The sequence below is a fragment of the Neisseria sp. genome, assembly GCF_030523955.1.
Taxonomy (GTDB): Bacteria; Pseudomonadota; Gammaproteobacteria; order Burkholderiales; family Neisseriaceae; genus Neisseria.
The window spans coordinates 1-57,068 of record NZ_JAUNHL010000012.1; the positions used below are offsets into that span (position 1 = coordinate 1).

The window sequence follows — 57,068 nt, forward strand, 5'->3', positions numbered from 1 at the left end:
CGACCGCGGTGGTCGCGGATGTAACGGGTCTTTTGCCGGTTGAGCAGTTGTTCGATGGGCTGCCAATCGAGTAGCCGGTTAATTTTGAGCAACGGGTAGCTGTCGATATGTTTGCTCATCATTATTTGGGCTTGTTGGTGGAAGAAGCTGCTCATAAAAAAACTCCTCTGAATTCTTTAGGAGAATTTAGAGGAGTTTTGGTTTTTTTGCAAAGGTCTCAGCCTGAATGTCTAATAAATTGATAGCTGAACGTACCGTTACTTGGGGTGCAAAAAAATCAAGCACTTTTTGAGTCTAATCCCATTGCTAATCTACGTCAGTCTCTAATATTAAAGAAGCATCTTCGGATAAAATGTATAAATAGTTATTTTTTACAAAAAATAACTTATTGATGAATCAAGAGGTAACTTAAGTTTTTTGTAAATGTCTAAAAATTATATCGCATTTCCAACGCTGTTGTGTAAGCTTTGTAACGTGTTCTGATGTTGTCTGGTGGTAATAATGGTAAACCATTATTTTTGTATTCTGCAGAAGAGGTTTTTACATAGCGATAATTTAATGATGCGCTATATTTTCTTTTATAGTTCATAGTAATGCCAGTACCTAATTGCCATGCATTAACGTTATCCTTGAATGTTTCTCCGAAAGGAACACCCCCAGCTTTTAAATTTTCAATTGTTAAACGTCCATGGCCGACTCCGGCGCCAATATATGGCTTAATATTAACTTTTTCACTAACTTGTAAATTAATGGGAATATCGTACCAAAGATTGGCAAAAAAACCTGAAAATGATTCGCTTCCTAGACCTTCAATGGCGGTGTTACCTTCATAGTGCCTTTCATCAAAGCTACTCAAAGAATTTTTCCGATGACTCAACTCAATTTCTGGACGAAAGCCTGAAGCTAAGTTCCAGCCCGAGACTATCCCTAAAGTATATCCGCTTTTGGTAGGCTCTTTAAAATTCATCCTTACAAAATTAATATTTTGTTGCTTAAGATATTGAGATGACACCCAATTTCCCCCTCCTTGGAGTCCAATATAAGGTCCACTTTCGGTTGATTGAGCAATACTGAAGCTAGGAAATAAAATGATTGGCGATAATAAAAGTTTCATATTCATAATACATGTCTCCGACAATTACCACTACAAGTTGATTGGTATGTTGATATTTAAAAAGTGCTCAATTTAGAAAAATTTTTAAGTACCTGCTTTTGAACATTCAAGATGATTAATAAAAGAGTGATCTTGTATTATGAATAAGGTTGCCACTTTTTATTAGCAAGATTTTTCATGTTTTCTAGTGAATCAGTAAGCGATTTTTTTAGCATAGTTTGAAGAATTCTTCTGAGAGGCCAAAAATTTACTGAGCTTACATCGCATTGATGTGTTACTTGACATGACCGTGAAGATGTAATATCTAACCAGTGATGAAATTTTAAAGTTAGGCCAAATATTTCTGCGGTATTACTCCAACTTTTTTCAAAAATTACTTGGTCAAGAGTTATTTTCATTTTAAGGCCATTTTTTAATTCGCAAACTCCTGTTGTTCCTTCGGTAAATTCACCATTAATCTGACAAATCTTAACATCCTTATCCCAATTTGGGGAGTTCTTCAAATCAGACCAAATTAACCAGATTATAGATGCAGGTACATCCATATCTAAACTAACAGTTACTGTTTTCATTTGTTAAATCCTAATAGTTGCCATGTTAATTGTGTGTAAAATTAACAAATATGATGTATGGCCTCGCAAGTTACTTTATTCATAGTGAACCCATTAAAGGCTACCACAGTATTATCGGCGGTAAATTATCAGTTATTTTAGATTCCTCTATAAATAATAGGTTATATGGGTGTCGGATGCTTTTTATTTTTTTAAAACTTGAGCAATTATTTTTACTGATCCTATTCTTTTGTTGCTAGAGAAAAGTGATAATTTAATAATATTGTTTAAACTGCTAGTTTTAGGTAAGTTTTCTTTGGTTGCGGTTACGCGTAGAGTGCCCTCTCGTGATATTGGAGCTTCCAATGAAAAATCTAATATAACTAGATTCATTGGTATTCCTAAAGGAACTTTTAGTATTTCATGGGCAATTTGCATATAACATTGGCGTGCAATTTCTAAAAAGTAGACTATAGAGAGATATTCGGTAGATCCTGAATGTTGAAAAAAATGATTATCAGGTATTGGTGTGGTAAAAACAGAATAGATATCTTCCTGAACAAACAGGTCACTAACCAAAACATTGTCCTCGTTATGTTTATGTAGCAATTCCATACGAGTACAAGGCTTAAATCTATTAGTGTTTTTGGGATAATCAGCTAAACTTATATGGCTGTATGTAAATTTAAGGCTACATACAACCTTTTGGTGCTGCTCAATAATAACAGTCCAATCTTGCTTTTTACTTTTGTATAGTTTTAAATTAATTTTTGAATTTAGGTTAACATAATTCATAAATCGGATATTTATACTGCTGATAAATTCAGATTTTTTAATAATTTTCGCATAATCAATTAGTTGTAAAGCTCCTGCGATTAGTAAAATTCCAGGAACGTGGTCTAGTGGATGATCAAAAAAGTAAGGATGCTCTTGATTGACATTTAGTATGGCGCCCCAGCCATATTCTGTTAGCTGAATATTAGTTATTAAATTAGATAAATTTTTTTCTAAATCATTTTGTTCAATATCTCCCGTCGATAAATTTTGCATAATTAAATTTCTAGTACTTAATCCCGCCAACACAGTTTCTGATACCTGTTGGCTAATTAATTGTAAACATGTATTTGATTTGTCAATATTACTCTCTATAGTTTGAATATGTTGTATACCATTTACTGTAGTTTGCGTGGAACCCGAAAATTTTAAAACGTAAGGAAGTTTATTGTTATGATTAGCTGAATCTGAATGATTTTTTAATCGTTCACTAAAAAGCCACATTACAGGATTCCCTTGGTTATGAACCTCAATGACTCCTTTTCCTTTTAAAGACACAACTTGTCGTAATAGATATTCAATTCCACAAGCTTCAGATAACCAACCAGTTGATTGGTATAAATTTTGGGTATTTTCTTGATGAAAAGCATCTAATTCACAAATGCTTATTTCAGTTATTTCACTTTGGTCTATTCCTGAAATATCACATGCATCACTAAGTTGACTCGCATGTGTTGCGAACACTGCGCAGTGTAATAATACTAATGATTGATCATCGTTTTTATCCCAAGGTTTTATTAATAGTACGCCAGCACCCTCACCATGAAGTATTTTCGTGGCATCATCGCAGTGGCGTAATTCGCTATAGCTACTTATATAACGACCAGCTCCTAAAATAATTTGATCAAATCCACGATTAAACCAAGTAGGTAAAGTTAATAATGCTTGCCATAATAGCCCTGGTTTTCCAGCTAACGTTTGATGAAATCCTTGTAAATTAAAAATTTTTGCAACATATCCAGAAAGCATAGATGGTAGCATAGACGCTACATCTGCAACTGTTACATTGGGAGGGTTCCCTTGTCCTGACTTAAAGTATTCGCATCTAGAGTATGCATTTGAAAAGCTTTCCCCTCCTGTATTACAACATATCATGACAGCTGTTTTTGTGTTATTCGCAACTGATGGATGGCGATTAATTATCCGACCAGCTAATGAGGAGAGCAACAATTTATATGGGTCTATATGATTTAAAGCTTTCGGCCCCATCGAATAACCATTCACATCTATTTCATAGTCTTTGTTAAGATAATGACCATGTTTTAGATTGTTACAATTATTATTTTCAAATCTCTCTATCGGAAATGCTCCAATGGGATTAGGACATTTCAAAGCGTCCCTCCATTCTGCCAAATGAAAGGCACCCCCTAAAGCTGCTTCTGCATCTATTATTGATAAATTTAATCGTAAGAGACCATTATTTTTAATTGGCTCTTCAATCTCTTCTTTTGAATAGGTGAGAGGTTTATCAATAATCATGTGTGCATTGGAACCACCGAAACCAAAACTTGAGATACCTATACGACGTACTTTCTTCCCATCTACTTTATTAGATGTTGCTAATTCAATTCCTATTTTAGAGAGGGAAGGGGTAACTTGGTAATCAGGTTGTGGTGGGATATACTGATTCTTCAGAATCATCAATGCTTTTGCTAATGATGGCCCACCTGCAGCAGCTAAGGTGTGTCCTAACATTGCTTTAATTGATCCCAATAGCAAGGGGCTTTGATTTGTTCTGTTTTTAACAAAAAACTGATGTATTGATTGCAATTCAGTTTTATCACCCAATGGTGTGCCTGTGCCGTGAGTTTCCAAATAATCAATACTTTTAGGATCCAAATTCTTCCAAGCTCTTTGATATGCAGCTATTTGTGCATTTTCACTAGGAGAAAAGGTTGAACCTTCATTGCCATCTGATGATAAACCAATGGCTTTTAATAAGCCTAAAGGGGTGCGTCTAGATATTAATGCACTATTTAAAGGTTCGAGTAAAAAAGCGCAAGCGCACTCGGCGGGAACAATCCCATTTGCTTGAGAGCCGAAAGCACGTAGGCATGCATCTTCAGAGAATGCAGTTAATTGTGAAAAACCTAAGTAAAGAGGTAGGGCTAAGACAGTATTAATCGTCATAATTACAACTTGGTCAGCCTGTCCGCTGATTACCAAACTACGTCCCATTTCTAGTGCATAGTGAAGGGAGCTGCATGCAGTATCCACTGACAATGCAGGCCCCCCTAATTGCATTCTATCAGCTAAAGTTTGAACTTGTTCACCAGCAGACAAACCATTATCTGAAGCAAAATAACTTTCATCACTCCAAGAAGTGGCTAGAATTAAGCCTATTCTACTCCTCTGCAAAGAATTAGAGTTTAATTGAGGTTCTTTAAATAGTTGCTGTAATACTCTTGTACCTATAGTAAGTTGACGAGATAAATCACCTATAGGTTCATCTAAGGTGAATGCTTTATCTAGATAAACTTTGTTAAGAGTGCCTGGGTGAGCATTAAAAATAGATTTAGATTCTACATCCCAACGTGGTAATAAAGAATTAGTTGCTGCTGGCTTTCTTTTATTTAAAAAATCCCATAATTCTTCTATTGATTTAGCTCCAGGAAATTCACCAGCCATCGCGCTAAAACAAAAAAGTAATTCATCCATATTATTTTGTGAATCCATAAAATTGTGCGTCATATTTTTTAGCTTTCCAAGTCTGTTAATAATGCTAAAGCCTCTTTTGCATTTCTACGGGACATCAAAGCTTCTCCAGCAAATTTACAATGACTAAATTGATTACCCATTTCCTCCCAAATCTGTGCGCGAATAAATCCATCTGCTAAGTATTCAGAAAAAGGTGTTTCCTCATTAAAATTATCAATAGCACTGTGTTTTTCTAACAGTAAAAACAATGACTCTTTGAGCTTTGAGGTAGGACTAGGCTTATTTTCGTTAAAAAATTTTTTTAAAGTATTTGAAATTTCTTTAGGAGACAGTTCTAGTAAATCCATTATATTACCGTCGTATTTTTTTACTGAAGGACATTTTAATTGTAAAGCCTCTAAAAAATCTAAACGCCCCAAAGAGTCTAAACCCAATTCATCAAAACTAACCGTCATATCGATATTGTCCTCAGAAAAGCCAGTTAAATCTGAAATGATATTAGAAATGACTTCTTCTATGTCTACTGTATAAAGTTCATTTTTTTTTGGGTTTTCCGAGAAAGAATAGATTATGTTTAGTAGTTTTTGAGGGGTGTCGACTTCATCGTATTGATAAAATTTATTTATCAACGGGTACTGTTGGTTTAGAGCTTCATGTAAATCTAAAATACTAAGTGAATCAAGACCAAGGCTAAAAAAGTCCAAGGATAAATTGATGTGATCAGTTTCATAACCAGTCATTTCGGCTAATGTATTTCTTAACCATTCTTGCGGATCAAGTTGATTATCATGAATTTTTTGATGTATATTTTTAGGTTCATGATTTTGTTGATTTTCACTTATACTTGCTTTGACTAAATTCTCGTCAAATTCCTCAAGAATAATTGATTGATTAGAGCTAAACGATAATAACTGTTGATTTGTTTCTAGGAATTTATTTGTTATTTCCTCTGTTTGAGAAAGAAGTCGTTCAAGAATTTCTCGTTTTTGAGGGGTTTCATGCAATAAGTCAAGAATTCGATCTACAAATGTAAAATAATTTTGTGTTATTTTGCTATTTGCACAAATATATTCTTGTATCACTAAGTTGTTCATTTGATTCTCCTTGGAATATGGTTTAATGCTTATTAAATTTATACTCGCTCAAGAAATGATAATTTATCTTTCATAAAAGATATTAATTTATCTGGGTCTGTACCTTGAAAAGCAATGTATCCATCAGGTCTTATTAGGACTAGATTGCCTCTTTTTGCATGATATCGAGAATGGAGCCTCCAATCTGGATCTGCGATCACGTTAAGATTTTCAATATCTATAGTATCTACAACACAGCGAGCTTCTATACCTTGATAGTTCATTGTTATTGCTTGAGCCATTGCTAAATATGAGTCTACATATAACGATCCTATATCTGTGGCCGTAAAGATTAGTAGCAAATAGTTGTGATAATAGAAAGAACTTAACAGCAGCTCTTGAGAGGTTACATTTGGTAACATCCACAGTTTAATGTCAGGTGCTAATTCGCCAGCTTTAGGTATGGGGTGTCGAGGGTAATCTTTTTTAAATTTTTGCCTCCACGACAGGTGTTCATTACTTTTCAGCATATTAAGAACCCAACTACTTTGCTTGTAGTTGTAGGAGTGCCCTGAAATCATTGAGGGTAATTTATTTTGAATTTTTCTTCGATTACTAATAAGGGAGAGCAAATTATTTCGAAAATAAACTATTATGGGGTTTTTTGTAGTAATTAGTTTAGTCAAACGATGTGCTGTCTTTTCTGCTTCTTGTGCTACTAGGGATCGTTCATCATGATAACTGTCTAGAAGTTTGCTATTTGCATAACCTTTATAGACGAAAGCTAGTTTCCATCCTAAATTGTATGCTTCAGACAAACCTAAATTCATCCATTGCCCCCCAATTGGGCTGCCTATATGTGCCGCATCACCAACTAAGAAAATAGAACCATGCTTTAATTGATTAATTTGCCTATGTTGAAAAGAAGCTATCGTCATAGAGGATAAGTTAGATAATGTCATTTTTTTTCCACGTTCATTACACAGCTTTTGAAAAGTGGGCAAATCTAATGCAGGTTGTTCATTTTCAGGTGGCAATACATGTGGAATCTCAAAGAACAATCTATATCGTCCTTTACCATCAATTGGAGCTACTGCAACATAGCCTTCTTTAGAGCCAAGAAAAAAAGCCCCCTCATCTAAGGGTTCATCCCACTTAATATCTGCATCGGTAAGCATGAAGTAAGAATCATAAGACGAGCCTGAAAAATCTAATTTTAGTTTTTTACGCACTAAGCTTCGAGCTCCATCACACGCACATAACCAACGGTATGATGACCATTCCGCATTTTCTTGGTCATCAAGTTTTTGTATTAAAGCGTGGATGTCATGATCAGGTGTTTGTTCAATATCAAGTAAGGTTGTATTCCATTCGACCGTCCCTCCCAAACTTTCAAGCCGTTGTAACATTAGCTTCTCGACATCTGGCTGAGGTAAGCTAAGCAGAATTGGCCAATTGGTTTCTAATCGTGAAAAATCATAATTAAGTATACGTTTCTTCTCCGATTGTATAGAGAAAGTTTTAATATGAAATCCTTGATTTGTTGCCTCATCGACAATACCTAACTCGCGAAAAATTTCTAAGGTTCTAGCGTGTATAGCCATGGCTTTAGTAGTATTAGATGGCCCATTATTTTTTTCTATAATCCTAAATGGAACATCATATTGTTTAAGTAAAATTGCTAATGTTAAACCTACGGGGCCAGCTCCAACGATCAATATTTCAGAGTTTTTGTTTGAGATTTTTTTATCAGTCATCATATTTAATACCAATTTCTATAAAAAGGGATTGTTGCAATATCTAAGATTTGAGTATCACCTGATGAGTCCCCATATACATAAATTTGATACTCATCTAAATTAGGTACAGCTTCTCGTAAACGTCGAACTTTTTCATCGCCAACACAATCATTTCCCATAATGAATCCATTGAATTTTTTTCCATCGGAGGCTAATCTAGTTCCGCATACAATATCCAAGTTGTTTTTTTCTCCCCATATTTTCAAATAGTTTTCTGGCGAGTTACTCACTAGAGCAACAAGATGTCCTTGAGATTGGTGCCAATGTAAACGCCGGATTGCTTCGGGTCGTAAACAATGAGGTAGATATTCCTCAACATAATGTTTAGCTATGGTATTTTCCATGCGAACATCAAGATTTGAAAAAAAATAATAGATAAACTTTCTCCTAGCCTTCATTACTGGTGTTATTTTTAATAGAACAGCAATAATCTGAGGAAGTGATAATAAGACTTTTCTCCAGAAGAAACAGGAGCCGTGAATAAATCTTATATAACGCCAAAATGTATGCCTATCAGTTAATGTCCCATCAAAGTCAAAAACTACCAATACAGGCCTAATAATATTATTTTGCACTTGTAAACTCTCCAAATTATGTTTATTTAGAAACATTTAATAATTGTATTTGGCGGGGTAATTTAAAGTTAGATAGATAATTGCCCATGAAAGATAAGAGCTTTGGTTCTGTTAAGGACTCATCTGTTACTTTGACACTTAAGAAAATTGTATTAGCTTGCTTTGGGTCTGGAACTACCCATGCACGTGCATCCTGAACAGAGTTATGTCTTAATGCAGCAATTTCTATATCACGAAAATCAATCATTTGTGCACGTACTTTAGAAATACGTAGACGTTGGCAAACAAAGTATAGATGATCATTGTCATCACTCCATACCAAATCTCCCGTATGGAACCATTCGTCTTTAAAAAACAATAGGGTCCCTTCTTCATCTTCATAGTAACCTTTTGAAATCATAGGAGCTTTAACTATTAACTCTCCAATATGACCTTTCTCTACTTCTTTTCCATCAGCATTTATTACTCGTGCTTCTACACCGGAAATTATCTGTCCCATTGCTCCCCTATGTTGTTCTCCTAATGTATTTTGAACAATAATTGGTAAGGTTTCGGTTAATCCATACCCCTGTAGCACAGGCGCGCAACCTAATAGTGAGCTAAGTCGTTCGCCATCATTTGCTGGTAAATGCCCTCCACCCGAATAAATCATCAATTGAGGGTGCAATTCCGTTGGGGCTTGTTTTCTTTTTGCTAATCGAGTATTAAAGTAACGAATTACATCGGGAACTAGGCATGCAAAAGTAACTTGATAGGTTGACAGGACGTCAGCTAAGTCTCGTTTAAGAATGGTGTTGGTAATTAGTAAAGTAGCTCCTACGCTAAGAGGGAAGACTAACATGACAGATAGGCCGAAGATTGCATATAGCGGTAAAGTAACAAGGTGAACACTACCAATACCTTGTGTATGGAAATTTTTATGTAAGCCATCAGTAGAATAAGTCATATCCAAATAGTGATGAGCAACAGCTAAAGGTCGCCCCAAACCACGCCAAGTAAATTGTAAAGATATAATTGGATTACCTTCAGGGGCTTTTAATGTTTCTTGGTGATTGTTTGCTGTTTTTTTAACTAAATCATCTAGGTTGTAATGGTTTTCTTCATTGTTGTTGAGAGTGTTATTTCCACACAGGAGCACACGGTGGAAAGGTTCGGTAATAGCGCCAAGCTTATCTTTATAGAATTCTTCATCTGTAATAATATAATCCAGCTTGATTGTGTTAAGAATTTGATTGATTTCGCAAGAAGTTAGGCTATTATTGATAATGACGGGTAGCGCTTTTTTGCTAATTAAAGCCAAGTAGTATGAGATGAAATCAATTCCATTGGGCAATATTAAGGCTACCTTATTTCCCTTCTTGATTCCGGCGGCTGTCAGTGCATTTTGCCGCTTTTCTGCTAATTGTTTTAATTCTTTGTAACTTAAAATTTTATCGTTATCTATGTCATTAATAGCTATACTGTCTGGGTGGCTTTCCGTAATTTTCAAAAATCTATGCATAAATCCGTAATTATTGGTTACTGTAGGCATGTTTTACACCTTCCTTTTGAAAGTCGTTTTAAGATACTAAAATACTTGAAAAATTAAAATTTTTGCTATTTTTAGGTGATTTTAATGTTTAAAGGGGTTTGAATTGATAATTTAATATGAATAAAAATGATTTTAGGTTAAGATGGGGTTGGGTAAATTAAAAAATGATGCTGTTTTATTTGCGCTACTATATGTTTTTGTCAGAGGTTGTTGCGAAATAAAAGCTACAGCATGAAGCAAGCTGTCACGCTCAGTCAACTTAGCACGATAGCTCTTCGGATGGCATAAATCGCCCTCGTCCCAGTTTAATGACACATCCAGAAATTACTGTACAATTTTTTTCTGTGCTGTGTGCCAGAGCCGTTACCTCAATATTATTTGTAAATAAAGCGCGTACCAGATTATTGCCCAGCAAGCTGGTGGTACCGATAACAAAAGTGTATTTCATCTATTTTGTTCTCCAAAAAATTAAATATTAAATTTGAATATTTATAATAGCCTGTATATTTGTTTCAAGTAAGCCCCTACTTATTGAATAGTTTGTTGCACAGGAGACATCAATCATGCGTAGTACCGAATTGGGAGAGCTGGTAGCCTTTGTTAGCATTGTTCAACAAGGTAATTTCCGTCGTGCCGCAACCAGCCTGAACATCAAGCCATCAACGCTATCACACAGCATGCGGGCACTAGAGGAACGGCTCGGGATTCGCCTGCTCAACCGAACCACCCGCAAGCTTTCGCTCACAGAAGCCGGGCAAGTCCTATTTGATCAGGTTGCTCCAGCATTGGGCAATATTGAAAATGCTGTTGAAACACTGAATCGCTTCCGCACCACCCCTGCTGGTACCGTACGCCTCAATATGCCGCGCGTTATTGCCGCGCATTTATTGTTGCCCAAGCTGAAAGCTTTTCAACAACGCTATCCCGATATCAAACTGGAAATTGCTGCGGAAAACCGCTTTACCGATATTGTTGGTGAAGCATTTGATGCCGGCATCCGTCTTGGCAAACATCTTGAGCAGGATATGGTAGCCGTACGGATTACGCCTGATATCAAGATCGCCGTAGTCGGCTCCCCCGATTATTTTGCCCGCCATCCAGTCCCACAAACACCACAAGATTTGCATCAGCATCAATGTATCAATCGCCGCACCATCACCACTGGCGGATTGGAAGGCTGGATTTTTGAACAAAGCGGCCAAACCTCCAACATCACCGCCTCCGGGAACCTGATTCTGGACGATTCCGACTTAATCGTAGATGCTGCCACTCATGGCTTGGGATTGGCCTATTCTGCTGAAGAGCTAGTCATGCCGCAGATAAAAGCAGGAAAACTGATACAAGTGCTCTCAGAATACAGCCCAATCGTCCCCGGTTTTTTTCTCTACTACCCCGATCGTAGAATTTCATCAGCATTGCGCGTATTGGTAGGTGCTCTACGAATTGGTGAGTCTAATTAATCAATGGTTGGCACATCAATCAATCATTTCATTGCCATCACGATATTACAGAAGGAGCTGCCCTAGACAACTAGGCCTGCACCACCAACAATATCGGTAAAGCGGTTTTCCGCAGCAATCTCCAGTTTGATATCGGGATAGCGTTGTTGAAAAGCTTTCAGCTTGGGCAACAATAAATGCGCGGCATATTGAGCGTACGGTACCAGCAGGGGTGGTGCGGAAGCGATTCAGTGTTTCAACAGCATTTTCAATATTGCCCAATGCTGGAGCAACCTGATCAAATAGGACTTGCCCGGCTTCTGTGAGCGAAAGCTTGCGGGTGGTTCGGTTGAGCAGGCGAATCCCGAGCCGTTCCTCTAGTGCCCGCATGCTGTGTGATAGCGTTGATGGCTTGATGTTCAGGCTGGTTGCGGCACGACGGAAATTGCCTTGTTGAACAATACTAATAAATGCCGCCAATTCTCCTAATTCGGTACTTCGCATGATTGGTGATTCCTGTGCAACAAAGTATTCAATAAATGGTGTCTTATTTGAAACAATTGTACAGGCTATCATAAAGCATGACCGAAATTTTGGAGAAAATAGATGAAACACGCTTTTGTTACCGGCGCTACCGGTTTGCTGGGCAATAATCTGGTACGCGCTTTGTTGGCAAAGAATATTGAGGTAACAGCTTTGGTGCGCAGCGCAGAAAAAGCTGCACGGCAATTTCCGGATGTGTCGTTAAACTGGGTAGAGGGCGATTTATGCCGACCGGAGAGCTATCGTACGAAGTTGGCCGAGTGCGACTGCTTGTTTCATACCGCGGCCTATTTTCGTGATAGCCTCAAAGGCGGTAAGCACTGGCAGGCTTTGTATGATACCAATGTCAAGGGCACTGAAGATTTGCTTCAGGCAGCTTATGAAGCAGGTATCCGGCGGATGGTTCATACTTCTTCCATTGCCGTATTGCATGGTGAACAAAATCAATTAATTGACGAAACTATGTCCCGCCCCAGAGAGGATGCCGATGATTATTACCGTAGCAAAATCATGAGCGAAGAAGTGGTAAATCATTTTCTGGATAAGCATTCCGATATGTTCGCCTGTTTTGTTTTACCTGGTTGGATGTTTGGGCCGGGCGATATTGGCCCGACTTCGTCCGGCCAATTCGTAATGGATTATATGCAGAAAAAACTGCCGGGCGTTTTACCGGCGAGCTTTAGTGCGGTGGATGCGCGTGATGTGGCCGAACATCTGATTTTAGCTATGGAAAAAGGCCGTCGGAGCGAGCGCTATCTTGCAGCAGGGCAACATGTGACCATGGGCGATTTAATGAGCGAACTGGCACAAGTCAGCCATGTACCTGCGCCAACCAAACCGATTCCGCTTTTTATGCTGCGCTTGATTGCACAAATTCAGGAAATTTATCACTGGCTGACTAAAAAGCCGATATTGCTGAGTCGATCCAGTGTTAATCTGATTGCCCGCGAATACCTGCGTACCCATTTTAGTCACGAAAAAAGCAAACGAGAACTGGGGGCTACGTTTCGGCCATTGAAGGAAACATTAAACGATGTATTGCAATGGTATCGGCAGCATGGTTTTTTGAAATAGGGGTGATTGGATTTAAGTTGTAAGAAAAGCTCAATAAAATGCCTGTCTGAAAGAATTTTCAGACAGGCATTTTATTGAGCAAATTTCGCTTATTCTACGGTAACCGATTTGGCCAAGTTACGCGGTTTGTCTACATCGGTGCCGCGTGCCAGAGCTGCGTGGTAAGACAGCAGCTGCACGGGAATGGTGTGGACGATCGGTGACAGGATGCCGACATGGCGCGGAGTGCGGATCACGTGTACGCCTTCGCCTTCGTTGAAATTGCTGTCCAGATCGGTGAACACAAACAATTCGCCGCCGCGGGCGCCGACTTCCTGCATATTGGCTTTCACTTTGTCGAGCAGGTTGTCGTTCGGTGCAATCACGACTACCGGCATGTTTTCGTCTACCAGTGCCAATGGGCCGTGTTTCAGTTCACCGGCCGGATAGGCTTCGGCGTGGATGTAGGTGATTTCTTTCAGTTTCAATGCACCTTCGAGGGCGATTGGGTAGTGGATACCGCGGCCGAGGAACAGCGAGCTGTTTTTCTTGGCAAATTTTTGCGCCCAAGCGGCGATTTGCGGTTCCAGATTCAATACGTGCTGGATGCTGCCCGGCAATTGGCGCAATTCTTCGATGTAGGCGTGTGCCTGCTCATCGCTGACATGGCCGCGCATTTTGCCGATGGTTACCGCCAAGCCGAACAATACGACAAGCTGAGTGGTGAAGGCTTTGGTAGAAGCTACGCCGATTTCGGCACCGGCGCGGGTGTAGAGCACCAGCTCGCTTTCGCGCGGCAGGGCGGATTCCATGACGTTACAAATGGAAAGGCTGTGTTTGTGGCCCAATGATTGGGCGTATTTCAGCGCTTCCATGGTGTCCAGCGTTTCACCGGATTGGGAAATGGTGATAATCAGCTGTTTGGGGTTGGCGATAACGTCGCGGTAGCGGTATTCGCTGGCGATTTCCACGTCGGTCGGCACTTTGGCAATGCTTTCCAGCCAATATTTACTGGTGAGTGCGGAATAATAGGAGGTGCCGCAAGCGAGGATTTTGATGCTGTCGATATTATTGAATACTTCGCGGGCATTTTCACCGAAGTTTTCCGGCTCGAAACCGCCTTCAAGGAATACTTCTGCGGTATCCGCGATGGCCTTGGGCTGTTCGTGGATTTCTTTTTGCATGAAGTGGCTGTACGGGCCCAACTCCAGTGAAGCAAGCGACAATTCGGAAACTTTCACTTGGCGTTCGGGGCTGTTGCCGGTTTTATCAATCAGTTTTTCAATACCGTTGGCTTTCAAAATGGCAATGTCGCCATCTTCCAGATAAACAATGCGACGGGTAAAGGCGATGACGGCGGATACGTCGGATGCGATAAAGGTTTCTTGGTCACCCAGGGCAACCAGCAGCGGGCAGCCCATGCGTGCGACAACCATTTCTTCTGGGTTGTCTTGTGCAATCACGGCAATGGCGTAAGCACCGTGGAAGTTTTTGGTGGCCGATTTGACAGCTTCAAACAGGTTGCCGCCGTTTTGGCTGTATTCGTGTTTGACGCTGTGCGCGATCACTTCGGTGTCGGTTTGGGATTCGAATTCGTAACCCAGACCTTGCAGGCGGGTGCGTTCTTCTTCGAAGTTTTCGATGATGCCGTTGTGTACCACGGCAATCAGGCCGCCCGAAATATGCGGGTGGGCATTGGGCTCGGTAACACCGCCGTGTGTGGCCCAGCGGGTGTGGCCGATGCCGATGTGGCCGAACAGGCCTTTTTCTTTTGCTGCGTCTTCCATCAATTGTACGCGGCCGACACGGCGCACGCGTTTGATTTTTTCGCCGTTGAACACGGCGATGCCTGATGAATCGTAACCGCGGTATTCAAGACGTTTGAGGCCGTCGGTTAAAAAGTCTACTACATTATGGTTGGCGCGGATGGCGCCGACGATACCGCACATAAAAGTTCCTTAGTACCAAGGTTTATCAATAAAATTCAGGCCGCTGACTTTCAGACAGGCCTGAAGGGGAAAGCGTAAACTCAAGCGTTGTTTTTATCTTCTTTTTTGGGGCGCACCCAGCCTTCGATGATGGTCTGGCGGGCACGGGCCAGTACCAGCGTATCTTCGGGGCAGTCTTTGGTAATCACGCTGCCGGCACCGGTAGTGGCGCCAGTGTTGATGGCGACCGGGGCAACAATCATGCTGCCGGAGCCAATGAAGACATCGTCGCCGATTGAGGTTTTGTGTTTGTTGACGCCGTCGTAATTACAGGTGATGGTACCGGCGCCGATATTGGTTTTGCTGCCGATTTCGGCGTCGCCCAGATAGGTGAGGTGGTTGGCTTTGCTGCCGACCCCCATCACGGTGTTTTTTACTTCGACGAAGTTGCCGATGTGCACTTCGTCGCTTAAGCGGGCATTCGGGCGCAAACGGGCGAACGGACCGATGGCGGCGTTTTTACCGACTTCGCAGCCTTCGAAATGGGAGAAAGGCTGCACCACAGTACCCTCGGCAATGGTGGCGTTTTTAATCACGCAGTTGGCGCCGATTTGTACGTTGTCGCCCAAGACTACGGTACCTTCGAATACGCAGTTCACATCGATGACAACGTCTTGACCGTGTTGCAGGCTGCCGCGCAAATCGAAGCGTGCGGGGTCGCGCAGGGTAACGCCGGCTTTTAACAGCGCTTCGGCTTGGTTGTTTTGGAAAATGCGTTCCAGCTCGGCCAGTTGCAGCTTATTGTTAACGCCGGCGGCCATGTAGCTGGCGGCAACTTGCACCGGATGTACGTTGATGCCGTCGGCATTGGCCAAGGCAATCAAATCGGTTAAGTAATATTCGCCTTGTGCGTTGTTGCTGGAGAGGCTGTTCAGCCAGCCTTCCAGTTTGGCATTGGGTAAAACCAGAATACCGGTGTTGATTTCGCGCACTGCTTTTTGCTCGGCATCGGCATCTTTTTCTTCGACAATCGCCACCACTTTGCCGTCTTTGCGGATAATGCGGCCCAAACCGGTGGGATCTTCCGGAACATCGGTTAACAGGCCGACTTCGTTACCGGCTGCTTCCAGCAGTGCTTCCAGAGTTGCTTTATCAATCAAGGGAACATCACCGTAAAGTACCAGCGTACCGCCTTCTGCGGGCAGGTGCGGCAATGCCATTTTAACGGCGTGACCAGTGCCTAACTGTTCGGTTTGTTCTACCCAGTTTACATTGCGCTTGACTTGTTCCAGCACCATTTCTTTACCGTGGCCGATGATGACGCTGATGCCGGCCGGGTTCAGGCTCTGCGCGGTATCGATGACGCGCTCGACCATGGGTTGGCCGCCGATTTGGTGCAATACTTTAGGCAGTTTGGAATACATGCGCGTGCCTTTGCCCGCGGCAAGAATAACGATATGCAGATTGGTATTCATAGTTAAAGAGAATTCCGTTTTCAAATGAGATGAACGATGTTGTTTGTTTTATTGTCCGGTACTATCCGGGTTTGCCGGTTGTTCCCAGTAGGTGCCGCGTACGTTTTCCGGCTGCCCTTGCGGCAAAACGGCGTGTTGTTCCGGGCGGAATTGGTTGTTGCGCATATTGCGGGAATAGGTGCCGTCTTCATAGTACACGCGTGTACCTTGCGGATATTTTTGGCGCAATGAAGTGCGGCCTTCGGCATTCTGATAGGTTTCCCACGAACAACCGCTGATGGCAGTGGCGGCCAGCAGAACAAAGACGAAATGGCGCATAAAAATCCTTTACAATAATAACAATGTTGATTTGCTGGGGTATAATAACGCAAGATATTGACTGCTGTTAAGAATGTGCAGATTCTTTGCGGGTTAAACCGTGTTCTTGAGCCCAGTGCTGCAGTGCGGCGAAATCTTTTGCGGCGAAATCAACGAACGGCAAATCGTGGCTTTGCTGGCCGAACCAGACAGTGCGCATACCCAGCTTTTGGGCGGTATGCAGATTGTCGGCGCTGTCGTCAATCATAATGCAGTCGGCGGGTTGGGTTTGCAGTAAGCGACAAACGGTTAAATAGGCTTGGTCGGCGGGTTTATAGTGCAGGCCGAAATTGTCGGTTCCCAAAAGGGCATCGAAGTAAACACCCAATCGCATGGCCGAGGTGAGTGCGGCGACATAAAAAGAAGGTGCGTTTGAGAACACGGCTTTTCGACCATGCAAATTAGCTAAGGTTTCCGAAACCTTTTCCATTGGTTGCAGTGCGGCGAGTATTGGTTCCAAAGGATGGCTTTGCAGCAGGAAGTCGTGTATGTCAATTTCCGGGTGATGTAATTGTAAACCGGCTAAAGTAGCACCGTAGCGGTGCCAATAGTCTTGGCGCAGGTGTGAGGCTTCATCGTGGCTTAATTGTAGTTTTCGTGCCATGTAGCCTGTCATATGACGGTTGATTAGTTGGAAGATTCTGGCATCTGCGTGGTGCAGGGTGTTATCTAAATCGAATAACCAAACGGGTGATGTGGACATAGAAATTTTGCCGCAAGAGCGGGCTTGCATTATAGAATGTTACATCTTACAAAATGGTGGAGAAAACAACAATGAAGCGACGGCTGTTTTTAGCAATAGGTGCAATAGGTATGGGCGTATTGGCGGCGGCGTGTTCGCCGGAGAAAAAGGCGGAGCAGAAAGCGCCGCCTACGGAGGTGCGTTTGGCAGTGCACAAGTCGTTTGATTTGCCGCAGCCTTTGATTGCCAAGTTCGAGCAGGAAAATCATGCCAAAGTGAACGTGATTAAAGTGGGCGGCGGCGGCGAGTTGGTGAACAAGCTGATTTTAAGCCGTGCCAAGCCGGTAGCGGATGCGGTATTCGGTTTGGACAACACCACCTCGGCCAAGGCGCGCGAAGCGGGGGTGTTGGCCGACAACCAGCCGGCGAGCGCCGAAACCGATACGCCTTTGTACGGCGCGTTGGCAGTGGATTACGGCTATGTAACACTCAATTACGATAAGGCTTGGTTTGAGAAGCATCGGGTGCCTTTGCCAAAATCCTTGGATGATTTGGCCACGCCTGCTTATAAAAATTTGCTGGCGGTACCCAGCCCGGCTACTTCCGGCGCGGGCTTAGGGTTTCTTTTGGCGAACATTCAGGCGATGGGGGAAGAAAAAGCGCTGGCCTGGTGGGGCAAAATGCGTGCCAACGGCGTGAAGGTTACGCCCGACTGGAATGCGGCTTATTACACTGAGTTCAGCCAAAACGGCGGTGCACGGCCTTTGGTGGTGAGCTATGCCACGAGCCCGGCGGCGGAAGTGTTTTTCAGCAAGGGCAAATATACGGAACCGCCTACCGGTAATCTCTTTTTGCAAGGCGGGGTGTTCCGCCAAGTAGAGGGCGCGGCGGTATTGCGCGGGGCGGAACAGCCGGAGTTGGCGGCCAAATTGGTGCAATACCTGCAAAACGGCGACGTGCAAAAAGCGATTCCGGAGTCGATGTGGGTATATCCTGCGGTGAAAGGCACGCCCTTGCCGCCGTCGTTTAAATCCGCCGAGCAGCCGAAATTCAGCAACAATCCGAGCGAGGTCGATATTCAGGCGAACCGCCAGCGCTGGGTAGAGGGCTGGCTGCGGGTAGTGGAAAAATAAGCGCCGCTTTGCGGTAAAGGCAAAACGGGATGGGCGAGTGTTATTCGAAAAGATGGCACGCGACATCCCGTTTTTTATCAAAATCGGGGATGAAATGCGGGAAAATGACCCTATCTGCCGTTTAAATCGAATGATAATGCCTGTCTGAAAAGACTCCTATAGGCAAACTCAATCCGTAAACCGCTATCCTTTATGATAGGATGACATTCATCTTTTCAGACAGGCATTTGCTGTATTCAACCCACACCCCAGCGAGAAGACTTATGCAAAACTCCGTATTACTCAATCTGGCCGACGAGCCGCGTTACCATGAAATCGCCACCGCCGACATCAAGCCTGCCATGCAAACGGCGATGGAAGAAGCCCGCCGGGCGATTGCCGAAATCAAACAACAGCCGCAAGCAACTTGGCTCAATACCGTTGAGCGCCTGACCGACATTACCGAGCGGGTAGGCCGCATCTGGGGCGTAGTGTCGCACCTCAATTCGGTGGTCGATACGCCCGAATTGCGTACCGAATACAATGCGCTGATGCCGGAGGTAACCGTCTTTTTCACCGAAATCGGCCAAGATATCGAGCTTTACGAGCGTTTTAAAGCGATTAAAGCCTCGCCTGAGTTTGACAAACTCGATGACGCACGCCGAACCAAGCTGCAACACGATTTGCGCGATTTCGTATTGAGCGGCGCCGAATTGCCGCCCGCCGAGCAGGAAAAATTTGCCCAACTGCAAACCGAAGGCGCGCAACTGGCCGCCCGCTTCAGCCAAAACGTATTGGATGCCACCGATGCCTTCGCCATCTATCTGGACAACGACAGCCGTTTGGCCGGCATTCCCGACGATGCCAAAGCCATGTTTGCTGCTGCTGCCCAAGCCGAGGGCAAAAGCGGTTATAAAATCGGCTTGCAGATGCCGCACTATCTTGCGGTGATGCAATATGCGGACGACCGCGAGCTGCGTTCCGACGTGTACCGCGCTTATGTTACCCGCGCCAGCGAGTTCGGCAATGCAGATTGGGACAACACCGGCAACATCACCCGCCGATTGGAAATCGCCTTGGAAGAAGCCCGCCTGCTCGGCTTTGCCAACTATGCCGAGCTCTCGCTCTATACCAAAATGGCCGAATCACCCGCACAAGTGCTCGATTTTCTGCGCGATTTGTCCAAACGCGCCAAGCCGTTTGCCGAAAAAGATTTGGCCGAAGTGCAGGCCTTCGCCCGCGAAACGCTGGGTATTGAAGAGCCGCAGGCTTGGGATTTGACTTACGCCGGCGAAAAACTGCGCGAAGCCAAATACGCCTTCTCCGAAACCGAAGTGAAAAAATATTTTCCGGCAGGCAAAGTGTTGGCCGGATTGTTTGCGCAAATCCACCGTTTGTACGGCGTGAACTTTATCGAGAAAACCGTACCCGTTTGGCATCACGACGTGCGCTATTTCGAATTGGAAAAAGGCGGTGCCATCATCGGCGGCGTCTACATGGATTTATACGCCCGCGAAGGCAAGCGCGGCGGCGCGTGGATGAACGACTACCGCGGCAGACGCCGCTTCCTCGCCGAAGATAAAGCCGGCCGTATCCAAACACCGGTGGCCTATCTGGTGTGCAACTTCACCCCGCCGGTAAACGGCAAAGAAGCGCGCCTCTCGCACGACGAAATCATCACCCTGTTCCACGAAGCCGGCCACGGCCTGCACCACCTGCTGACACGCGTCGACGAATTGGGCGTATCCGGCATCAACGGCGTGGAATGGGACGCGGTGGAATTGCCCAGCCAGTTTATGGAAAACTTTGTGTGGGAATACGAGGTGTTGGCCGAAATGTCGGCGCACGAAGAAAGCGGCCGCCCGCTGCCGCGCGAGTTGTTCGACAAAATGATAGCCGCCAAAAACTTCCAGCGCGGCATGTTTATCATGCGCCAGATGGAGTTCGGCCTGTTCGATATGCTGATTTACAGCGAAAGCGATCCGGCCAAGCTTGCCGGTTGGGCCGAAACCCTGCAACAGGTGCGCCGCGAAGTGGCGGTGGTGCAGCCGCCGGCCTTCAACCGTTTTGCCAACAGCTTCGGCCATATTTTCGCCGGCGGTTACGCCGCAGGCTATTACAGCTACGCTTGGGCCGAAGTATTGAGCGCCGATGCCTACGCCGCCTTCGAAGAGAGCGATGATGTGAAAGCCACCGGCGCGCGTTTCTGGAACGAAATCTTGGCGATGGGCGGCTCGCGCAGCGCGATGGAATCGTTCAAAGCCTTCCGCGGCCGCGAACCGCAAATCGATGCGCTGCTGCGCCACAGCGGTTTTGATGACGCGGCCTGATGCCGGATTAAGCAGTCAAATGCTGAAACTTTTGAAAAATGTCCATCTGCAATGCTTCAAATGCGCCGCAGATGGACATTTTGCAAAGTTCTCTGCCTGTCTGAACACTTTTTCAGACAGGCATTTTTTGAGATAAGCAGTTTAATTGTCAGATACGGTCGGAGACCTTACGAGTCATTTCGGCAGCTTAAAAATCTACGTGATACTCGGGCTTGACCCGAGTATCTTTTTGCTTTCAATCACTCTCAACAAGACGGGATAGTCGGGCCGCCAAGCCCGGGAAGGGCGGAACGGTTATTGAACAAGCGGTTTAACTATAGGCTCTGCCCGAATTACTCCGCAGCCAAGCGCAGGGCTTGTTGCCACAAGCTTTGTTTGTCGGCGGTTTTCAATTTTTTCACTGCGGCTTCCTGTTTGCTGGCGTCCGAGCGGTTGAGGTGTTGGTGCAACAGACGCATTTCCAGCGGTTTGCGGATGCGGGTGTATTTGGCGCCTTTGCCGCTACGGTGGGCGGCAAAGCGCTCGGCGGGGCGGTTGCTGATGCCGCAATAGAGCGAGCCGCCTTCGCACAAAATCAAATAAACGCTCCAGCCACCGGATTCGTCGGTATCGGCAGGAGCGGTGTCGGCGCAATGGTACATAGCTTGAAATACATATTAAAAAGTTACGGGGCAATGGTTTGGGCGGCGGCAAAACTCTGTTGCAGCACGCGTAAAACGGCTTCGGTTTTGGCGGATTGTACGCGGTAAGAGGTAACGGCGTACAGGCTGACGGTAGGCAGCGTCCACTCGGGCAATACGGTTTGCAGGCTGCCTTCGGCGAGGGCGGTGCTGATTTCGCCGGCCAGTTGCAGCGAAAGGCCGAAGCCGCCCAAGGTGAGGGTGTGGACGGCGCAAAGTTGGTTGCAATAGAGGCTGTTGTCGATATGCAGCGGGTAGGTTTCCGTGCCGCGGCGCATTAGATGGTGTATCGGCAGGCGGTTGATCCAGCGGTGGCGGTGCAGCGCTTCGGGTTCGGTGATGGGCTCGTGCGCATCGAGGTAGGCGGGGGCGGCGCAAATCCGCCACGGCCAAACGGCCAGCGGCCGGGCGATTAAATCGGGGGCGTCCAGCGCGGTATCGCCGCCGCGCAGGGCGATGTCGAAGCTTTCCTGTTGCAGGTCGGCCAGATGGTCGTTCAAATATAAAACCGGGCGGATGGCGGGAAATTCGTGTTGCAGCCGTTTGAAAGCGTTTTGCCAGGCCGGGGCGTGGATCAGGGAGGAGGTTAGGGTGATGCGGACTTCGCCGGCGGCTTCGGTTTTGAGGTTGTCGAGCGCTTGCTGGGTGTCGGCCAGCGTTTGTTGCAGGCGGCGGCAATAGCTGCCGATGCTCAGGCCGGCGTCGGTGGGTATTAGGCGGCGGGTGCTGCGTTGCAGCAGTTTCACCCCGTGCAACGCTTCCAGCCGCGAGATGTGCTGGCTGACGGCGGACGGGGTCATGCCGAGTGCGGCGGCGGCGGCATGCATGCTGCCGTGTTCGAGTACGGCGGAAAAGACCAGCAGTGGTTTGATGTCTTGCATAATATCGGCGGATTTTATTAAGTTCGACTTAATAATATATACAGTGAAACGGGGATTATCAAGGGTTTCAGACAGGCATATACTGCATCCATCGAAATCAAACGCATCCATTAAACATCTTGAAAGGAAATATCATGAAATTCGCAGTAATCGGTGCAACAGGTTATGTCGGCAGCGCAGTGGTGAAAGAATTGGCCGGCCGCGGCCACGAGGTAACGGCGTTTGCCCGCAATACCGATAAAGTTTGGCAAAACGAAAACGTCAAAGCAGTGGCCGCCGATGTATTGTCGGATGGGTTCGCCAAAGAGTTGCAAGGCTTCGATGCGGTGATCAGTGCTTTTAATCCGGGCTGGAGCAATCCGAATATCGGCGCGGACTATAGCCGCGGCGCGGCGGCGATTGTGGAAGCGGCCAAAGCGGCGGCGGTGCCTTATCTGTTGGTGGTCGGCGGCGCCGGCAGCCTGTATGTGGCGCCCGGCCTGCAAGTGATCGACACCCCGGATTTCCCGCGCGAGATTTACGACGGAGCCGATGCCGCCCGCCGCCATCTGGCTGATTTACTGCCGCGGCGTGATGTGAACTGGGCTTTTGTATCGCCGCCCGCCCGTTTGGGTGCGGATGCCGGCTTCAGCGAAGAGAAAACCGGCCGTTACCGCTTGGGACAAGACGATTTGCTGCTGGACGGCGATGGCGCCGCCGGCATCAGCGTGGCCGATTTGGCGGTGGCGATTGCTGATGATGTAGAGCAAAAAGCGCATCTGCACAGCCGGTTTACCGTGGCTTCGGCATAAATTCCGGTTTCAAATACTTTAAATGCCTGTCTGAAAACGCAGCTTACGTTTTCAGACAGGCATTTGGCTTTTATAGACTGTTCAGTCAGTACAAGTCGGGCGGATAACCCTGTTTTATGTTTAATAGTAGCTTAACAGCGGCCGGCTGCTTTCAGCAAAGCATTGCACTGTCCTGCTCCTTTGTGTGCGCCGCCTCCTGAACAAATAGCATCAGAAGTAACCACGCCAATCACAGATGGTGTACTGGTGACATAGCACTGGCTTGTACGTTTGCCTGTAGTGGCGGTAAAGTTGATACGTAGACCTTCGTTACTGCGGTTGCTGATGGTAATCGCCTCTGCATTCGTTCCTAAGGCAAAAGCGGCACGTTCTTTCAGTTTCTGATCGGAAACGGTTGCGTTATTGATGGTGCTGCAACCAGCAAGTGTCAGACCGATGGCAACCAAGGCTGTTAAACGGATATTCATAAGTTTTCCTTCTTAATTTGATGAAATCAATAGTCTGAAAATCTTAGCATTCAAATGTTAAAGTTTCAACTGATTGAGTTAAAAATATCAAAGCAGGGGTGTTGTGATGGGGACAAAATGCCCGGATTGACAATTTTGAAAGAAATGGAAAGTGTGGGATTTAAAGGCCATACTTTCGCTAAGGCTCTGCCACGCCTTAGCTCAAAAAGAACGATTTTGCCAGCCGCTTAACCGTGTCACACAATGCCTGTCTGAAAAAATCTTTTCAGACAGGCATTTGGCTTTTATAATATTCAGAAAAAATGATTCTTTTATTTTATTCCATGTTACAACCGAAGGAACAGAATGATGTTAAGCGAAGCAAGCCGTGAGATTGTTAAAGCCACCGTACCGGTACTGGAGGCGCACGGAACCGAGATTACCCGGGTGTTTTACCGCAATATGTTTGCCGATCATCCGGAGTTGCTGGATATTTTTAATCAGGCCAACCAAAGCCAAGGACGGCAGCAAACGGCGCTGGCGGCTACGGTATTGGCGGCGGCCAAACATATCGACCGCTTGGAGGATTTGTTGCCCGAAGTGGTTCACATCGCTCACAAACACCGTGCTTTGCAGGTGAAGCCGGAACATTATCCGATCGTCGGCGAATACTTGTTGGGTGCCATCAAAGAAGTGCTGGGCGAGGCGGCGACGCCTGAGATTCTGGCGGCTTGGGGCGAGGCTTACGGCGCAATTGCCGGCGTTTTTACCGGCGTGGAAAAAGAAATGTACCAACAGGCAGCCTGGCCGGATTTTGCCGAATTTACCGTAACCGGCAAACGGCAAACCGGCAGTGATATTGTCGAATTCACCGTATCGCCCTTGGCGGTAAAATTGCCCGAAATCCAAGCAGGACAATACATTACGGTGCAGGTAAGGCCCCAGCCGGGTGCTCATTTGGCGCTGCGCCATTATTCCATCTGCTCGACGGATACCGCGGGCGGTTTGAAATTTGCGGTGAAGCGCGACAATGGCAACGGCCATTGTGGGGTGGTGTCGAATTATCTGCACGACCGGATTGCGGTGGGCGACGTACTCAAACTTTCTGCGCCCGCTGGCGACTTTCTCTGGCAAAACGGGCAAAATCCGGTGGTGTTTCTCAGCGCGGGCGTCGGTATTACCCCGATTCTTGCGATGTTGCAGGCCCAGTTGGCGGCCGATGATGCCCGTGAAATCATCTGGGTACACGCCGCTGCCGATGAAGCGGCGCAGGCCTTTAAAGAAGAGAGTGCCGCTTTGCTGGATCAAGCCCGGCATGCCGTGAGCCACGTGTTTTACAGCCGTAAGGGCGAACGGATAACGCAGGAGTGGCTGAAAGAAAATACGCCTGAAAACGCGACGGTTTATTTGTGCGGCTCGATGGCTTTTATGGATAGCATGGCCGGTATTTTCGAATCGTTCGCCCGGCCGCAGCAAACGGTTTGTTTCGAACCGTTCGGCCCGAAAATGAGCGTAGCGGTATAAATACAGCGAAAAAACCGAATGCCTGTCTGAAAACATTTTCAGACAGGCATTTTATCGTTTGTTTGATAACAGCTTAATGTTTTGATTGATTGTCCGTTATCAAAAAAACTGCTGCGGAAAGTGTTTAGAATAAAGCTTCTAGATTATGTTTCGCCATAAAACACCTCAAACAGCAGAAAGCAAAAAAATGGACATCATTCAAACCGATGTGGCGATAGTGGGCGCCGGCGGCGCCGGTTTGCGTGCGGCGATTGAAATCGCACACACCGCACCCGACAAAACCGTACACCTGATTTCCAAAGTTTATCCGATGCGCAGCCACACCGTGGCGGCGGAGGGCGGTTCGGCCGGCGTGGTGCGCGACGACGACTCGCTCGAAAACCACTTCAACGACACCGTTTCGGGCGGCGACTGGCTGTGCGAACAGGATGTGGTGCAGTATTTCGTCGAGCACGCCACCGAAGAAATGATTCAAATGGAACACTGGGGCTGCCCGTGGTCGCGCCTGCCCGACGGCCGCGCCAATGTACGCCGTTTCGGCGGCATGAAGATTCCGCGCACTTGGTTTGCTGCCGACAAAACCGGCTTCCATATGCTGCACACTTTGTTCCAAACTTCGATGCAGTATCCCAACATCAAACGCTTGGATGAACATTTCGCGCTTGATTTGTTAATTAATAACGGCGAATTGGCCGGTGTGTTGTGCTACGGCCTGCAAGAAGGCGTGGTGCGCGCGGTGCAGGCGAAAAGCGTGATTATCGCCACCGGCGGCGCGGGGCGCGTGTTTGCTTTCAACACCAACGGCGGCATCGTTACCGGCGACGGCATGGCGATGGCCTACCGCCACGGTGTGCCGCTGCGCGATATGGAGTTTGTTCAATACCACCCCACCGGCCTGCCCGGTTCGGGCATTCTGATGACCGAAGGCTGCCGCGGCGAAGGCGGTATTCTGGTGAACAAAGACGGCTACCGCTATTTGCAGGATTACGGCTTGGGCCCGGAAACGCCCATCGGCGAGCCGAAAAACAAATATATGGAGCTGGGGCCGCGCGACCGCCTGTCGCAGGCGTTCTACCACGAATGGAAAGCCGGCCGCACCATCAGCACGCCGCGCGGCGATGCGGTGTATTTGGATTTGCGCCATCTGGGCGAAGACTTCATCAACGAGCGGCTGCCGTTTATCCGCTCGCTGGCGCAGAAATTCGTCGGTGTCGATCCCGTGCACGAGCCGATTCCGGTGCGCCCGACCGCGCACTACACCATGGGCGGCATCGAAACCAACCAGCGTTGCGAAACCCGCATCAAAGGGCTGTTTGCCGTAGGCGAATGCTCTTCGGTGGGCCTGCACGGTGCCAACCGTTTGGGCTCCAATTCGCTGGCCGAGCTGTGCGTATTCGGCAAAGTGGCGGGTGAAGATGCGCTGAAACACGCGCAAACCGCCGGCAGCGGCTTGAGCCGCGAAGCGTTCGCCGCATTGGCGGAGGAGGCCTACCAACCGTTTGCCGAGTTGAAAAACCGCACCGGAGGCACCGAGAAACCGGCCGACATTCGCCGCGAACTGGGCGCGATGATGGAGGCAGAAGTGGGCATTTACCGCAGCGCCGAAAACGGTGCGCGTGCCAAAGCCGCCATCCGCGATTTGAAAGCACGCTATCAGAATGTGCGCGTAACCGACCATTCCGATACTTATAACACCGACTGGATGACCACGGTTGAGTTGGGCTACCTGCTGGATGTGGCCGAGGCGATGATTTATTCGGCCGATGCGCGCACCGAATCGCGCGGCGCACACCAGCGTTTGGATTTCCCCGAGCGCGACGATGAAAACTTCCTCAAACACACCCTGAGTTTCTACCGTGGCGCGCAAGAGCCACCGCAGATTGAATACAGCAGCGTGTTGATCACCCAATCGCAGCCCGCCAAACGGGTTTACGGTGCCGAAGGGGAGAAAAAATCATGAGCCATACCATCAAACTGGAAGTGATGCGCTACCGCCCGGGTGTCGACGAAAGACCGTGGCCGCAGGCATTTGAAATCGAGTGGACGCAGGACATGTCGATTCTGGATGCACTCGCCCTGATTAAAGACGATTTCGAACCGGAGCTGGCCTACCGCTGGTCGTGCCGCATGGAAGTGTGCGGCTCGTGCGGCATGGTGGTCAACGGCGAACCGAAACTTGCCTGCTCCACCTTTGTGCGCGATTACGCCGCAGTGGGCAAAATCACTGTCGGCGCGCTTGATCAGTTCCCCATCGAAAAAGATTTGATTGTGGATGCCGATCCGTTTATCGCAAAACTCGAGTCGGTCAAACCCTATATCATCAATAAAAAACCGCGCGCGCTGGCTGATAAGGAATACCGACAAACACCCGCCGAGCTGGCCAAATTCAAGCAATACACCATGTGTATCAATTGTATGCTGTGTTATCAGGCCTGCCCGCAGGTGGGTTTGAACGCCGATTTTCTCGGCCCGGCCGCCACCGCGCTGGCGCACCGCTACAACCTCGACAACCGCGACACCGGCAAGGCCGAACGCTTTAAAGTGATGAACGACGAAAACGGCATCTGGCCATGCACGTTTGTGGGTTACTGCTCGGAAGTATGCCCGAAACACGTCGATCCCGCCGGCGCCATCCAGCAGGCCAAAGCCGCCGCCGTACCTTCTTGGGCCTTGTCTTTGCTGAAAAAAGAGGGAGAATCACGATGAGCCGCAAACCGTATACCGCCAAACAGCCGGCCGGTTGGTACCGGCAAAACCGCTTTTTCAAGCTTTATATGCTGCGCGAATTAACCAGCGTGCCGGTGGCGCTGGCGGCGCTGAATCTGTTTGCGGGTTTGGCCTGCCTATCCGGCAGTTCGGATGCTTGGGCCGCTTGGATTAATGTGCAGAAACATCCGCTGATGCTGATATTCAACCTGTTTGCCATCGCCGCCGCTGGTTTCAACAGCAAAACCTGGTTTGAAGCCGTACCCAAGGCAATGCCGATACAGAAAGGCGAGAAATTCGTGCCTGCGCAAAAATTGGTGCGCGCCGCTTGGTATGTTTTTGCCGGCGTGTTCCTATTATTGGTGCTGATGACCCTGATCGCTTCGTAAAACGGGAGAAAAATATGAGCAATAAACACATGAAACCTTTGTATTGGGGCATTTTCTCTGCCGGCGGTACGGTGGCGGCACTGGTGTTGGCGCCCTTGATTGCCGTATTGTGCATCCTGCTGCCGTTCGGCGTACTCGGCAATGCCGGTGAGTTTTACCGCAGCCTGCACGGCATCATCAGCGATAAATTCGTGTATTTCATCGCGGCTGCGCTGTTGTTTGCCATTTTGTGGCACGGCGTACACCGTTTTTACTACATCCTGCATGATATGCATTTTCACGTCGGCAACCGTACCCGTTGGGGATTTTACGGTTTTGCGACGGCGGTGTTTCTGTTGATGGTATTAATCGGCTGGTTTTAACCCGCTATAGATTGCCAAACCCCATGCCTGTCTGAAAAATTTTTTCAGACAGGCATGGGGTTTGGCAATCTGCTGCTTACGGTATAATTACACGTTCTTCCTTTCATTTTTTCTTTCCTATGCCCCGCACCGCTTCTTCGGCTTTTTTGCGCCGCCTCTCGTACCACTTGCGCCAAGGCGGCTTGTTGGCGTATCCGACCGAGTCTTGCTACGGCATCGGCTGCCTGCCGCGCAACAACCGGGCGCTGCGCCGTTTGGTGCGTCTGAAAAAACGGCCACAGGATAAAGGCATGATTGTCATCGGCGACACAGTGGAACAGTTGCAGCCTTTGCTGCGCCCGTTGGACAAACCGACGCTGGCGGAACTCAAACGGCAATGGCCGGCGCGCAAAACCTTCCTGCTGCCGGCCGATAGCCGCCTGCCGCCCTTATTGCGCGGCCGCGGACGCAGCAAGTTGGCGGTGCGGGTGCCGGATCACGCTGTCGCACGCAGCTTGTGCCGCCAACTGAATACGCCGCTGGTGTCGACTTCCTGCAACCTTGCCGGACGCCAGCCGGTTAAAACCGAGCGGGAAGCACGCCGCCTCTTCGGTCGGCGTTTGATGATAGTCGGCGGCCGCATCGGCAATGCCCGCACCCCCAGCCAGATTATCGATTGGGCGAGCGGCCGCCGTTTGCGCTGATGCTGTTTTGTAAGTTACCGCCACCGGTCGAGCGTTTCGGCGGGCTTTTTTGCCACACTGTCGTATACAGCGTTATCCGGCAGCGAAGTCGGTAATTTTCCGTAAAACACTACTTTTATCCGATAAATCCGCCGATTACCTTGCGGCTTACCGTTGGTAGCGTTTGCAGGCCTAAAAGAAAAACATACATGAATGTATTTAAACGTAAATGCCTGTCTGAAACATTGCTACAAAGTGTCGTAATTTAATAAAATGTAATCATTTGAATTTAAGCGCCCGGCTTTTTACGCCCATGACCACCCCGTTTATCGAAATGCAGGACGTTGCGTTTGCCTATGGCGAACGCACCATCCTCAACAATGTGAATCTCAGTATCCGCCAAGGTACGTTTGCCGCCATTATGGGCGGCTCCGGCAGCGGCAAAACCACGCTGATGCGCCTGATTACCGGCCAGATTCATCCGCAACAGGGAAGGGTATTGGTAGACGGCCGCGATCTGGCCGCTTTGTCGCACGGAGAATTGTACGAACACCGGCGCCGTATGGGCGTGTTGTTCCAACAAGGCGCGCTGTTTACCGATCTTTCGGTTTACGACAACATCGCGTTTCCGATGCGCGAATTAACCAAACTGCCCGAGCGGGTGATTCGTGATTTGGTGATTTTAAAATTGAACGCAGTCGGCCTGCGCGGGGTCGAACATTTAATGCCTGCCGAACTTTCCGGCGGAATGTCGCGCCGCGTGGCGCTGGCGCGCACCATCGCGCTTGATCCCGAGCTGATGCTGTATGACGAGCCGTTTACCGGCCTTGATCCGATCTCGCTGGGCGTGATTGCCCATTTGATCAGCCGCATCAACAGCGCTTTGCGCTCCACCAGCGTGATGGTTACCCATGATATCGAGCAATCGTTGAAGATTGTCGATCAGGTGATTTTTCTCGCACACGGTGAAATTGTGTTTTCCGGTTCGCCTGCTCAGATGCGCGAGTTGGATTCGCCTTGGGTGCGCCAGTTTGTCGGCGGGGAGCCGAACGGGCCGGTAGCTTTCCGCTATCCGGCACCGACTACTTTGCAACAGGATTTGTTGGATAAACCATGAGTAACCCGATTTACCGGTGGGATACCGTTTGCTTTGCCGCCGAACATGAAGACCCGGATGATTTGCATGAAAAACTGCATCAGTGGATTGCGAAAAACTTCAAATTGTCCCATCGCGGTATTCCGTTGCATGTAATGTGCATGGCCGCGCACGCTTGCGGCTTCGAGTGGCATGTTACCGATTACCGCTTGGGCGACACTGCGATTTTACTGTTCCAAGGCCGCGGCAACGGCGGCAGCCTGAGCTTGGCTGCCGAAGAATATAAAAGCGATATTTTGCGCATTGTGCGCGAGCAAATAAGTTAAACCCTTTTCAGACAGGCATATAGGGTCGCAATGCCTGCCTGAAATAACCGCATAACCGCACGGTGCAGTTTCTGTGGGGCGGGCATTTACTTCGAACGATATATGAATTTTTTTCGTACTCTCGGCGCCAAAATTTTGAATTTTCTGCAAGCATTAGGCAGCGTTTGCCTGTTTTTGCTACAGATTCTGGCCCATTCCGGTACCGCCGTTACCCGTTTCCGTTTGAGCATACGCCAGATTTATTTTGCCGGCGTGTTATCGGTGCTGATTATTGCCGTTTCCGGCTTATTTGTCGGCATGGTATTGGGTTTGCAGGGCTATACCCAGCTTGTGAAATTCAAGTCGGCCGATATGTTGGGCTTTATGGTGGCCGCATCGCTGTTGCGCGAATTGGGGCCGGTGCTGGCAGCCATTTTGTTTGCCAGCAGTGCCGGCGGGGCGATGACCAGCGAAATCGGCCTGATGAAAACCACCGAACAGCTGGAAGCAATGAATGTGATGGCAGTCAATCCGGTGGCGCGTGTGGTGGCGCCGCGGTTTTGGGCGGGCGTATTCTCCATGCCCCTACTGGCCTCGATTTTCAATGTGGCCGGTATTTATGGCGCCTGGTTGGTCGGCGTGCAGTGGCTGGGCTTGGACAGCGGCATTTTTTGGTCGAATATGCAGAACAATATTTCGTTCGGTTACGATATCCTCAACGGCCTGATTAAATCCGTCTGCTTCGGCGTAGCGGTGACCCTGATTGCCGTACATCAAGGCTTTCACAGTGTACCGACTTCCGAGGGCATCTTGCGCGCCAGTACCCGTACCGTAGTTTCCAGTGCGTTAACCGTATTGGCGATTGATTTTATTTTAACCGCATTTATGTTTACCGAGTGACGACATGAAAAGAAGTACTTTAGAAATCTGGGTCGGCCTGTTTGTGGCACTGGGCATTGCTGCCATCGCCTTCCTCTCGTTGCGCGTCGCCCAAGGAATGCCGTGGGGCAGCTCCGCCCAACAAACTTATACCGTTTATGCCGATTTCTCCGACATCGGCGGCTTGAAAGTGAAGGCGCCGGTGCGTACCGCCGGCGTGTTGGTCGGCCGGGTTTCCGATATACAGCTTGATCCTAAAAGCTATCAGGCCAAAGTCAGCCTGGCGTTGGACGGACAATATAAGTTCAGCAGCGATGTGAGCGCGCAAATCCTGACTTCCGGCCTATTGGGCGAGCAATACATCGGTCTTGTCCAAGGCGGCGATACCGAGGATTTGAAAGCCGGCGATACCATTACCTTAACCAGCTCCGCGATGGTATTGGAAAACCTGATCGGCAAGTTTATGACCAGTTTTACCGAGAAAAACGCCCAATCTTCGCCCGGCGAGGCAGCCGCCAGCGATGCCGGGCAGCAATAAATCCAACATTTTTAAGAATTGAAATTCGATAACACACAAGGAATCCGTAAATGAAAAAATCAGCATTGATTTCCGCTTTGAGCATCGGCGTGATGAGCATCAGCATGGCGTTTGCCGCGCCGCAGGACGCAGTTAACCAGGTGCGCGGTAACGCCACCGAAGTATTGAATATTTTGTCTAAAGCCAACGGCAGCAACAATGCCACCGTGCGCAAACAAGCCGAAAATTATGCGGTGCCGTATTTCGATTTCGAACGCATGACCGCACTGGCCGTCGGCAACCCTTGGCGTACCGCCACACCGGTGCAACGCAAGGCGCTGACCGAGCAATTCAAAACCCTGTTGATCCGCACTTATTCCGGCACCATGCTGCAATACAAAAACGCCAAAGTAAATGTATTGAACAACCCGCAAGTGAATAAAGGCGGCCAAGAAGTCGTGGTGCGCGCCGAGATTCAGCAGCCTGGCGGCCAAAAAGTGGGCATGGACTTTACCACTTACCAAAGCGGCAACAAATACCGTGTTTATAACGTAGCGGTGGAGGGCGCAAGCTTGGTAACCGTTTACCGCAACCAGTTTGGCGAAACCATCCGCAACAAAGGCATAGACGGCCTGATTGCCGATTTGAAAGCAAAAAACAGCAAATAAATATGCAAATAGAAATCCGTGACGGCATTTTGCTGCTTGGCGGCGATATCACCGTCAGCACGCTGAACGACAGTGATCTGCAAAGGTTTGAGCGAGCCTGCGCCGATCCTGCCGTCACGCAAATCGATTTATCGGGTATCGGCCGCGCCGATTCGGCCTGTTTGGCACTGTTGCTGATTGCGCGCCGCCGCCAACCGCCGGTCAGCTTTTTGCAGCTGCCCGCTTCGGTACGCGCGCTGGCTGAACTTTACGAAATCAACGATTGGATCAGCACATGAAAAATACCACTGCCGGCGTTTTGACCGCGCTGATGCTGGCTGCACCGTTAGCCGCATGGGCCGAAAGCAATCCGCAAGACCCTTATGAGGGTTACAACCGTTTTATGTTTAAAATAAACGATACCGCCGACCGTTATGTTTTGACGCCGGTGGTTCGCGGCTACCGTTATGTGACCCCGAAGCCGGTGCGCACTGGTGTAAGCAATTTTTATAACAACCTGCGCGATGTGGTCAGCTTCGGCAGCAATGTATTGCGGTTGGATGTGAAACGCGCCAGTGAAGATTTGGTGCGCGTGGGCATCAACACCACTTTTGGTATAGGCGGTTTGATCAATATTGCCGATGCCGGCGGTATTCCGAACAACAAAAATACCTTAGGCGATACTTTTGCCAGCTGGGGTTGGAAAAACAGCAATTATTTTGTTTATCCCCTAAGCGGCCCCTCTACCGTACGCGATGCCGTCGGTACCACCATTATCAGCGTTTACCCGGTTGACAACGCGATTTTCCAAAGCAGTGCAAGCCGTATTACTGCCAAAGCGCTCAATGCGGTGAACCGTCGCGAAGAGTTATTGGATTTAACTGATAACCTCGACGATGCGGTATTGGATCCTTATACTGCTACCCGCGATTTATATATGCAGATGCGTACCCGTCAAGTCGGCGGTAAATTACCCCAGGCAAGCAATGATGATGTGGATATCGATGAATTGGTGGCTCCGGATAGCAGTGGGGACAGTTCCATAGATATGGGCACGGATAATGCCAATGCAGCACAAGCAGCTGCTCCTTCCGTTCCGGCAGACGATTACACCCGTAATCCCGATGGTTGGGTACCGGTTGCACCATCGGCTGAAACAACTTCTTCGCAATAAAAACGATCTAAAGCAAATGCCTGTCTGAAAACTTTTCAGACAGGCATTTCTTTTAAAATAAAAGAAAAAAGCCATCCGCTTTAACGGATGGCTTTTTCTACCGGCTTTGCCCGGTATAGCGGATTTAATTACTTCGATACAAGGCAGCAAGCCGAAGACAGTACAAGTAGTACGGAACCGATTCTGTTGCCGCTTTAGCGGCTTACAAAATCGTTCTCTTTGAGCTAAGGCGCAGCAGAGCCTTCGCGAAAGTTAAGTTAATCCGCTATAAAAGGTTGAAACGCTTTGCGGCCTTACACCACACCTTGCGCCAGCATCGCTTCGGCCACTTTCTTGAAGCCGGCGATATTGGCACCGTTTACATAGTTGATATAACCGTTTTCGCTGCCGTTGGCCACGCAGTTTTCGTGGATGTTTTCCATAATGCCGAACAAGCGGTGATCCACTTCTTCCCGGTCCCAAGACAAATGGATATGGTTTTGGCTCATTTCCAAGCCGGAAGTGGCCACGCCGCCGGCATTGGAGGCTTTGCCCGGAGCATAGAGAATTTTGGCGTTTACGAAGGCTTCGACCGCACCCAAAGTAGAAGGCATATTGGCACCTTCGGCTACGCAGAAGCAGCCGTTGGACAACAGGGTTTTCGCATCAGCCTCATCCAATTCGTTTTGGGTGGCGCAAGGCAATGCCACATCGCACACCACCCCCCACGGTTTTTGGTTTTCAAAGTATTGCAGGCCTTGTTCTTGGGCGTATGCCGACAGACGCAGGCGGCGCACTTCTTTCAGTTCGATCAATGCGGCCAGTTGTGCTTCGGTCATGCCGTTGTCACCAAACAATACAAAGCCGTTGGAATCGGATACGGTTAAGACTTTCGCGCCTAAATGAATGGCTTTTTCCGCTGCGTATTGGGCCACGTTGCCCGAGCCGGAAATCACGACTTTTTTACCGCTGAAGGTATCATTGCGGGTTTTGAGCATGCTGTCGGCAAAGTAAACCGTGCCGTAGCCGGTGGCTTCCGGGCGGATCAGGCTGCCGCCGTATACCAAGCCTTTGCCGGTTAATACGGAAGTAAACTCGTTGCGGATGCGTTTGTATTGGCCGTACAGGAAGCCGATTTCGCGACCGCCCACGCCGATGTCGCCGGCCGGGATGTCGGTGTCGGCGCCGATGTGGCGGTAGAGTTCGGTCATAAAGGCTTGGCAGAAACGCATCACTTCACCGTCGGATTTGCCTTTGGGATCGAAGTCGGAGCCGCCTTTGCCGCCGCCCATCGGCAGGGTGGTCAGTGCGTTTTTAAATACTTGTTCGAATGCCAGGAATTTCAGTACGCCCAAGTCTACGGTGGGGTGGAAGCGCAAACCGCCTTTGTAGGGGCCGATGGCGGAATTCATTTGTACGCGGTAACCGCGGTTGACTTGCACTTGGCCTTTGTCGTCTACCCAAGAAATACGGAACATGATCACGCGTTCGGGTTCGACAATGCGCTCGAGCAAGCCGTGTTGGGTATATTTCGGGTTTTTTGCTAAAAAAGGAGCCAGGCTGCCGAACACTTCTTCAACCGCTTGATGGAATACGGGTTGATTGGGATCACGTTGTTTGATATTTTTAAATAATGTATTTAAGTCAATCATTTATATTTCCTTGTGTAGAAAAAAGACATCGGAGTCAGAATGTTGAATAACTGTGAAAACCGTTTTGAAGAGGGGGGTGCGGTAAGCAGGCAATCGTGTGCAGAAAGGTTTTCGATAGAATATGATTTTGCGTTGTAAAAAAGGATAGTGAGTCTAGCAAGTATCTACTTATCTTGGCTAGAAAAAATTGTATTTTTAGGCAACATTTTTCTATATCGACCGTCGGGCAGAATGCTGGCTTGCAAAGCGCGATATAAGTAACATCATATCTTTACATGACATTTGATTTAAATCAACCAATCGAATTAAAAGTCAAAAATTTCATTGTTCGATGATTAAAATAAGTTAATCTAACAATAAAATTGTGATGAAAATAATTTTTTGGCCGATTCACTGGATAAAAAGTGAAATCACAAACCAAACCTCATAACGGAGCAATAAAATATGACACTCTTACATTGGACCGCTGATTTGGAGTTGGGTATTGAAGAGATCGATCGGCAGCACCAACAACTGGTGGAGTGCATCAATGATTTGCATGAGGCTCATCATAACCACAACCGCGAAGCAGTGGGCTCGGCGCTGGATGCTTTAATCCAATACACTGTCGAGCATTTTGCTTACGAAGAAGAAATTTTGCGCCAGAGTGACTACCCTTTGTTGACTGCGCATGCGCGGGTTCATCAACATTTTGTCGATAAGGTTAATACATTCAAGGGCCGCTTCAATAATGGCGACGACATCGGGCAGGAATTGCTGGATTTGATGGAAGGTTGGCTATTTATGCACATCCGTCGCAATGATCACGGCTATGCAGAGCATGTGAAAAGATCGATTCTGGATTCATAAAGACTAAATAAGTTTTCAGACAGGCATTTCGTTGTTGGTGTTGCTCGCCATGAAGCTAATGATCATTCCTACCCATAATGCCCCTGCCGTATGTCGAATACGGCGGGGCATGGTTTTTTTATGTATGAAGGATATGAAATTCAGCCGGCCCGGAAGTTGATTTGCTCCGCAGCGATAAATAACGGAAAAGTTTTTGATAACTTAATAATAAATGCTATCAAATAGACATAATAAGTTTAACAGGCTATTTTGATTGGCAATCATTAATATCATCAATTTGAAATCCGGCGGGTTTCTGAGAAATTATCTAGATGCTTTTTCAAGAAATTTGATATTTAATTTTGACAAACGCTTAAAAAAATTCAACAATATCGGCGCGTAAACGTACCGATAACAGAGCGTTACACAAACTGACAATTTACAAATAGCAAGCGAAGCATGGGTTTGCGCAATCGTTTGCAGAAAACCTCATAAATAATAGGAGAACTACATGTTAGCCATTTTCGGCCTGCTGATCGTTACCGGTTTTATGGTATTGATCATGACCAAAAAAGCCCCGCCGTTTACCTCGCTGGTGTTGGTGCCGCTGGTTATCGGCACGGTAACCGGCCTGATGAACCAATATGGTTACACCGCCTTAGAGATTCCCAAATTCGCCATTGCCGGCATGATCAGCAATGCCGATCTGAAAATCAACGGGGTGGCGGGCACGGCGATTATGTTGTTGTTTGCCATCCTCTATTTCGGCCTGATGCTCAGCGCCGGGCTGTTTACGCCGGTGGTGAATTTTATCCTGCGTACCATTAAGGGCGACCCGCTCAAAGTGATGTTGGGTACCGCTTTGCTGGCACTGGCGGTATCGGTGGACGGCGACGGCTCGACCACTACCTTGGTGGTGTGTTCCGCCATGATTCCGGTATACCGCAAGTTGAATATGAAAATGATGGACTTGGCGGTGATTCTGATTTTGTCCAATTCCATTATGAACCTGCTTCCTTGGGGCGGCCCGACCGCACGTATTATCGCGGCCTTGAAAGTAGACGAGGGTGAATTGCTGCGCCTGATTATCCCGGGCATGATTCTGGCATCGATTTGGGTGCTCATCATCGCGGTGATTCGCGGCTTGGCCGAGCGTAAACGCTTAGGCATCCAAAACCTCAGCAAAGAAGATATTGAAGCGGTGATTGCCGAGCAATATCAGGAAGATGCCGATTTGGCACGCCCGAAACTGGTATGGTTCAATTTCCTGCTGACGGCCGTTATCATGATCCAGCTGATTTTCGGCGGCACTTGGATTTTCCCGAAAGTACACGCCGCTCTGATTTTTGCGGTCGGCTTGGCGATTGCTTTGACGGTGAACTACCACCGTCCGGCAGACCAGCGCCGTATTATTGAGAAATATGGTTCTTCTGCCGTGCAAGTGATTTTCATGGTATTGGCCGCCGGTGTGTTTATGGGTATTCTCGCCGGTACCGGTATGAGCGAGGCGATGGGGCATGCACTGGCCACTTGGGTACCGGAAAGTTTCGGTTCGCACTGGCCCTTGGTGGTGGCGCTGGTGTCGGTTCCGGGTACTTTCGTGTTGAGCAACGATGCTTTCTATCTGGGCGTATTGCCGGTGTTGAACCAAGTCGGCATCCAACAAGGCTTCAGTGCGATGGATATTGCGGTGGCCTCCACCGCCGGCCAGGCTTTCCACCTGCTCAGCCCGCTGGTCGGCTTTATCTATCTGCTGCTTAACCTGACAGGTGTTGATATGGGCAGATGGCAGATTCAGTCGGCCAAATGGGGCATCGGTGTGTTTCTGATGTTTTTGGTCGGCATGTTTGCAATCAGCGGCGTGCCTTTGTAAGCGCTTGATAAAATGAACAATGCCTGTCTGAAAATATTTTTCAGACAGGCATTGTTCATAGTGGATTTGATTACTTTGATACAAGGCAGCAGAGCCGTAGCGAAAGTTATAGCGGATTAACTTAACTTTCGCGAAGGCTCTGTTGCGCCTTGCCGTACTACTTGTACTGTCTGCGGCTTGCTGCCTTGTACTGAAGTAATTAAATCCGCTATAAGTTAATCCTTTATAGATTGTTGAAATTCAAAGACACCTGGATCATGCTTGAATAAAATGTTTTTTATTAAACAAATACTGAAACTGAAAAAAAGCCTGTCTGAAAAGTTTTCAGACAGGCTTTTTTCACAGCAGTTATCTTGGTCGGAAACTTATGTTGCTCATAAGAGAGAACACCTTGGCTATGGCTGAGTTGGCGGCAGGCCTTCCGGATTGGCCAGCCAGCCGGCCGGTTCGCCGTCGCTGTAAAATTCCTGTTTCCAAATCGGTACTTCGGCTTTTACGGTATCGATGATAAAGCGGCAGGCAGCGAATGCGGCGTCGCGGTGGCCGGCCGTTACGCCCACCCATACCGCCATATCGCCGATTTCCAGCCGGCCGTAACGGTGTACGCAAACGGCTTCTTCAATCGCAAATTGCCGTTTGGCGGCGGCAATCACAGCGGCCCCTTGCTTCAATGCCAGCTCGGGATAGGTGCTGTAGATCAAATAATCGACGCGGCGTCCTTCGTTCTGGCGGCGTACCCAGCCTTCAAACGAAGCGTAAGCGCCGCATTGTTCGTTGTTCAGCAGCGACTGGCGCAGCAGGGCGGAATCAATGGCTTGTTCGGTGATGTCAAACACGGTTCAACCTCCGGCAACGGGCGGAATAAAAGCCACAATGTCTTGATCGGCCAGCGGCGTGTCCCACGGGCAAAAGCTGTGGTTAACGGCGGCGCGCAAACGGCTTTGCGGCAGGGTGAGGGCATGGCGTTCGGCCAAAAGGGCATACAGTGCGGCGGCATCCAAGGGCGCCGCCAGCTCGATTTCTTCTTGCTCGCGGCCGGCCTGTTCGCGCAGGGCGGCGAAGTAAAGTACGGTCAGTTTAACGGTTGAACTCATGCTTGCCTCCAGATTTGTGCGAAAGTTCGATGTCGGTGATGCGGATGTCGTGGCTGAGCGCCTTGGTCATGTCGTATACCGTCAGCGCGGCCACCGAAACGGCGCTCAAGGCTTCCATTTCCACGCCGGTTTTGTGGCTGACGGCGACTTCGGCGCGGATGGCGAGGCTGTGGTCCTCGTCGCGGTATTCGAAATCGAGCTTGCAGCGCTCCAACATCATCGGATGGCACAAGGGAATCATCTGTGCGGTGTTTTTGGCGGCCATGATGCCGGCCAACCGCGCCACCTCGGTGATGGTGCCTTTGGCGGTTTGCCCGTGGCTTTGCTGGATAGCGGCGTAAACGTCGGCCGGAAAACGCACGCGGCCGGTTGCGACGGCCACGCGGCGGGTGGTTTCTTTTTCTCCGACATCAACCATGCTGCTGCGGCCGGATTCGTCTAAATGACTGAGTGACATCGTCGCTCCCATTCGGTTAGCGCCCGTTGGAATTCTTCGGGCGTATTGAAGTTGGTGAAATACTGCCAGTCGGCCGGCATGGCTACGCTTTGCTGCGCTTCACCTGCCAGAAACGGCATCACCCGCCGGTGGCCGGCAGCCAGATAATCGTGCAAACGGCAAGCCAAACCTGCCGACCAGTGCGCCAGCAGAGGGTGGCTGCGCATCTTGCCGTCAGCATCTTCCGCATCGGCCAATGCCACCCAACCCTGTTGCCAAGCGCGGGTGTGTTCGGCGGTTTTCAGACAGGCAATCAATTGCAGCGGCGGAATCAGGGTGTCGCACGACATGACGTAAATGCCGTCATAGCCTTCTGCGGCGGCCAGCTGCAGCGCCGGCAGAATGGCGCTTAATGCGCCTTCACGCCCGGCCAGAGCGTCATCCAGATAACGTACGCTATCCGTTTGCGGATAACGGTTGCCGGCGGCGGCCAGCCACACCGGACGATGAGGCTGCACTGCCGCCACTTGGCGGGCAATCAGGCTGAGGCCGCGGCAGTTCAGCAGCGGCTTCGGGCTGCCCATTCTGCTGCTGAGCCCGCCGCACAGAATCAGCAGCGGCTCGGGTGGCTTGGGCTTCAAACGGCAGACCAGCTGTTAAAAACGCGGGTAAATCCGCAGGAATTGATGCGCGGGTCGAGCTGGGGCGCGATGATTTTGCTCCAAGCGGTGCGGCAGGCGCCGGTGGATCCGGGCAGACAGAATACCAGCGTGCGGTTGGAAATACCGGCGATCGCACGCGACTGGATGGTGGACATGCCGATTTCTTCATAGGAAATGGCGCGGAACAGTTCGCCGAAGCCGGGAATATCGCGGTCGAACAGCACGCTTACCGCATCGGGGGTGACGTCGCGCGGAAACATGCCGGTACCACCGGTAATCAGCACCACGTCAATCGCCGGATCGGCAATGGCGGTGGCGACGCGGGCGCGGATATCGTACAGCTCGTCGCGGCACAAATCGCGCGAGGCGAGGCGGTGTTCACCCTCAACCACGGCTTGCGCAAGGTAATCGCCGCTGCCGTCTTCGCGGCTGCTGCGGGTATCGGTAACGGTTAGGATATGGATGTTGAGCGGACGGAAGTCCGGAGCTTGGGACATGGGTTAACCTCCAATCATGGACAGATCGCGGATCAGTCCGACGTTTTTCTGATGCAGGAAATGGTGTTCGGGTTTGTCGGCGATTACGCTGAACAGGTATTGGCGTAAGCCTTCGCGATCGCCCTGAGCCAAGTAGGGGCGCAGGTTGTAAGCGATGCCGCCGAATAAGCATAAATGCATATTGCCTTGCGCGCTCACCCGCAGGCGGTTGCAGCTGTTGCAGAAATCTTTGCTGTACGGTGCGATAAAACCGATGCTGCCGGCAAAATCGGGATGACGGTATTCACGGGCGGGGCCGGCATAGGCTTCGCGCGGCAGCAGCTGCCAACCTTGGGCGGCCAGCTCGGCTTCGATGGCTGTGGCGGAGAGGTGCTGCTGTTGGAAATACCCCAGATTGTTGCCGGTTTGCATCAATTCGATGAAACGCAAGGTTACCGGACGCTCGCGTACGAAGCGCATGGCATCGGGTACGGTGCGGTCGGCATAACGGCCCAGTAGCAGGGTATTGATTTTTACCGAGGAAAAACCGCTTGCCAGTATGCCGTCGATCGCGCGGATGATGTTGTGGTATTCGCGTTTGCCGGTGATTTCGAAAAAGGTATCGGCGTTGAAACTGTCGATGCTGATGTTGAGTTTGTCCAACCCGGCGGCGCGGTAGGCGGGAAACAGCTTGGCCAGTTTGAAGGCATTGGTGGTCAATGCTACATGCTCGATGCCGGGCTGTGCTTTGCACACGGCAATGATGTCGGCCAAATCGCGGCGCAGTGTGGCTTCGCCGCCGGTTACGCGGATTTTGCGGGTGCCGGCGGCGGCGAATACCGATACCAGCGTTTCGATTTCAGACAGGCTCAGTTCGTCGGGTTTGGCTTTGCCCTGATAACCGTCGGGCAGGCAGTAGCTGCAACGGTAATTGCACAAATCGGTTACCGACAGGCGCAGATAACTGAGCCGGCGGCCGAAAGGATCGGTTAACGGCGCGCTATTCATAGGAAGGCCTCGGTAAACGGTTGCACCAACACGGTTGCTCCGGCGGGCAGCGGGCCGCTTTCTGATGGCAACACCAGATAGGCGTTGGCACGGCTGACGCCTAATACGCGGTGCGAATCTTGTTCGCCGGCGGGTTCGGCCAACCAGTTGCCCGCTTCGTCGCGGCGGATGAGGGCGCGCTGCATATCGGCGCGGCCCGGCGATTTTTTCACCGGCTGGGTGAGAATGGCGCTAAAGCGCAGCGGTTCGGGAACAGGGTCGGCTCCTGCCAGCGACCACAACGCAGGTTTCAGAAAGATGTCGAAGCCGGCGAAACCGGATACTGGGTTACCGGGCAAACCGAAATACCAGCAGCTTTCAGACAGGCTGCCGAATACGAAAGGCTTGCCCGGTTTCATGGCGACTTTGTAATGATGGATGGTGCCGATATGGTCGACCGCGTCGCGCAGATAGTCGTAATCGCCGACCGAAACGCCGCCGGAGGTGATGATAACGTCGGCTTGCGCCGCAGCTTGGGTGAGCAGCGCTTCGAGTTGGCCGGGATCGTCGGGGGCCTGCCCCAGATCAATGGTATCTACCGGGAGGCGGGATAAGCGCGCCAGCAAGGTGTGGCGGTTGCTGTCGTAGATTTGTTCGGGGGAGGTAAGCGGGGTACCCGGTTCGCGTAATTCGTCGCCGGTGGAAAGCACGGCGACTGTTATTTTGCGCCATACCGGTATGGCGTGAAAGCCCAGTGCGGCCAACAACATGATATCCGCATCACGCAAAATGCGTCCGGCGGATAAAACGGTATCGCCGGATGCGACTTCTTCGCCGGCACGGCGGATGTTGCTGCCCTCGGCGGTGTCTTGGGTAACGGTGAGTATGCCCTCGCCGGATTCGGTGTTTTCCTGCATCACCACGCAGCGGCAGCCGTCGGGCACCACGGCGCCGGTCATGATGCGTATGCAGCCGTCGGCGGGGATATCGCCGCTGAAAGCGTGTCCGGCGGCGGATTCGCCGATGATGCGCCAGCGGCTGCCGGCGCGGGCGGCTGCCGGCAGGGCGTAGCCGTCCATTGCAGAGACATCGGCGGCGGGAATGTTGATGCCGGCTTGAATATCTCGAGCCAGTACACGGTTGTTTGCCTGTAATAGCGCGATATTTTCGCGCTCGGGTGTGCGGCGGCGGGCAGACAGGGTGTCGGCAATCAGCTGTTGCAGCTCGGTAACGGAGATAAGCGCCATGACGCCTCCTTCTTCAAGATGTGTACGCTTTCAGACAGGCATTTGAAAAACGTAACAAACGGGGTTGGTGTGTGTAAAGTTGGTTTTTGTTGTGTTGTGGCAATCAAAACAGTCGTAACTTGCCTGTACGGTTTTCGGCCTTGCCGCTTGTTTTGTTCTTATTTTGGGTAGTATTGATTAAGCGGTTTTGGCTCGTTATGCCATTATAGGGATGCGGCGGGGGGTGTGCAATGCTGCAAAAGCAGGTCGGCAGGGGTGGAAAGTATCAATCGGTCTAGTACTTTTGACGGAAGTTGGTGGGTGGATGGAAAAGGGGTTCGGGGATGCAGTGGAAGAAAAAGCAGATACTCGAGCCAAGCCCGAGTATGACGGAATAGGGCGCATTAACTTAACTTTCGCGAAGGCTCTGCTGCGCCAAAGCTCAAAGAGGATGATTTTGTCAGCCGCTAAAGTGGCAACAGAATCAGCTCCGTACTACTTGCACTGTTCTGCGGCTGCCTCGTGTCGAAAATGTGTGAATCCGTTATATAAGTAAGTTTCGGATTAAAAACATTTTTTTTCGTATTTCTAAAACAGATAAGGTTGGTGTGCGCTTATCTGGCTGCGGTTTTGTATGTTTAACACTTGCTTGGTGATGATTTGGAGCCTTTGCAAAAACCTCCTTGCTCCCGAGTATGCAACAGGTTTGAAAATGCCGAAGGCAAGGTTGCCAAGGCTTCGGTTTATGGCATGCCCCGATTTGCTCTAGCCGCTTTGCGCTAAAGCATTACAGGCCAAGTGTTACGTTGGTCATGCTCAGCGATTTTCCGACGATTTCGTCGCTGGAAAAAGCGGGGGTTTCTTCCGCCGATTGTACGCCGGCGATATACAGCAGCGGCCAGAAATGCTCGGGTGTGGGCGCGGCTTGATGCAAAAACGGCGGATAGGCGGCATCGTTGGTGAGCGCCGCGCTATCGCCTTCGGCTAGCCAACGGTTAACTAATGAGCGTGTTTGTTCGGCCCATTCGTAAGCGTTTTTCGAGTTTTCGGCATGCCGCCGGTCGAACGCGCGCAGGTTGTGCACGATGTTGCCGCTGGCAACAATCAATACGCCTTGCTCCCGCAACGGGGCGAGTGATTGGCCCAGCTTGAAATGCTCGCGGGCGTTAAAACGGGCGTTTAAGCTCAGCTGCACCACCGGAATGTCGGCTTGGGGGAACAGATGTTTCAATACGCCCCAAGTGCCGTGATCCAATCCCCAAGCCTGATCGGCCGCAATCCGGTATTGCGGCAGCATGGCTTGGATTTCGGCGGCCAATTCGGGATTGCCGGGCGCGGGATATTGGACGTCAAACAATGCTTGCGGAAAGCCGCCGAAATCGTGAAGGGTGCGTGGCTGTTCCATGGCGGTAACGGCTACGCCGTCGGTTACCCAGTGGGCGGAAACGGCGAGGATGGCGCGGATTTGCCGGCCGTATTCTGCACGCAATTGCTTGCCGATAGCCTGCCAAGTGCGGCTGTAGGGCGTATCTTCAATAGCGTTCATCGGGCTGCCGTGGCCGAGAAAAAGGGCGGGGAGTTTCATGAGTGATTTCATCGCCGGGATTAACCTGGTAAGACTGCCGGCGCTGCCTTTCTGTTTTCGAATATCCATGGCGGCAGTATATTCGTGTATTTAATGGGCAATAAAGATGTGTTTTATGGATTGTATGTTTCTTTATGGGAAACTTAATGGTTGCGGGCTGCCGGTAATGCTTGTCTGAAAAAAGCCGGGTAACTTGGGGGCTTGGCAAAATTCCGTCTACATTTTAAAGATTCGGCGCCATACTTAGGGTCTGAGACCTTTGCAAAAAAACTTTTTAATCCTGAATTTATTGATATCTCGTCATACTCGGGCTTGACCCGAGTATGACGAAACGCAAACTGCCGGTAATGTTTTTGAATTTTGCAAAGGTATAGCAGATTAACTTAACTTTCGCTACGGCGTTGCTGCACCTTAGCTCAAAGAGAACGATTTTGTAAGCCGCTAAAGCGGCAACAGAATCGGTTCCGTACTACTTGTACTGTCTGCGGCTTGCTGCCTTGTATCGAAAATTAATTAAATCTGCTATAGAGATTGGTTGGGGCAACAGATTTTTCAGACAGGCATCCGAAATAATGAAATGCCTGTCTGAAAATGTTTTTCAGACAGGCATGTTTTTTGCTTGTTTGGGTTTAATCAAACAGATCGCGCAATTTGTCGGTAAACGATTTGTCGCGCGATTTGCCGCTTGGGCGGGAGGAGCCGGTGGAGATGCGCTCGAACTCTTCCAGCAATTCTTTCTGGCGGTCGGTGAGGTTCACCGGGGTTTCGACCAGTACGTGGCAATATAAATCGCCGGTGGCGCTGGAGCGCAATGATTTGATTCCCTTGCCTTTTATCCGCATGCGGCGGCCGGTTTGGGTTTCTTTCGGAATGGTGAGCTTAACTTTGCCTTCCAAGGTCGGCACTTCGACTTCGCCGCCCAGCGCTGCGGTGGCAAAGCTGATCGGCAGTTCGCAATGCAGGTCTAAACCGTTTCGCTCGAAGGTTTTGTGCGCTTTAACGTGTACCACAACATACAAGTCGCCGCTGGGTGCGCCGTGTTGGCCCGGCTCGCCTTCGCCGGAAAGGCGGATGCGTTGGCCGTCGTCGATACCGGCGGGGATGTTGACTTCCACCGTTTTGGTGGTTTTTACCCGGCCTTCGCCGCGGCAGGAAGTGCAAGGTTCTTTGATTTCTTTGCCGCTGCCGTGGCAGGTCGGGCAGGTTTGTTGCAGTTGGAAAATCGCTTGGCGCACGTGGATGGTACCGGAGCCGCCGCAAGTGTGACAGGTGGAGACGGAAGTGCCGGGTTTGGCGCCGGAGCCGTGGCAGACATCGCATTCTTTGTAAGTGGGAATGGTAATGCGCTTTTTCAGGCCGGCCGCCGCTTCTTCCAGCGTAATTTCCACTGCATATTGCAAATCGGCACCTTGGTAGCTTTGTTGACGGCCGCCGCCGGCGGCTCCGCCGAACATCTGGCTGAAAATATCGCTGAAATCGAAGCCGGCGCCGCCGCCGAAACCACCGCCGAAGCCGCCGCCCATGTTGGGATCGACACCGGCGTGGCCGTATTGGTCGTAAGCGGCTTTTTTCTGCGGATCGGAAAGAATGGCGTAGGCGTTTTGGATTTCTTTGAATTTTTCCACCGCCTCTTCGTTATTGGGATTGCGGTCGGGGTGGTATTTCATGGCCAGTTTGCGAAAGGCTTTTTTGATTTCGTCTTCGCTGGCGCTGCGGGGAACGCCGAGGATTTCGTAAAAATCTTTATTGCTCATGGTATCGGAATAATGTGGTTTGAATAAAATGAAGAATGCGGCTGAAGTATGGGCGGATGGCGGAAATTAAAAGAGGGGAGACGTAAAATTATACGGGGGGCGATAATGGGTGGAAATTTTTATGATATGCCTGTCTGAAAAGGTTTTAAGTTGAAAAAATGTTTTCAGACAGGCAAAGTGAATCATTAATGGCCTAATGATGAGAGCGGAGGGGGCTTGGTTACCGCCGCCGGCAAGCGGGAGGCTGCCGTATCGGTTGTTTTGGGTTCCGCCGGCCCGGCTGCGGGTTGTTGCCAGTTAAGTAGCAGTTGCTGTAAGGCTTGCGGGTCTTCATGTCCGTTATCGATGGCGGCTTGCAGCCAGCGGCAGGCAGTATCATTATTCTGTTGGACGCCGTATCCGTGATGGTAGAGACAGGCGAGATTGTATTGTGCTTTGGTGTCGCCTTGCTGCGCTGCTTGTTCAAACCAGTGGGCGGCACGCGCGGGATCTTTTTTGACGCCTTGGCCATTGTAATACATGATGCCAAGATTGGTTTGTGCCTTGGCGTGGTGGTGTACGGCGGCTTGTTGGTAGAGGCGTAGTGCTTCGGCGTAGTCTTGACGGCAGCCCAAGCCGTAATGGCGGGCGAATGCAGATTGGTATAGCTCTTCGTTGCGTTTGTGATAGGCGATGGTGGCGGCGCTGTGTTGGCTGTCAACGGCTTTGGAGGGTTTAAGTGCATCGGCCAGCAGCAATTTCTGGCGTGAGGCAATATCGCCGTGCTTGGCGGCGCGCCGGTAGTAACTCTGCGCCAGATCGGTATCGGCTTCTACACCCATGCCGTATTGATAAATGTCGCCGAGCAGGCGTAAAGCTTCGGGATGGTTGTGGCGTGCGGCGGAGCTGGCGTGGTTGAGAGCCGCTGCCTGGTTGCGTTCCATGTATTTCCCGGTCAGGTAGAACTTGGCCAGCATGGCATGTGCTTCGGTGTTGTGTTGTTGGGCGGCGTGTTGCAACCAACGGATGGCTTCGGCAATCTGCTGGTTATCAGCCAAGGGATCTTCCAACAACAATCGGGCGTATTCGCTTTGTGCGCCGGTAATGCCTCCTTTGGCGGCAATTTGAAAGTGGTAACGGGCCTTGATATGGCTGGCTTCTACGCCTTGCCCGTAAAGGTATTGGTTGGCCAGTTGCCAGTGGGCGGCCGTAAGTCCTTGCTCGGCTGCTTGGCGGTATAGCTCGTGCGCCGCCAATAGGTTCGGATGCGGGCTGTTTTGGTGATAATGCGCCAGAAAATATTGTGCGTGAGGGTGTTGTTGGGCGGCGGCTTTTTTGGCCCAATACAGTGCTTGCTTGGTATCGTTCTGATGGGAGAAGTGATTCATCAGGCGGATCTGGGCGGCCAAAAAACCCGCTTCACCCAGTTCCCGGTAGTGTGGCAGCAACTCTGCTAATGCAATATCGTTGTTGCCTTCGCGCAGCAGCAGTAAATTATAACGCGCGGCCAGATGCCCTGAGTCGGCCGCCTGTTTGAGCCAATATGTTGCTTGGCTGATTTGAGTGGGCGTGCCTAGACCGTAAACATAGCAGCCGCCAAGTTGGAAGGCTGCCTCGGCATATCCGGCCTGGGCAGCTTCTTGTAACAGGGGGATGGCTTCCTTGTATTTGGGCGGTTTGCTGCGGAGAAGGTTTAATGCCTGTCTGAAAGCAAGAAGAGCGGATTCGTTCATGATGTAATGTTTAAAGTTCGTTATGTTAATGTTATTAATAACCGGAAGTTATGTAATAGAGCCGGCCGCCGGTTTCGGCCGGTTATTTGATTAACGGATATCTAAAGGCGGAAAGGATTTGACCGCTTCGTCTACCGCCTTGATGCGTACAAGAAAATCTTCTAACAGCGAAAGCGGCAGGGCGCTGGGGCCGTCGCATTTGGCTTCATCTGGGTTGGCATGGCTCTCTAAAAAGAGGCCTGCCAAACCGGTTGCCATACCTGCCAAAGCTAAATCCAGTACCTGCTGGCGGCGGCCGCCGGAGGCTTTGCCTAAGGGGTCTCGCTGTTGTAAGGAATGGGTAACGTCGAAAATCACCGGCAACCCGCCGTTGTTTTTTTTCATTACGCCGAAACCCAGCATATCGACCACCAGATTGTCATAGCCGAACTGGCTGCCGCGTTCGCATAAAATAATTTGGTCGTTACCGCTTTCTTTAAATTTTTCCACGATGTTGCCCATTTGCTGCGGGCTGAGGAATTGCGGTTTTTTCACGTTGATAACTTTGCCGGTGCGCGCCATGGCCACCACCAAATCGGTTTGCCGGGCAAGAAAGGCGGGCAATTGCAAAATATCCGCCACTTCGGCTACCGGTTGGCATTGGTAGGGTTCGTGTACATCGGTAATCACCGGAACCTTGAATTCACGTTTGACGGTTTCGAAAATTTTCAGACCTTCATCCAAACCCACGCCACGGAAGGAATGGATGGAGGAGCGGTTAGCTTTATCAAACGAGGCCTTGAAAATATAGGGTATTTTCAGCTTATCGGTTACCTGGACATAGTGTTCGCAGGCTCTTAGGGTGGAATCCAAATCTTCCAATACATTGATGCCGCCGAACAAAGTGAACGGCGCTTGATTATCGAGGTGGATGTTATTGATTTGCATGATTAAACTTTCTGGCTGGAAACAAAATGCCTCGGGGCGGAGATAGGGCTGCTAACCAACCTGTAATGATAATTGACGACAATGGAATAACGAAGGATTTAACCATCCTTTACGCAGTATTGCGATAAAAATGGTTAGCAAAAGTAACAAAAACCTGCGGGTTATTTTAAGTTAGATTGTGTTGGCGAAATGAAGATAAGACAATCCATTTTCGCTGCTGATGTTGCTTGAGTGATATTTCCGCTAAATTAATTAAGCGATGCCAAGTCACCGAGCGATGCACAGCCAAAAAAGCTTTTCAGACAGGCATCAGAGCTTGCTATAATCCGAATTTGATTTTGCAAACATAACTGTATACAAGCAGACATTGAATGCCTGTCTGAAAAAGGATTTTACCCATGGCAAAACCCAAAGGCGGCCTTGGCCGCGGACTCGATTCCCTTATTTCCAACAATATCGGTGACAGCGCCAACGATCGTTTGACCATGGTAGCAGTAAACGACATCCAACCCGGGCGTTACCAGCCGCGGGTACAGATGGACGATGCAGCGTTGCAGGAATTGGCCGAATCCATTAAAGCACAAGGCGTTATCCAACCGGTGATCGTGCGCGAACGCGGTTTGTCGCAGTATGAGCTGATTGCCGGCGAGCGCCGCTGGCGGGCCAGCCAATTGGCCGGGCTAAGCGAAATTCCGGTGGTGATTAAAAGTATCAGCGACGAAACCGCGTTGGCCATGGGTTTGATAGAAAACCTGCAGCGCGAAAACCTTAACCCGATTGAAGAAGCACGGGGCCTGAAACGTTTGGCTGACGAGTTTAGCCTCACCCATGAAACCATTGCCAAGGCCGTCGGCAAAAGCCGCAGTGCCATTTCCAACAGCCTGCGCCTGCTGGGTTTGCCCGAACCCGTGCAGGATATGCTCTATCAGCGCCGATTGGAAATGGGGCATGCCCGTGCTTTGTTAACGCTGCCGGTAGTTGATCAACTGATGCTGGCTCAAAAAGCAGTCAAAAACGGTTGGTCGGTGCGAGAAGTGGAGCGTCGCAGCCAAATGTTGAACCAAGGCAAACCCTCCCGTGCCATTAAGCCTATCAATTCCGATATCCGGCGCTTGAACGACGCGCTCACCGATAAATTGGGCGTGAATGCCGAAGTACAAACCCGTAATCAGAAAAAGGGTAGAATCATTTTACATTTCGATAGCCCGGAAACGCTGGAAAACTTATTGCAACAATTGGGCGTAGAACTTGATTGAGTTGCTTAGATATTTAAGCGATGCCTGTCTGAAAGCTTTTCAGACAGGCATTTTCCTTTACCGTAGAGAAAAAGGCAGATTGTGCGGTAAATTTCCTCAAACCGGCTGTTTCATTCTTAATGTGTTGTAGTATCATGTAGTCATTATGTGGAAATCAAAGCAAGGCATGGTAAAATAAAACAAAAAGAGACAGTTGTTTGATTCACAAAGGTTAACATTTGTCTTGACGCTTACGCGCATCTTGATTATAGTAGCCCCGCTTAATCCTGTCTTTGGCCAAAAACCGGCATGAATGTATGAATAAAATAATCTATGCGCAATTGGCGGTATTGGCGGTAACCGTCGTCGTATGTGCACTTATCAGCGGTATCGGCGGTTTTTGGTCTGCGCTGGCCGGAGGGTTGAGCTATTTGCTGCCCTCGGCAGCAGCGGTATTACTTTTAAAGCTTTTCAAACCTTATCCTCAATTGGCAGGAACGGTTTTTTTGGTCGGAGAAGGTTTAAAAGTAGTGCTGGCTTTGGTGTTGATGCTTATCGTATTTGCAGTTTGGCATGAAACACTCCAATTCCTGCCCTTTATCGTAGGGCTGTTGGCCGTCAGCCATTTGGTTTTTTTAGCATTGTTGAGAGTTAGAGACTATGGCAGGTGAATCAATGACTGCTGCCGACTACATCAAGCACCATTTGCAGAGCTTGACGAGTTTGCAGGATGTAACCCAAGGGCAAGGCCTTAAAAATATCGCCGACTTTTCATTTATCAATTTGGATACGGTATTTTTTGCCGTCGTCCTAGGTGTTCTTGGCAGTTTCTTTTTGTGGCGCGGAGCCCAAAAAGCAACCGCAGGCGTACCCGGTCGCTTTCAGGCCGCCGTCGAAATCTTGTTTGAGTTTGTGGATGATATGTGCAAAAGCATCATTCACAATGAACAGTCGCGTAAATTTGTCGCTCCCTTGGGTTTAACCCTGTTTGTCTGGATTTTCCTGATGAACGCAATGGACTTATTACCGGTAGATTTGCTCCCTTTGGGTTGGCAGATGGCTACCGGTGAGCACCACGCTTTGCTGCGTGTCGTACCTACAGCAGACTTAAACACCACTTTGGCAATCGCCATCGGTGTATTGTTGGTGTGTATTTATTACAACGTCAAAATCAAAGGTTTTGGCGGCTGGATGCATGAAATGTTCAGCGCCCCTTTTGGTCCGAAACTTGCTCCCGCCAACTTTATCCTGAATATTGTCGAATTTTTATCAAAAACCGTATCGCACGGCATGCGACTGTTCGGTAATATGTATGCCGGCGAATTGGTTTTCTTGCTGATTGCTTTGTTGGGCGGTGCATGGGCAGTTTCTGGCAGTATCGGTATTTTGGATCCGATTATGTTTGTTTTCCATATCTTGGCTGGTATGGTATGGGCGATTTTCCATATTTTGGTGATTACCCTGCAAGCATTTATTTTCATGGCCTTGGCATTCGTCTATATCGGCCAAGCACATGATGCGCACTAAAAAATTAAGTAGTTTGATTTAATCCGTAGTTTTTTTAAACGTAGTTTTGACCTTTGTTTTCTTTAAGGAGTTATAAAAATGGGTTTGATTGCTATCGCATGTGGTTTGATTGTTGCTTTGGGCGCACTGGGCGCTTCTATCGGCATCGCCATGGTTGGTTCTAAATATCTGGAATCTTCCGCCCGCCAGCCTGAATTGATTGGTCCGCTGCAAACCAAACTGTTCTTGATCGCTGGTCTGATTGACGCTGCGTTCCTGATCGGTGTGGCCATCGCTCTGTTGTTTGCCTTTGTTAACCCGTTTGCAGGCTAATCCGAACAGAAACTGTTTCGATACAAATGAAACACCGTTTGTCTGATTAACCCTAATACGAAGGTTAAGTAAAGTGAATATTAATGCAACCTTATTTGCGCAGTTAATCGTCTTTTTCGGTTTGGTATGGTTTACCATGAAGTTCGTGTGGCCTCCAATCGCAAAAGCGTTAGACGAGCGTGCCGACAAAATCGCTGAGGGTTTGGCAGCAGCTGAACGTGGCAAAAGTGATTTTGAGCAGGCAGAAAAGAAAGTTGCAGAACTCTTGTCTGAAGGCCGCAATCAAGTATCAGAAATGATTACCAATGCGGAAAAACGTGCAGCACAGATTGTCGAAGAGGCTAAAGACCAGGCAACTACCGAGGCTGCTCGTATCACAGCACAAGCCAAAGCAGATGTGGAACAAGAAGCTAATCGCGCCCGCGAAGCTTTGCGTGAACAAGTCGCTGTTTTGGCAGTAAAAGGTGCGGAAGCAATTTTGCGTCGCGAAGTGAATGAAGCGCAACACGCCCAATTGTTAAGTAACCTGAAACAGGAGCTGTAATCTTATGGCAGAGTTCGCAACCATTGCCAGACCGTATGCGAAAGCATTATTCGAACTGGCAGAAGAGAAAAATCACATTAAATCTTGGTTGGGCGGACTGAAAGAGTTAGCATGGTCTGTGCAGCAGCCCCAAGTTGCCGCATTGGTTGAAAACACTGAAACCGACAGCAAGTACAAAGCCGATGCTTTGATCGGCTTGCTGGGTGATTCTGAAGCCATGAAGAGCGAAACGTTCCGTAATTTCGTTTATGTGGTAGCGGAAGGAAAGCGATTGCAGGTGTTACCTGAAATCTATGCTCAATACCAAGATTTAGCTTTATCACGCGATAACGCCAAAAAAGCGGTTATTTACAGTGCTTACGAATTTGCCGGAGAAGGGCAAAAAGCCAAAATCGTTAGTGATTTGGAGCAGCACTTCAATAGTCGTTTAGATGCTACTTTTAAAGTGGATCCGTCCTTAATCGGCGGTTTCAAGGTGGAAGTGGGTGATCAAGTATTGGATCTGTCTGTACAGGCTAAATTACAAAAGCTGTACACGGCAATGACAAATTAGGAGAGTTTTCATGCAGCTTAATCCTGCTGAAATCAGCGATTTGCTGAAAGCCAAAATCGAGAGCTTGAATACCAAACAGGAATTGCGTACCCGCGGTACTGTGATTTCTGTAACCGATGGTATCGTTCGCGTACACGGCTTATCAGATGTAATGCAAGGTGAGATGCTCGAATTCCCCGGTAACACATTCGGTTTGGCCATGAACTTGGAGCGTGACTCCGTGGGCGCCGTTGTGTTAGGTGAATACGAACATATTAAAGAAGGCGATGAAGTCAAATGTACTGGTCGTATTCTGGAAGTACCTGTTGGTCGAGAACTGGTTGGCCGCGTAGTAAACGCCTTGGGCCAGCCGATTGACGGAAAAGGTCCGATTCATACTGCCAATACTGCACCGATTGAAAAAATTGCCCCGGGCGTAATTGCCCGTCAATCTGTTGACCAGCCGATGCAAACCGGTTTGAAAGCGATTGACTCTATGGTGCCAATTGGCCGTGGTCAGCGTGAATTGATCATTGGCGACCGCCAAACCGGTAAAACAGCAGTAGCATTGGATGCTATTGTTAACCAAAAAGGTACTGGTGTAGTTTGTATTTATGTGGCAGTTGGTCAAAAAGCTTCTTCTATTGCCAACGTAGTACGTAAATTGGAAGAGCACGGCGCATTGGAGCACACTATTGTAGTAGCTGCTACTGCTTCTGAAGCTGCTGCATTGCAATTTATTGCACCGTATTCAGGTTGCACTATGGGAGAATTCTTCCGTGACCGTGGCGAAGATGCTTTGATTGTCTATGATGATTTGTCTAAACAGGCAGTTGCTTACCGTCAGATTTCTTTGTTGCTGCGCCGCCCTCCTGGCCGCGAAGCTTATCCTGGCGACGTATTCTATCTGCACTCTCGTTTGTTGGAACGCGCTGCGCGCATCAATGCCGATGAAGTAGCTAAGTTAACAAATGGTGAAGTAACCGGCAAAACCGGCTCGTTGACTGCATTGCCGATTATCGAAACTCAAGCAGGCGACGTATCAGCTTTCGTACCGACTAACGTTATTTCGATTACTGACGGTCAGATTTTCTTGGAAACCGATTTGTTCAACTCCGGTATCCGTCCTGCAATTAACGCCGGTATTTCGGTATCGCGTGTAGGTGGTGCGGCTCAGACTAAGGTTATCAAGAAACTTGGTGGTGGTATTCGTTTGGCACTGGCTCAATACCGTGAACTTGCTGCGTTCTCGCAATTTGCTTCTGATTTGGACGAAGCTACCCGTAAGCAATTGCAGCATGGTGAAGTGGTAACTGAGTTGATGAAACAGAAACAATTCAGCACTTTGAATACTGCTGAAATGGCTCTCACCCTGTGGGCGATTAATAACGGCTCTTATAGTGATGTGCCTGTTTCTAAAGCTTTGGAGTTTGAAACTGAATTCCGCAACTATGTACGCATTCAGCATGCGAACGTGTTGGCAGAAATTAATGCTTCAGGTGCCATGTCTGATGAAAACGAGCAAACATTAACTGCAGCCATGAAGTCTTTCAAAGCTTCTTACAATTACGCTGCGTAAGAGCGAGATGAAAGGAGTCTGAAATGGCAGTAGGAAAAGAGATTCTCACCAAAATCCGTAGTGTTCAAAATACCCAAAAGATCACTAAAGCGATGCAAATGGTGTCAACCTCTAAAATGCGGAAGACTCAAGATCGGATGCGTTTGGCGCGTCCGTATGCCGACAAAGTGCGTTTGGTTATGCACCACCTGTCGCAAACCCAAGAGACCCACGGCATTCCTTTATTGGAAGAGCATCGCGAGGTGCGCCGTGCAGGTTTTATCTTAATCACTACCGATAAGGGCCTATGTGGCGGTCTGAATGCTAATGTGTTGAAGAAGTTTCTTGCACAGGTTCAGGAATACCAAAATCAAGGTATCGAAGTGGAAGTGGTTTGTTTGGGAAGCAAAGGGTTGGCAGCATGCCAGCGTATCGGTTTGAACGTGATTGGAAGCGTGACTAATTTGGGGGATACCCCGAAAATGGAAATGCTGATCGGTCCATTAACCGAATTGTTCCAGCGCTATAGCAAGCATGAATTGGATATTATCCATTTAGTGTACTCAGGCTTCGTTAATACCATGCGCCAAGAACCGCGTATGGAAGTATTGTTACCGATAGGCCAGACTGTGCTGGATGACAATCAATACGGAGATTACAATTGGGATTATAAATATGAGCCCAATAGTACCGCAGTGTTGGAATATTTGGTCCGCCGTTATTTAGAGTCTGTGGTTTATCAGGCATTATCTGACAATATGGCTTCCGAACAAGCTGCCCGTATGGTAGCGATGAAGGCTGCTACAGATAATGCTGGTAACGCAATCAAAGAGTTGCGTTTGGTATACAACAAATCGCGTCAAGCAGCGATTACCACAGAGTTGTCAGAAATCGTGGCGGGTGCAGCTGCCGTTTAAGGCACTGACCGCCATCACAAAATAGGATACGATAATGAGCCAAGGCAAAATCGTACAGATCATCGGTGCGGTAGTAGACGTGGAATTTCCCCGTGATGCTGTTCCGCACGTATACGATGCGCTGAAATTGGTCGATACCGACCTGACTCTGGAAGTGCAGCAAATTCTAGGTGACGGTGTGGTGCGTACCATTGCAATGGGTAGTTCAGATGGACTGAAACGCAGTATGGCTGTAAGCAATACTGGTTCGCCGATTAGTGTGCCGGTTGGTAAAGCGACTCTGGGTCGCATTATGGATGTGTTGGGCAACCCGGTGGATGAAGCAGGTCCGGTGAATACCGAAACCAAGCTTCCGATTCACCGCGAAGCTCCGAAATTTGATGAGCTTTCTAGTGCGACAGAACTTCTGGAAACGGGTATTAAGGTGATTGACTTGCTGTGCCCGTTTGCCAAGGGCGGTAAAGTAGGTCTGTTTGGTGGTGCGGGTGTAGGTAAAACCGTAAATATGATGGAGTTGATTAACAACATCGCCAAAGCACACAGCGGTTTGTCTGTGTTTGCCGGTGTAGGCGAGCGTACCCGTGAAGGTAACGACTTCTACCACGAGATGAAAGACTCCAACGTATTGGATAAAGTGGCGATGGTTTACGGTCAGATGAACGAACCTCCGGGTAACCGTTTGCGTGTAGCCTTGACCGGTTTGACCATGGCCGAATTCTTCCGCGACGAGAAAGATGAAAACGGTAAAGGCCGCGATGTATTATTCTTCGTGGACAACATCTACCGTTACACTTTGGCCGGTACCGAAGTATCCGCACTGCTGGGCCGTATGCCTTCGGCGGTGGGTTACCAGCCGACATTGGCTGAAGAAATGGGCCGTTTGCAAGAGCGTATTACCTCTACCCAAACCGGTTCTATTACTTCCATTCAAGCCGTATACGTACCAGCGGATGACTTGACCGACCCGTCTCCGGCAACTACTTTTGCGCACTTGGATGCAACCGTAGTATTGAGTCGTGATATTGCTTCTTTGGGTATTTATCCTGCTGTAGATCCGCTGGATTCTACCTCGCGTCAGTTGGATCCGATGGTATTGGGTCAAGAGCATTACGATGTAGCGCGTGGCGTACAGTCTACTC

The 57,068-nt window shown here is 48.9% G+C and carries 56 protein-coding genes and 1 pseudogene (1 of these 57 running past the window's edge); 29 read left to right on the forward strand and 28 right to left on the reverse strand.

Annotated elements, in window-relative coordinates:
* The 8 genes and pseudogenes from Q4C79_RS03765 to Q4C79_RS03800 all read right to left on the reverse strand — a co-directional run.
* Positions 1–155, reverse strand: a pseudogene (locus tag Q4C79_RS03765) (IS5/IS1182 family transposase); the annotation flags it as partial.
* Between the two features lie 272 nt (positions 156–427).
* On the reverse strand, positions 428–1,120 hold the full coding sequence (locus Q4C79_RS03770) for an outer membrane protein (protein WP_303089698.1): 693 nt from the start codon (positions 1,118–1,120) through the stop codon (positions 428–430).
* A 131-nt stretch (positions 1,121–1,251) separates the two neighbouring features.
* A complete protein-coding gene (locus Q4C79_RS03775; protein WP_303089699.1) occupies positions 1,252–1,686 on the reverse strand; it encodes a hypothetical protein in 435 nt (144 codons plus the stop codon).
* Positions 1,687–1,869: 183 nt separating this feature from the next.
* Complete coding sequence (locus Q4C79_RS03780; RefSeq protein WP_303089700.1) at positions 1,870–5,175, reverse strand: beta-ketoacyl synthase N-terminal-like domain-containing protein; 3,306 nt, start codon at positions 5,173–5,175, stop codon at positions 1,870–1,872.
* Positions 5,176–5,195: 20 nt separating this feature from the next.
* Positions 5,196–6,251, reverse strand: a complete 1,056-nt coding sequence (locus Q4C79_RS03785; protein WP_303089701.1) for an acyl carrier protein — start codon at positions 6,249–6,251, stop codon at positions 5,196–5,198.
* A gap of 38 nt (positions 6,252–6,289) precedes the next feature.
* Entirely contained in the window at positions 6,290–7,990 is a 1,701-nt protein-coding gene (locus tag Q4C79_RS03790; protein WP_303089702.1) for an FAD-dependent monooxygenase, read from the reverse strand.
* A gap of 2 nt (positions 7,991–7,992) precedes the next feature.
* A complete protein-coding gene (locus Q4C79_RS03795) occupies positions 7,993–8,619 on the reverse strand; it encodes an HAD-IB family hydrolase (protein ID WP_303089703.1) in 627 nt (208 codons plus the stop codon).
* Positions 8,620–8,626: 7 nt separating this feature from the next.
* Positions 8,627–10,135 (reverse strand): class I adenylate-forming enzyme family protein, encoded by a 1,509-nt coding sequence (locus Q4C79_RS03800; protein WP_303089704.1) that lies wholly within the window; start codon positions 10,133–10,135, stop codon positions 8,627–8,629.
* 563 nt (positions 10,136–10,698) lie between these two features.
* On the opposite strand from Q4C79_RS03800, the gene Q4C79_RS03805 reads away from it, so the two are divergent.
* A complete protein-coding gene (locus tag Q4C79_RS03805) occupies positions 10,699–11,595 on the forward strand; it encodes a LysR family transcriptional regulator (RefSeq protein WP_303089705.1) in 897 nt (298 codons plus the stop codon).
* A 45-nt stretch (positions 11,596–11,640) separates the two neighbouring features.
* Here Q4C79_RS03805 and Q4C79_RS03810 read toward each other — a convergent pair whose 3' ends face one another.
* On the reverse strand, positions 11,641–12,078 hold the full coding sequence (locus Q4C79_RS03810) for a LysR family transcriptional regulator (RefSeq protein WP_303089706.1): 438 nt from the start codon (positions 12,076–12,078) through the stop codon (positions 11,641–11,643).
* 102 nt (positions 12,079–12,180) lie between these two features.
* On the opposite strand from Q4C79_RS03810, the gene Q4C79_RS03815 reads away from it, so the two are divergent.
* Complete coding sequence (locus tag Q4C79_RS03815) at positions 12,181–13,191, forward strand: SDR family oxidoreductase (protein WP_303089707.1); 1,011 nt, start codon at positions 12,181–12,183, stop codon at positions 13,189–13,191.
* An 89-nt stretch (positions 13,192–13,280) separates the two neighbouring features.
* On the opposite strand, the gene glmS is transcribed toward Q4C79_RS03815, so the two are convergent.
* From glmS to Q4C79_RS03835, 4 genes are all read right to left on the reverse strand, one after another.
* On the reverse strand, positions 13,281–15,119 hold the full coding sequence (gene glmS, locus Q4C79_RS03820) for a glutamine--fructose-6-phosphate transaminase (isomerizing) (RefSeq protein ID WP_303089708.1): 1,839 nt from the start codon (positions 15,117–15,119) through the stop codon (positions 13,281–13,283).
* A gap of 80 nt (positions 15,120–15,199) precedes the next feature.
* Complete coding sequence (glmU, locus tag Q4C79_RS03825; protein WP_303089709.1) at positions 15,200–16,573, reverse strand: bifunctional UDP-N-acetylglucosamine diphosphorylase/glucosamine-1-phosphate N-acetyltransferase GlmU; 1,374 nt, start codon at positions 16,571–16,573, stop codon at positions 15,200–15,202.
* A gap of 48 nt (positions 16,574–16,621) precedes the next feature.
* Positions 16,622–16,891: a spore cortex protein gene (locus tag Q4C79_RS03830; protein ID WP_303089710.1), complete on the reverse strand. Its 270-nt coding sequence runs from the start codon at positions 16,889–16,891 to the stop codon at positions 16,622–16,624.
* 67 nt (positions 16,892–16,958) lie between these two features.
* On the reverse strand, positions 16,959–17,633 hold the full coding sequence (locus Q4C79_RS03835; RefSeq protein WP_303089711.1) for a pyrimidine 5'-nucleotidase: 675 nt from the start codon (positions 17,631–17,633) through the stop codon (positions 16,959–16,961).
* Positions 17,634–17,743: 110 nt separating this feature from the next.
* Between Q4C79_RS03835 and Q4C79_RS03840 the strand changes: the two genes are divergently transcribed.
* Together Q4C79_RS03840 and Q4C79_RS03845 are read left to right on the forward strand one after the other, a co-directional pair.
* Entirely contained in the window at positions 17,744–18,745 is a 1,002-nt protein-coding gene (locus Q4C79_RS03840; protein ID WP_303089753.1) for a thiamine ABC transporter substrate binding subunit, read from the forward strand.
* Between the two features lie 263 nt (positions 18,746–19,008).
* Positions 19,009–21,054 (forward strand): M3 family metallopeptidase, encoded by a 2,046-nt coding sequence (locus Q4C79_RS03845; RefSeq protein ID WP_303089712.1) that lies wholly within the window; start codon positions 19,009–19,011, stop codon positions 21,052–21,054.
* A gap of 332 nt (positions 21,055–21,386) precedes the next feature.
* On the opposite strand, the gene Q4C79_RS03850 is transcribed toward Q4C79_RS03845, so the two are convergent.
* Both Q4C79_RS03850 and Q4C79_RS03855 read right to left on the reverse strand, forming a co-directional pair.
* Positions 21,387–21,695: a GIY-YIG nuclease family protein gene (locus Q4C79_RS03850; protein ID WP_303089713.1), complete on the reverse strand. Its 309-nt coding sequence runs from the start codon at positions 21,693–21,695 to the stop codon at positions 21,387–21,389.
* A gap of 23 nt (positions 21,696–21,718) precedes the next feature.
* A complete protein-coding gene (locus Q4C79_RS03855; protein ID WP_303089714.1) occupies positions 21,719–22,615 on the reverse strand; it encodes a LysR family transcriptional regulator in 897 nt (298 codons plus the stop codon).
* A gap of 134 nt (positions 22,616–22,749) precedes the next feature.
* Here Q4C79_RS03855 and Q4C79_RS03860 point away from each other — a divergent pair, with 134 nt between their 5' ends.
* Positions 22,750–23,406 (forward strand): NAD(P)-dependent oxidoreductase, encoded by a 657-nt coding sequence (locus Q4C79_RS03860; protein ID WP_303089715.1) that lies wholly within the window; start codon positions 22,750–22,752, stop codon positions 23,404–23,406.
* Between the two features lie 131 nt (positions 23,407–23,537).
* Here Q4C79_RS03860 and Q4C79_RS03865 read toward each other — a convergent pair whose 3' ends face one another.
* A complete protein-coding gene (locus Q4C79_RS03865) occupies positions 23,538–23,873 on the reverse strand; it encodes a hypothetical protein (protein WP_303089716.1) in 336 nt (111 codons plus the stop codon).
* Between the two features lie 345 nt (positions 23,874–24,218).
* Between Q4C79_RS03865 and Q4C79_RS03870 the strand changes: the two genes are divergently transcribed.
* The 13 genes from Q4C79_RS03870 (at position 24,219) to Q4C79_RS03930 (ending at position 34,113) form a co-directional block, all read left to right on the forward strand.
* Complete coding sequence (locus tag Q4C79_RS03870; protein ID WP_303089717.1) at positions 24,219–25,376, forward strand: globin domain-containing protein; 1,158 nt, start codon at positions 24,219–24,221, stop codon at positions 25,374–25,376.
* A gap of 187 nt (positions 25,377–25,563) precedes the next feature.
* Entirely contained in the window at positions 25,564–27,336 is a 1,773-nt protein-coding gene (frdA, locus tag Q4C79_RS03875; protein ID WP_303089718.1) for a fumarate reductase (quinol) flavoprotein subunit, read from the forward strand.
* A complete protein-coding gene (locus Q4C79_RS03880; RefSeq protein ID WP_303089719.1) occupies positions 27,333–28,082 on the forward strand; it encodes a succinate dehydrogenase/fumarate reductase iron-sulfur subunit in 750 nt (249 codons plus the stop codon). The genes frdA and Q4C79_RS03880 overlap by 4 nt, the downstream gene beginning before the upstream one ends.
* Positions 28,079–28,471 (forward strand): hypothetical protein, encoded by a 393-nt coding sequence (locus Q4C79_RS03885; RefSeq protein ID WP_303089720.1) that lies wholly within the window; start codon positions 28,079–28,081, stop codon positions 28,469–28,471. Before Q4C79_RS03880 ends, Q4C79_RS03885 begins: the two co-directional genes overlap by 4 nt.
* 14 nt (positions 28,472–28,485) lie before the next feature.
* Positions 28,486–28,833, forward strand: coding sequence for a fumarate reductase subunit FrdD (frdD, locus tag Q4C79_RS03890; protein WP_303089721.1), 348 nt, complete (start codon positions 28,486–28,488; stop codon positions 28,831–28,833).
* Between the two features lie 119 nt (positions 28,834–28,952).
* Entirely contained in the window at positions 28,953–29,516 is a 564-nt protein-coding gene (locus Q4C79_RS03895) for an L-threonylcarbamoyladenylate synthase (protein ID WP_303089722.1), read from the forward strand.
* 292 nt (positions 29,517–29,808) lie between these two features.
* Positions 29,809–30,612 carry an ABC transporter ATP-binding protein gene (locus Q4C79_RS03900; RefSeq protein ID WP_303089723.1) on the forward strand — a complete coding sequence of 268 codons (804 nt, stop codon included), beginning with the start codon at positions 29,809–29,811 and terminating at the stop codon, positions 30,610–30,612.
* The gene (locus Q4C79_RS03905) at positions 30,609–30,917 is read left to right on the forward strand and encodes a hypothetical protein (RefSeq protein ID WP_303089724.1); all 309 of its coding nucleotides are present in this window, start codon (positions 30,609–30,611) and stop codon (positions 30,915–30,917) included. The genes Q4C79_RS03900 and Q4C79_RS03905 overlap by 4 nt, the downstream gene beginning before the upstream one ends.
* A gap of 102 nt (positions 30,918–31,019) precedes the next feature.
* On the forward strand, positions 31,020–31,796 hold the full coding sequence (gene mlaE / locus Q4C79_RS03910) for a lipid asymmetry maintenance ABC transporter permease subunit MlaE (RefSeq protein WP_303089725.1): 777 nt from the start codon (positions 31,020–31,022) through the stop codon (positions 31,794–31,796).
* Positions 31,797–31,800: 4 nt separating this feature from the next.
* Positions 31,801–32,313, forward strand: coding sequence for an outer membrane lipid asymmetry maintenance protein MlaD (mlaD, locus tag Q4C79_RS03915; protein WP_303089726.1), 513 nt, complete (start codon positions 31,801–31,803; stop codon positions 32,311–32,313).
* 50 nt (positions 32,314–32,363) lie between these two features.
* A complete protein-coding gene (locus Q4C79_RS03920) occupies positions 32,364–32,960 on the forward strand; it encodes a phospholipid-binding protein MlaC (protein WP_303089727.1) in 597 nt (198 codons plus the stop codon).
* Positions 32,961–32,962: 2 nt separating this feature from the next.
* On the forward strand, positions 32,963–33,238 hold the full coding sequence (locus Q4C79_RS03925; RefSeq protein ID WP_303089728.1) for a lipid asymmetry maintenance protein MlaB: 276 nt from the start codon (positions 32,963–32,965) through the stop codon (positions 33,236–33,238).
* Entirely contained in the window at positions 33,235–34,113 is an 879-nt protein-coding gene (locus tag Q4C79_RS03930; RefSeq protein ID WP_303089729.1) for a VacJ family lipoprotein, read from the forward strand. Before Q4C79_RS03925 ends, Q4C79_RS03930 begins: the two co-directional genes overlap by 4 nt.
* A 293-nt stretch (positions 34,114–34,406) precedes the next feature.
* Here Q4C79_RS03930 and gdhA read toward each other — a convergent pair whose 3' ends face one another.
* Positions 34,407–35,744, reverse strand: coding sequence for an NADP-specific glutamate dehydrogenase (gdhA, locus tag Q4C79_RS03935; protein WP_303089730.1), 1,338 nt, complete (start codon positions 35,742–35,744; stop codon positions 34,407–34,409).
* A 444-nt stretch (positions 35,745–36,188) separates the two neighbouring features.
* Here gdhA and Q4C79_RS03940 point away from each other — a divergent pair, with 444 nt between their 5' ends.
* Together Q4C79_RS03940 and Q4C79_RS03945 are read left to right on the forward strand one after the other, a co-directional pair.
* Entirely contained in the window at positions 36,189–36,593 is a 405-nt protein-coding gene (locus Q4C79_RS03940) for a bacteriohemerythrin (protein WP_303089731.1), read from the forward strand.
* A 490-nt stretch (positions 36,594–37,083) separates the two neighbouring features.
* A complete protein-coding gene (locus tag Q4C79_RS03945; RefSeq protein WP_303089732.1) occupies positions 37,084–38,445 on the forward strand; it encodes a CitMHS family transporter in 1,362 nt (453 codons plus the stop codon).
* A 395-nt stretch (positions 38,446–38,840) separates the two neighbouring features.
* Here Q4C79_RS03945 and Q4C79_RS03950 read toward each other — a convergent pair whose 3' ends face one another.
* The 11 genes from Q4C79_RS03950 to kdsA form a co-directional block, all read right to left on the reverse strand.
* The gene (locus tag Q4C79_RS03950; RefSeq protein ID WP_303089733.1) at positions 38,841–39,281 is read right to left on the reverse strand and encodes a molybdenum cofactor biosynthesis protein MoaE; all 441 of its coding nucleotides are present in this window, start codon (positions 39,279–39,281) and stop codon (positions 38,841–38,843) included.
* Between the two features lie 3 nt (positions 39,282–39,284).
* Positions 39,285–39,539 carry a molybdopterin converting factor subunit 1 gene (moaD, locus tag Q4C79_RS03955; RefSeq protein ID WP_303089734.1) on the reverse strand — a complete coding sequence of 85 codons (255 nt, stop codon included), beginning with the start codon at positions 39,537–39,539 and terminating at the stop codon, positions 39,285–39,287.
* The gene (moaC, locus tag Q4C79_RS03960) at positions 39,523–39,996 is read right to left on the reverse strand and encodes a cyclic pyranopterin monophosphate synthase MoaC (RefSeq protein WP_303089735.1); all 474 of its coding nucleotides are present in this window, start codon (positions 39,994–39,996) and stop codon (positions 39,523–39,525) included. The genes moaD and moaC overlap by 17 nt, the downstream gene beginning before the upstream one ends.
* A complete protein-coding gene (locus Q4C79_RS03965) occupies positions 39,978–40,616 on the reverse strand; it encodes a molybdenum cofactor guanylyltransferase (RefSeq protein ID WP_303089736.1) in 639 nt (212 codons plus the stop codon). Before Q4C79_RS03965 ends, moaC begins: the two co-directional genes overlap by 19 nt.
* The gene (gene moaB / locus Q4C79_RS03970; protein WP_303089737.1) at positions 40,613–41,134 is read right to left on the reverse strand and encodes a molybdenum cofactor biosynthesis protein B; all 522 of its coding nucleotides are present in this window, start codon (positions 41,132–41,134) and stop codon (positions 40,613–40,615) included. The genes Q4C79_RS03965 and moaB overlap by 4 nt, the downstream gene beginning before the upstream one ends.
* A gap of 3 nt (positions 41,135–41,137) precedes the next feature.
* Complete coding sequence (gene moaA, locus Q4C79_RS03975; RefSeq protein WP_303089738.1) at positions 41,138–42,121, reverse strand: GTP 3',8-cyclase MoaA; 984 nt, start codon at positions 42,119–42,121, stop codon at positions 41,138–41,140.
* Positions 42,118–43,347: a gephyrin-like molybdotransferase Glp gene (gene glp, locus Q4C79_RS03980; protein WP_303089739.1), complete on the reverse strand. Its 1,230-nt coding sequence runs from the start codon at positions 43,345–43,347 to the stop codon at positions 42,118–42,120. The genes moaA and glp overlap by 4 nt, the downstream gene beginning before the upstream one ends.
* A gap of 766 nt (positions 43,348–44,113) precedes the next feature.
* Positions 44,114–44,911: a 4,5-DOPA dioxygenase extradiol gene (ygiD, locus tag Q4C79_RS03985; protein ID WP_303089740.1), complete on the reverse strand. Its 798-nt coding sequence runs from the start codon at positions 44,909–44,911 to the stop codon at positions 44,114–44,116.
* Between the two features lie 629 nt (positions 44,912–45,540).
* Positions 45,541–46,665, reverse strand: a complete 1,125-nt coding sequence (gene dnaJ, locus Q4C79_RS03990; protein ID WP_303089741.1) for a molecular chaperone DnaJ — start codon at positions 46,663–46,665, stop codon at positions 45,541–45,543.
* 185 nt (positions 46,666–46,850) lie between these two features.
* Positions 46,851–48,377: an SEL1-like repeat protein gene (locus Q4C79_RS03995; protein WP_303089742.1), complete on the reverse strand. Its 1,527-nt coding sequence runs from the start codon at positions 48,375–48,377 to the stop codon at positions 46,851–46,853.
* 90 nt (positions 48,378–48,467) lie between these two features.
* Entirely contained in the window at positions 48,468–49,304 is an 837-nt protein-coding gene (gene kdsA, locus Q4C79_RS04000; RefSeq protein WP_303089743.1) for a 3-deoxy-8-phosphooctulonate synthase, read from the reverse strand.
* Between the two features lie 398 nt (positions 49,305–49,702).
* Here kdsA and Q4C79_RS04005 point away from each other — a divergent pair, with 398 nt between their 5' ends.
* The 9 genes from Q4C79_RS04005 to atpD all read left to right on the forward strand — a co-directional run.
* Positions 49,703–50,560, forward strand: coding sequence for a ParB/RepB/Spo0J family partition protein (locus Q4C79_RS04005; RefSeq protein WP_303089744.1), 858 nt, complete (start codon positions 49,703–49,705; stop codon positions 50,558–50,560).
* 296 nt (positions 50,561–50,856) lie between these two features.
* A complete protein-coding gene (locus Q4C79_RS04010; protein WP_303089745.1) occupies positions 50,857–51,210 on the forward strand; it encodes an ATP synthase subunit I in 354 nt (117 codons plus the stop codon).
* The gene (atpB, locus tag Q4C79_RS04015) at positions 51,200–52,066 is read left to right on the forward strand and encodes a F0F1 ATP synthase subunit A (RefSeq protein WP_303089746.1); all 867 of its coding nucleotides are present in this window, start codon (positions 51,200–51,202) and stop codon (positions 52,064–52,066) included. The genes Q4C79_RS04010 and atpB overlap by 11 nt, the downstream gene beginning before the upstream one ends.
* 78 nt (positions 52,067–52,144) lie before the next feature.
* The gene (gene atpE, locus Q4C79_RS04020; protein WP_004284425.1) at positions 52,145–52,378 is read left to right on the forward strand and encodes a F0F1 ATP synthase subunit C; all 234 of its coding nucleotides are present in this window, start codon (positions 52,145–52,147) and stop codon (positions 52,376–52,378) included.
* A gap of 73 nt (positions 52,379–52,451) precedes the next feature.
* Positions 52,452–52,922: a F0F1 ATP synthase subunit B gene (locus Q4C79_RS04025; protein WP_303089747.1), complete on the forward strand. Its 471-nt coding sequence runs from the start codon at positions 52,452–52,454 to the stop codon at positions 52,920–52,922.
* A 4-nt stretch (positions 52,923–52,926) separates the two neighbouring features.
* Entirely contained in the window at positions 52,927–53,475 is a 549-nt protein-coding gene (locus Q4C79_RS04030) for a F0F1 ATP synthase subunit delta (RefSeq protein WP_303089748.1), read from the forward strand.
* Positions 53,476–53,485: 10 nt separating this feature from the next.
* Positions 53,486–55,033, forward strand: coding sequence for a F0F1 ATP synthase subunit alpha (atpA, locus tag Q4C79_RS04035; RefSeq protein WP_303089749.1), 1,548 nt, complete (start codon positions 53,486–53,488; stop codon positions 55,031–55,033).
* 23 nt (positions 55,034–55,056) lie between these two features.
* Positions 55,057–55,929: a F0F1 ATP synthase subunit gamma gene (atpG, locus tag Q4C79_RS04040; RefSeq protein WP_303089750.1), complete on the forward strand. Its 873-nt coding sequence runs from the start codon at positions 55,057–55,059 to the stop codon at positions 55,927–55,929.
* A 34-nt stretch (positions 55,930–55,963) separates the two neighbouring features.
* Positions 55,964–57,068, forward strand: the 5' portion of a protein-coding gene (atpD, locus tag Q4C79_RS04045; RefSeq protein WP_303089751.1) for a F0F1 ATP synthase subunit beta. The gene runs 293 nt beyond the window's last position; 1,105 of the gene's 1,398 nt are visible here — the first part of the coding sequence; the start codon lies at positions 55,964–55,966; its stop codon lies beyond the right edge, outside the window.

What these genes read in the sequence shown, in the direction of transcription:
- glmS (WP_303089708.1), bottom strand. Translation starts at nt 15,119, where the DNA reads ATGTGCGGTATCGTCGGCGCCATCCGCGCCAACCATAATGTAGTAGAC.
- atpB (WP_303089746.1), top strand. Translation starts at nt 51,200, where the DNA reads ATGGCAGGTGAATCAATGACTGCTGCCGACTACATCAAGCACCATTTG.
- Q4C79_RS04030 (WP_303089748.1), top strand. Translation starts at nt 52,927, where the DNA reads ATGGCAGAGTTCGCAACCATTGCCAGACCGTATGCGAAAGCATTATTC.
- ygiD (WP_303089740.1), bottom strand. Translation starts at nt 44,911, where the DNA reads ATGAAACTCCCCGCCCTTTTTCTCGGCCACGGCAGCCCGATGAACGCT.
- Q4C79_RS04010 (WP_303089745.1), top strand. Translation starts at nt 50,857, where the DNA reads ATGAATAAAATAATCTATGCGCAATTGGCGGTATTGGCGGTAACCGTC.
- Q4C79_RS03775 (WP_303089699.1), bottom strand. Translation starts at nt 1,686, where the DNA reads ATGAAAACAGTAACTGTTAGTTTAGATATGGATGTACCTGCATCTATA.
- atpG (WP_303089750.1), top strand. Translation starts at nt 55,057, where the DNA reads ATGGCAGTAGGAAAAGAGATTCTCACCAAAATCCGTAGTGTTCAAAAT.
- dnaJ (WP_303089741.1), bottom strand. Translation starts at nt 46,665, where the DNA reads ATGAGCAATAAAGATTTTTACGAAATCCTCGGCGTTCCCCGCAGCGCC.
- frdD (WP_303089721.1), top strand. Translation starts at nt 28,486, where the DNA reads ATGAGCAATAAACACATGAAACCTTTGTATTGGGGCATTTTCTCTGCC.
- glp (WP_303089739.1), bottom strand. Translation starts at nt 43,347, where the DNA reads ATGGCGCTTATCTCCGTTACCGAGCTGCAACAGCTGATTGCCGACACC.
- Q4C79_RS04005 (WP_303089744.1), top strand. Translation starts at nt 49,703, where the DNA reads ATGGCAAAACCCAAAGGCGGCCTTGGCCGCGGACTCGATTCCCTTATT.
- Q4C79_RS03945 (WP_303089732.1), top strand. Translation starts at nt 37,084, where the DNA reads ATGTTAGCCATTTTCGGCCTGCTGATCGTTACCGGTTTTATGGTATTG.
- Q4C79_RS03790 (WP_303089702.1), bottom strand. Translation starts at nt 7,990, where the DNA reads ATGATGACTGATAAAAAAATCTCAAACAAAAACTCTGAAATATTGATC.
- Q4C79_RS03780 (WP_303089700.1), bottom strand. Translation starts at nt 5,175, where the DNA reads ATGGATTCACAAAATAATATGGATGAATTACTTTTTTGTTTTAGCGCG.
- Q4C79_RS03840 (WP_303089753.1), top strand. Translation starts at nt 17,744, where the DNA reads ATGGGCGTATTGGCGGCGGCGTGTTCGCCGGAGAAAAAGGCGGAGCAG.
- Q4C79_RS03830 (WP_303089710.1), bottom strand. Translation starts at nt 16,891, where the DNA reads ATGCGCCATTTCGTCTTTGTTCTGCTGGCCGCCACTGCCATCAGCGGT.
- Q4C79_RS03855 (WP_303089714.1), bottom strand. Translation starts at nt 22,615, where the DNA reads ATGCAAGACATCAAACCACTGCTGGTCTTTTCCGCCGTACTCGAACAC.
- Q4C79_RS03930 (WP_303089729.1), top strand. Translation starts at nt 33,235, where the DNA reads ATGAAAAATACCACTGCCGGCGTTTTGACCGCGCTGATGCTGGCTGCA.
- moaA (WP_303089738.1), bottom strand. Translation starts at nt 42,121, where the DNA reads ATGAATAGCGCGCCGTTAACCGATCCTTTCGGCCGCCGGCTCAGTTAT.
- Q4C79_RS03995 (WP_303089742.1), bottom strand. Translation starts at nt 48,377, where the DNA reads ATGAACGAATCCGCTCTTCTTGCTTTCAGACAGGCATTAAACCTTCTC.
- Q4C79_RS03850 (WP_303089713.1), bottom strand. Translation starts at nt 21,695, where the DNA reads ATGTACCATTGCGCCGACACCGCTCCTGCCGATACCGACGAATCCGGT.
- Q4C79_RS03925 (WP_303089728.1), top strand. Translation starts at nt 32,963, where the DNA reads ATGCAAATAGAAATCCGTGACGGCATTTTGCTGCTTGGCGGCGATATC.
- Q4C79_RS03770 (WP_303089698.1), bottom strand. Translation starts at nt 1,120, where the DNA reads ATGAATATGAAACTTTTATTATCGCCAATCATTTTATTTCCTAGCTTC.
- Q4C79_RS03835 (WP_303089711.1), bottom strand. Translation starts at nt 17,633, where the DNA reads ATGTCCACATCACCCGTTTGGTTATTCGATTTAGATAACACCCTGCAC.
- Q4C79_RS03870 (WP_303089717.1), top strand. Translation starts at nt 24,219, where the DNA reads ATGATGTTAAGCGAAGCAAGCCGTGAGATTGTTAAAGCCACCGTACCG.
- atpE (WP_004284425.1), top strand. Translation starts at nt 52,145, where the DNA reads ATGGGTTTGATTGCTATCGCATGTGGTTTGATTGTTGCTTTGGGCGCA.
- atpA (WP_303089749.1), top strand. Translation starts at nt 53,486, where the DNA reads ATGCAGCTTAATCCTGCTGAAATCAGCGATTTGCTGAAAGCCAAAATC.
- moaB (WP_303089737.1), bottom strand. Translation starts at nt 41,134, where the DNA reads ATGTCCCAAGCTCCGGACTTCCGTCCGCTCAACATCCATATCCTAACC.
- moaD (WP_303089734.1), bottom strand. Translation starts at nt 39,539, where the DNA reads ATGAGTTCAACCGTTAAACTGACCGTACTTTACTTCGCCGCCCTGCGC.
- Q4C79_RS03815 (WP_303089707.1), top strand. Translation starts at nt 12,181, where the DNA reads ATGAAACACGCTTTTGTTACCGGCGCTACCGGTTTGCTGGGCAATAAT.
- Q4C79_RS03905 (WP_303089724.1), top strand. Translation starts at nt 30,609, where the DNA reads ATGAGTAACCCGATTTACCGGTGGGATACCGTTTGCTTTGCCGCCGAA.
- frdA (WP_303089718.1), top strand. Translation starts at nt 25,564, where the DNA reads ATGGACATCATTCAAACCGATGTGGCGATAGTGGGCGCCGGCGGCGCC.
- Q4C79_RS03940 (WP_303089731.1), top strand. Translation starts at nt 36,189, where the DNA reads ATGACACTCTTACATTGGACCGCTGATTTGGAGTTGGGTATTGAAGAG.
- glmU (WP_303089709.1), bottom strand. Translation starts at nt 16,573, where the DNA reads ATGAATACCAATCTGCATATCGTTATTCTTGCCGCGGGCAAAGGCACG.
- kdsA (WP_303089743.1), bottom strand. Translation starts at nt 49,304, where the DNA reads ATGCAAATCAATAACATCCACCTCGATAATCAAGCGCCGTTCACTTTG.
- Q4C79_RS03865 (WP_303089716.1), bottom strand. Translation starts at nt 23,873, where the DNA reads ATGAATATCCGTTTAACAGCCTTGGTTGCCATCGGTCTGACACTTGCT.
- Q4C79_RS03810 (WP_303089706.1), bottom strand. Translation starts at nt 12,078, where the DNA reads ATGCGAAGTACCGAATTAGGAGAATTGGCGGCATTTATTAGTATTGTT.
- Q4C79_RS03920 (WP_303089727.1), top strand. Translation starts at nt 32,364, where the DNA reads ATGAAAAAATCAGCATTGATTTCCGCTTTGAGCATCGGCGTGATGAGC.
- Q4C79_RS03885 (WP_303089720.1), top strand. Translation starts at nt 28,079, where the DNA reads ATGAGCCGCAAACCGTATACCGCCAAACAGCCGGCCGGTTGGTACCGG.
- Q4C79_RS03900 (WP_303089723.1), top strand. Translation starts at nt 29,809, where the DNA reads ATGACCACCCCGTTTATCGAAATGCAGGACGTTGCGTTTGCCTATGGC.
- Q4C79_RS03880 (WP_303089719.1), top strand. Translation starts at nt 27,333, where the DNA reads ATGAGCCATACCATCAAACTGGAAGTGATGCGCTACCGCCCGGGTGTC.
- Q4C79_RS03895 (WP_303089722.1), top strand. Translation starts at nt 28,953, where the DNA reads ATGCCCCGCACCGCTTCTTCGGCTTTTTTGCGCCGCCTCTCGTACCAC.
- mlaE (WP_303089725.1), top strand. Translation starts at nt 31,020, where the DNA reads ATGAATTTTTTTCGTACTCTCGGCGCCAAAATTTTGAATTTTCTGCAA.
- gdhA (WP_303089730.1), bottom strand. Translation starts at nt 35,744, where the DNA reads ATGATTGACTTAAATACATTATTTAAAAATATCAAACAACGTGATCCC.
- Q4C79_RS03785 (WP_303089701.1), bottom strand. Translation starts at nt 6,251, where the DNA reads ATGAACAACTTAGTGATACAAGAATATATTTGTGCAAATAGCAAAATA.
- Q4C79_RS03845 (WP_303089712.1), top strand. Translation starts at nt 19,009, where the DNA reads ATGCAAAACTCCGTATTACTCAATCTGGCCGACGAGCCGCGTTACCAT.
- mlaD (WP_303089726.1), top strand. Translation starts at nt 31,801, where the DNA reads ATGAAAAGAAGTACTTTAGAAATCTGGGTCGGCCTGTTTGTGGCACTG.
- moaC (WP_303089735.1), bottom strand. Translation starts at nt 39,996, where the DNA reads ATGTCACTCAGTCATTTAGACGAATCCGGCCGCAGCAGCATGGTTGAT.
- Q4C79_RS03805 (WP_303089705.1), top strand. Translation starts at nt 10,699, where the DNA reads ATGCGTAGTACCGAATTGGGAGAGCTGGTAGCCTTTGTTAGCATTGTT.
- Q4C79_RS03800 (WP_303089704.1), bottom strand. Translation starts at nt 10,135, where the DNA reads ATGCCTACAGTAACCAATAATTACGGATTTATGCATAGATTTTTGAAA.
- Q4C79_RS03860 (WP_303089715.1), top strand. Translation starts at nt 22,750, where the DNA reads ATGAAATTCGCAGTAATCGGTGCAACAGGTTATGTCGGCAGCGCAGTG.